This window comes from Acidovorax sp. FW305-C-20-28 (assembly GCF_058783375.1).
Genome location: NZ_JBYSYM010000016.1, coordinates 1 through 55233 on the forward strand (window position 1 = coordinate 1; position 55233 = coordinate 55233).

A 55233-nucleotide genomic window follows, 5' to 3' on the forward strand; every position below is an offset into this window, starting at 1 on the left:
TCGACGAGCTCGAGCAGCTCTTCGTCGTCCACCATGTCGCACTTGTTCAGGAACACGATGATGTAAGGCACGCCCACTTGGCGGGCCAGCAGGATGTGTTCGCGGGTCTGGGGCATCGGGCCGTCAGCAGCCGAGCACACCAGGATGGCGCCGTCCATCTGGGCAGCGCCGGTGATCATGTTCTTCACATAGTCGGCGTGGCCGGGGCAGTCCACGTGGGCGTAGTGGCGGTTGGCCGTTTCGTATTCCACGTGTGCGGTGTTGATCGTGATGCCGCGGGCCTTTTCTTCAGGCGCTGCGTCGATCTGGTCGTATGCCTTGGCTTCGCCGCCGAACTTGGCCGACAGCACCGTGGCGATGGCCGCCGTCAGCGTCGTCTTGCCGTGGTCCACGTGGCCGATCGTACCCACGTTGACGTGGGGCTTGGTCCGTTCGAATTTACCTTTTGCCATTTTCAGTTCTCCAAAGAGCAATGCCTGTGTTGTGGTTTAACGTCTGCATCCGGTTGCTGGATCGCCCTGCACAGGCAACGGGGCGGCACCGGATCGCAGACTGCAAAAACTTGCGAAAGAGGGAAAAAGCCGCCAAGGCCTGGAACCAGGCGCCGGCGGCGATCTCTGCGGGTTGCTTACTTCGCGCGGGCAGCCATGATGGCTTCCGACACGTTGCGAGGCGCTTCGCTGTAGTGCTTGAATTCCATCGAGTACGTGGCACGGCCTTGCGTGGCGGAACGCAGCGAGGTCGAGTAGCCGAACATTTCCGACAGCGGCACTTCAGCGCGGATGGCCTTGCCACCGCCTGGGATGTCGTCCATGCCCTGGACCATGCCACGGCGGGAGGACAGGTCACCCATCACGGTACCGGCGTAGTCTTCAGGCGTTTCCACTTCCACGGCCATCATGGGTTCCAGGATGACGGGGCCGGCCTTGCGGCAGCCTTCCTTGAAGCCGAAGATGGCAGCCATCTTGAACGCCAGTTCGTTCGAGTCCACATCGTGGTACGAACCGAAGTGCAGCGTGACCTTGACGTCGACCACAGGGTAGCCAGCCAGCACGCCTTGCGTGACGGCTTCGTTGATGCCCTTTTCCACGGCCGGGATGAATTCGCGAGGAACCACACCGCCCTTGATCGCGTCGACGAACTCGATGCCCTTGCCGGCTTCGTTGGGTTCGATCTTGAGCACGACGTGGCCGTACTGGCCCTTACCGCCGGACTGGCGAACGAACTTGCCTTCGGCTTCTTCCACCGTCTTGCGGATGGTTTCGCGGTAGGCCACCTGTGGCTTGCCGACGTTGGATTCCACGCCGAACTCGCGCTTCATGCGGTCGACGATGATTTCCAGGTGCAGCTCGCCCATGCCGGCGATCAGGGTCTGGCCCGATTCTTCGTCGGTCTTCACGCGGAAGGACGGATCTTCGGCGGCCAGGCGTTGCAGGGCGATGCCCATCTTTTCCTGGTCGGCCTTGGTCTTGGGTTCCACGGCCTGCGTGATCACGGGCTCAGGGAACACCATGCGCTCCAGAATGATCTGGGAGTCGAGGTCGCTCAGCGTTTCGCCGGTCGTCACGTCCTTCAGGCCCACGCAGGCAGCGATGTCGCCGGCGCGGATTTCTTCGACTTCCATGCGCTCGTTGGCGTGCATCTGCACGATACGGCCGATACGTTCCTTCTTGCCCTTGATGGGGTTGTAGACGGTGTCGCCCTTGCTCAGAACGCCCGAGTACACGCGCACGAAGGTCAGCTGGCCCACGAACGGGTCGGTCATCAGCTTGAATGCCAGTGCCGAGAACTTCTCGTTGTCGTCGGCCTTGCGGGTGACGGGGTTTTCTTCTTCATCGGTACCGGTCACGTCAGGAATGTCCGTCGGTGCTGGCAGGTAGTCGATCACGGCGTCCAGCATGCGCTGCACACCCTTGTTCTTGAAGGCCGTGCCGCACAGCATCGGGTGGATTTCCGTGGCGATGGTGCGCGTACGCAGGCCGAACTTGATTTCGGCTTCGGAGAGGTCGCCCTCTTCCAGGTACTTGTTCATCAGGTCTTCAGACGCTTCGGCAGCGGCTTCCACCATCTTTTCACGCCATTCCTTGGCGGATTCCACCAGGTCGGCCGGGATTTCTTCGTAGCTGAACTTCATGCCCTGCGAGGCTTCATCCCACAGGATGGCCTTCATCTTGAGCAGGTCCACCACGCCGGTGAACTTTTCTTCGGCACCGATCGGGATCACCACGGGCACGGGGTTGGCCTTCAGGCGCAGCTTCATCTGCTCGTAGACCTTGAAGAAGTTGGCACCGGTACGGTCCATCTTGTTCACGAAGGCCAGGCGAGGCACCTTGTACTTGTTGGCCTGACGCCACACGGTTTCCGACTGGGGCTGCACGCCACCCACGGCGCAGTACACCATGCAGGCGCCGTCGAGCACGCGCATCGAACGCTCCACTTCGATCGTGAAGTCCACGTGACCGGGGGTGTCGATGATGTTGAAGCGGTGCTCCTCGTAGGAGTTGTCCATGCCCTTCCAGAAGCAGGTCGTGGCAGCCGAGGTGATCGTGATGCCGCGCTCTTGCTCCTGCTCCATCCAGTCCATGGTGGCAGCGCCGTCGTGCACTTCACCAATCTTGTGGCTCACGCCCGTGTAGAACAGGATACGTTCGGTGGTCGTGGTCTTGCCAGCGTCAATGTGGGCCGAGATACCGATATTGCGGTAGCGCTCGATGGGGGTCTTGCGAGCCATGGTGGATCCTTGGATGGGTCGTGTTATTCAGGGGACGGGCCCGCATTGTGGCGCTGCAACCCGTCAATTTTGTGACCACCTCAATCGCCACAAGGCTGCAGGCAAAAATGCCGGCAGCCTTGCGATGGGCGACGAGAGCGGTCGTCGATTTAGAAGCGGAAGTGGCTGAACGCCTTGTTGGCTTCGGCCATGCGGTGCACTTCGTCACGCTTCTTCATGGCGCCGCCACGGCCTTCGGTGGCCTCCAGCAGCTCGTTGGCCAGACGCTGGGCCATCGACTTCTCACCGCGCTTGCGAGCGGCTTCCTTGATCCAGCGCATGGACAGGGCCAGGCGACGGACAGGGCGCACTTCCACGGGCACCTGGTAGTTGGCACCGCCCACGCGGCGGGACTTCACTTCGACCATGGGCTTCACGTTGTTGATGGCAACGGTGAAGGCTTCCAGGGGGTCCTTGTCAGGGTGCTTCTTCTCGATCAGTTCCAGGGCACCGTAGATGATGCGCTCTGCAACTGCCTTCTTGCCGCCTTCCATGATCACGTTCATGAATTTGGACAGCTCTACATTGCCGAACTTGGGATCCGGCAGGATTTCACGTTTGGGGACTTCGCGACGACGTGGCATTTTTCACCTCATATTGCTTCAGTTGGCATCTTTTCAGACACCGCGAGATTCATTCAGAACCCCACTTACTCGACCCACACGGAACAGCTCCGCGCTTGGGGTCACTTCGTTTGACTGCGCCTGCCAGGCGAATCAAACACCGTTGGAGACACAACCGCCAGGGCTTACTTGGCCTTAGGCTTCTTGGCACCGTACTTGGAACGGGCCTGCTTGCGATCCTTCACGCCCTGCAGGTCCAGCGAACCGCGAACGATGTGGTAACGCACACCGGGCAAGTCCTTGACACGACCGCCGCGAACCAGCACCACGCTGTGTTCCTGTAGGTTGTGGCCTTCACCGCCGATGTAGGAAATGACTTCGAAGCCGTTGGTCAGGCGAACCTTGGCGACCTTCCGCAGAGCGGAGTTAGGCTTCTTTGGCGTCGTGGTGTACACACGGGTGCACACACCGCGGCGCTGGGGAGAGTTCTCCATCGCAGGGCTCTTGGACTTGATCTTTTCGACCTCGCGCCCCTGACGGACTAGTTGATTGATGGTTGGCATGAAATACGTCCCTAAACGTAAAAAACGAAAACGTGAAACCCTTCGGAATTTCCGAAAAGCCTTCTAATGTAGCAGCAAGGCCCCGAACGGGCAAGCGCCAAGCGGCTTTTCCCTGGTCCCCAGGGCACAAACATGGCCAGGAGTCGTTGAACACGCGCTGCCAATGCCAGGGCAGCCGTGCAAGGGCCGCCCCGCCGCACCGGCTGCGTCCCCCTTCCCGAATTGCGCAGCAATTCGAGAGAAGGGGTGAAGGCGCGGCAGCGCCTCAGGGGGATGGTGCTGCTACTTTATCCACAGGCGGATCGCATCCCAGGCACGGCCCAGGATGCCGGCCTGCGCCACGCCGTCCAGCGCGACCAGGGGCACGTCGGCCAGCGTCTGCTCGCCCAGCACCACCTTCAGGGAACCCACGGCCTGGCCCTTGGTGAAGGGGGCCACCAGGGGATCGGGGCGCGCGATCTCGGTCTTCATCTTGCCGCCGCTGCCCGAAGGCACGGCCACCACGATGGCCTCGCTGCGGCCGATCTTGAGGGTGCTTTCCGTGCCCTTCCAGACGGCAGGGGTCGCCACGGGCTGGCCCGCATCGAACAGCTTGACCGCGTCAAAGGCGGTGTAGCCCCAGTTCAGCAGCTTCTGGCTTTCATTGGCGCGGGCATTCTCGCTCGCAGCACCCAGCACGATGGACAGCAGGCGGCGCTGACCCACATTGGGGAACTCGCGCTTGGAGGTAGCCACCAGGCAGTAGCCGGCGGCGGCCGTGTGGCCGGTCTTCAGGCCATCGACCGTGGGGTCGCGGAACAGCAGGGAGTTGCGGTTGTTGCCATTGGACGCCGGCGTGCCCGGGTAGCTGTACTGCTTGGTGGCGTAGTAGTGCATGTACTCCGGGAAATCCTTCATGAGTCGGCTGGCCAGCACGCCCAGGTCGCGTGCGGTGGTGGTGTGGCCCGGCTCGGTCAGGCCTTCGGGGTTCTTGTAGGCCGTGTTCTTCATGCCCAGGGCCTTGGCCTGGTCGTTCATGAGCTTGACGAAGTTCTCGGCCGTGCCACCCACCCCTTCGGCCAGCGCCATGGTGGCGTCGTTGCCCGACTGCACGATCATGCCCTTGATCAGGTCGTCCACCGGCACCTGCATCTTGGGGTCGATGAACATGCGCGAGCCAGGCATCTTCCAGGCCAGCACGCTCACCGGCAGCTTCTGGTCGAGGGCGATCTTCTTGGCGCGCAAGGCATCGAACACCAGGTAGCCCGTCATCAGCTTGGTCAGCGACGCCTGCTCCACCGGCGCATCGATGTCCTTGGCGGCCAGCACCTGCCCGGCCGTGATGTCCAGCAGCAGATAGTTGCGCGCAGCGATCTCGGGCGGCTGCGGGGCCTGCACCTGGGCCCACAGGGCGGCAGGCGCGAGCACCGCGGCAAGGACAACGGAGCGCAGCGCGGGCAAAAAGGACTTCATGGAAACGGGCATTCAGGTGAGAAAAGGAAAGAAAACAGCAAAAAGCAGGCAGAAGCAGCGCAATGCAGGCGCGGCGCGCTGGCGGGCCGCAGAGCCTCAGGCCCCGGCCAGCAGATGGCGGGTGACCAAGTTTTTCAAGAGCGGCAATTGTCCGTGAAAGAAATGCCCCCCACCGGGAACGACTGTCACAGGGAGTATCTGGGGGCGCGCCCAGTCCATGACCGCGGCCAGGGGCACGGTGTCGTCCTGCTCGCCATGCACGACCAGGGTGCGCTCGTGCGCCTCGGGCGGCACAGGCGCCACGGTGAAACGGCTGGCTGCCGTGCCCACCAGCACCACGCGCTCGATGGCGCGCACGCCCCACAGGCGGGCCAGCGCATGGCTGGTCACGAAGGCGCCAAAGGAGAAGCCGGCCAGGGCCAGCGGCCCTTCGGGCGCCACCTGGCGCACCACCTCCAGCAGGTCCTCGGCCTCGCCCCGCCCTTCGTCATGGGTGCCGGCGCTGGCGCCCACACCGCGAAAGTTGAAGCGCACCGCCGTCCAGCCGCTGTGCACAAAGGCGCGCGCCAGGGTCTGCACCACCTTGTTGTCCATGGTGCCGCCAAACAGCGGGTGCGGGTGGGCGATGACGGCCACGCCGCGCGGTGCGGCCAGGCCCTCGGGCAGCACGGCGGCGTCGCGCACCGCCTCGACGGTGCCGGCAGCGCCGGCCAGGGTCAGGCGTTCGGTCTGGGAATTCACGGGATTTGCTACCAGGTCAATAGCAGCCTGCGCAGAAGGGGCAAGGCAGGCCGCCTGGGATCAGAAGGGTCGACAGCGCTCTGAATGGAAATCAGCGGCCAAGTTCCGGCGGCGTCAGAAGCCGCTCCACGACCTGGCCATTCTTGAGGTGCGATTCGACGATCTCGTCGATGTCCGCGTTGTCCACAAAGGTGTACCAGACCGCCTCGGGATAGACCACGGCGATGGGCCCGCCCGCGCAGCGGTCCAGGCAGCCGGCCTTGTTCACGCGCACCTTGCCGGCGCCGGACAGGCCCGCGGCCTTGACCTGCGACTTGCAGCGATCGAAGGCTGCCTGGGCACCATGGTGGGCACAGCTGTCCTCGCCATTGGTGCGGTCGTTCAGGCAGAAGAAGATATGGCGCTGGTAATAGCCCGGCTGCGCCGCCGGGGTCGTCGTGGGGGTATCGCTCATACCGCCATTTTAGGAGCGGGCCTGCGCCCGGCCCGCCTCCAGAACCCCTACTCCTGGGTACGACCAAGTTCAGCGCACTAGGTGTCCCGCCGGGCCACACGCACCATCACATAGGCCAGCGCCATATAGGGCCAGAGCCAGCCCAGCCACTGGCCCAGGCCGTAGAAGCGGATAAAGCGCCCCTGCTCCCATGCCTGCAGGGTCTGGGCGAAGTAGGCGCTGGTGGGTGCCTGGTTGAGCAGGCCCAGGTGCCACACCAGCACCAGCAGCAGCAGGGCCGCGCAGGCCCGGCGGGGCACGGCCAGCAGCACCACGGCCAGCGCGAGCGCGCCCCACACGCCCACGCGCGCCGGCAGGCCCATCCATTCCCAGGCATGGGCCGGGCCCCAGCTGAGCGCGGCCGACAGCGCCGTAAGCACCACCCCGGCCACCACCACCGCCAGCGCAAACAGCGCCCGGCGCGCGGCCTGGCGGATCACGCAGTAGCCCAGCAGGCAGGGAATCAGCAGGCCCAGCGTCACGCACAGCAGTTCACCGCCGGGGGACAGCGGATCGAGCGCGGTATCGCGCATGGGCAGCCAGTCCAGGAAAGGCGTATCGGCCAGGATCTCGGCCAGCGCGGCCTCCAGCCGCTCCAGCACCTGTCCCAGGCCAAAGGGAACGGCGGCCGGAAACAGCAGGGCCAGCGGCCACAGCGCCAGCAGCACCAACGCGCCCTGCGCGTCCTGCACGAACCAGCGGTCGCGGAAATCGCTCCAGCGGTCGATGGCGCCCAGGCGCTCCAGCGCTGCCGCCGTGAGCGCCCCCACCAGGGTGCCGGCCGAGTTGAGCGCCAGGTCCATGTTGGAGGGCACGCGCCGGGGCAGGTAGATCTGCAGGAACTCCAGGCCCAGCGAGAGCAGCACACCCGCCACCGTGGCCAGCACCCAGGCGCCCCAGCGCCAACGCATGCGCATCAGGGCCAGTGCCAGCAGAAAGCCCAAAGGCGCATAGCCGACGAAATTGGACGTGACATCGAACCCGGTCCAATACGGCGGTGGCATGTGGGCCACCAGGAACACCCAGGGGTCAATGCCCTGTGCGCGCCAGCCATCGAAAGGGAACAGACTGGCAAAGACGATCAGCGCCGCGTAGATCAGCGCCAGGGGGCCTGCAGAACTTTTGTACACGGGGCTGCGGGCCGCGGGGCTCAAAAGGGCTTGACCACCACCAGCACCACGGCGGCCACGAGCAGCAGCACCGGCACCTCGTTGAACCAGCGGAACCAGCGGTGGCTGCGGCGGCTCGTGCCGTCGGCCAGCTTGCGCAGCAGCACGCTGCAGGCGTGGTGGTAGCCGATCACCAGCACCACCACGGCGAGCTTGGCATGCATCCAGCCATTGCCCGGCCCCCGGCCGATGCCATAGCCCAGCCACAGCCACAGGCCCAGCGCCAGCGCCGGCACCGCCAGCAAGGTCGTGAAGCGCAGCAGCTTGCGCGCCATGAGGACCAGGCGCTCGCGCTCGGCCACCGAACCCGGGGCCACCATGGCCAGGTTCACGAAGATGCGCGGCAGGTAGAACAGGCCGGCGAACCAGCTGGCGATGAAGACGATGTGGAAGGCTTTGACCCAGAGCATGGCGGCAGTTTAAGGGAACGCTGAACCCGTGCCGGCGGCGCGCCGCCAAAGCAGGCAAGGCGCCGGAGGCCGCAAAAAAAAGCCCGGCAAGGGTCTGCCGGGCTTCGAAAGCCCTGCCTGCATTGCGGCAACCCAGGGCCCCGCTCAGGGAGGAAAAGCGGGGGGCAGCAAGCTGCCCGGAATCAATTTAGCACCAGCCTGCGGGGCATACAAGCAGGGTTTGACATCCTCGCCAACAGCCCTGCCGGCGCCCAGGCGGGCGGGCTTGAGGCACAATTTTCCCCATGCACCTCCCAAGCTCCGCCCTCTTCCCGCAGAACCGCCCGCGCCGCCTGCGCCGCGACGCCTTCACCCGCAACCTGGTGCGCGAGCACCGCGTGACACCGCACGACCTGATCTACCCGGTGTTCGTGCACGAGGGCGAGAACCGGCGCGAGGCCGTCACCTCCATGCCCGGTGTGGACCGGCTGAGCCTGGACCTGCTGCTGCCCGTGGCCGAGGACTGCGTGCAGCTGGGCATTCCGGTGCTGGCCCTGTTCCCGGCCATCGACCCATCCCTGAAGACCCCTGACGGCAAGGAAGCGCTCAATCCCGACGGCCTGATCCCGCGCGTGGTGCACGCCCTGAAGAAGGAATTCCCCACCCTGGGCGTGATGACCGATGTGGCACTGGACCCCTACACCAGCCACGGCCAGGACGGCGTGCTCGACGAGACCGGCTACATCGTCAACGACGACACGGTGGAGATCCTCACCGGCCAGGCGCTCACGCACGCCGAGGCGGGCGTGGACATCGTCGCGCCCAGCGACATGATGGACGGGCGCATCGGCGCCATCCGCGAAGCGCTGGAGGTGCAGGGCCACATCCACACGCGCATCATGGCCTACAGCGCCAAGTACGCCAGTGCCTTCTACGGCCCCTTCCGCGATGCGGTGGGTACACGCGGCGCCCTGGGCAAGGCCGACAAGAACGTCTACCAGATGGACCCGGGCAACACCGACGAGGCGCTGCGCGAGGTGGCCCTGGATATCGCCGAAGGCGCCGACATGGTGATGGTCAAGCCCGGCATGCCCTACCTGGACGTGGTGCGCCGCGTCAAGGACGAATTCCGCGTGCCCACCTTCGCCTACCAGGTGAGTGGCGAGTACGCCATGCTCAAGGCGGCCGCCGCCAACGGCTGGCTGGACCACGACGCCGTGATGATGGAAAGCCTGCTGGCCTTCAAGCGCGCTGGCGCCGATGGCGTGCTGACCTATTTCGCGCGCGACGCAGCCCGCCTGCTCCTGGCGCGCTAGCCCGCAGCCCCGCACCGCGCCCATGCGCATCTTCCATATCCAGGGCAGCGGCGTACAGGAGCTGGACGCGCTGCCGGCGCAGCGGCCCGACCAGGGCTACCTGTGGATCGCCTGCGCACGCCCCGCCTTCCAGGCGCAACTGGCCGACGTGCAGGCCGCCCTGCTGCGGCTGACCGGGCTGCAGCTGGTGGACCTGCATGTGTCCGACCTGCTCAACGCCCAGTTGCCCTCGCACTACGACTACACCTCGCAGTACGACCTGCTGGTGTTCCGGCGCCTGGCCACCCTCCCGCCCGAGGACGACGCTGCCGCCACGCTGCAGCCCGCACCCCGGCGCGGCGGCCCGCCGGTGCTGCGGCGCATCGACACCAGCCCCGTGGGCTTTGCCGTGTTCGACCAGGTGCTGCTCACGGTGCACCCCGGCGACTGCAGCGTGCGCGACGCCTATGCCAGCCGCCTGCTCGCGGCCGCCCCGGCGGACCCGCGCGAGGGCCGGGCCAACCCGACGGCATCGGGCACGCGCAAGCCCACCTCGCCCGCCGACCTGATGCTGCGCCTGGTGAACCAGATGGTGGACGGCTACCTGGACCTGCGCCGGGAACTGTCGCGCCAGCTCGACCACTGGCAGACCGAGCTGCTGCGGCCCCGGGCGCGCTACGTCAACTGGAGCTCGCTGCTCGACGCTCGCCTGTCGCTGCATGCCCTGGACGAGATCTGCGAAGACCAGCGCACGGCCGTGCAGGACTGGATCGACGCACTGGAGACCTGGGCCGTGCCCGATTCGCCCACCGGCCTGCGCGACCTGGACCTGCTCAAGGTGCGCAGCCGCGACGTGCTCGAGCACATCGAGCGCGTGGTGCACCATGTGCGGCGCATGGAGCAGAACACCGAGACCGCCGTGCAGATGCATTTCTCGGTGCAGGGCAACCGCACCAACGACATCATGCGCACGCTCACGGCGCTCACGGCCGTGTTCCTGCCGCTGAACCTGATCGCAGGGATCTTTGGCATGAACTTCGAGTTCATCCCGCTGATCCACAAGCAGGACGGCTTCTGGTGGGCCATGGGCTCGATGATCACCATCGCCGTGGTGCTGGTGGCCGTCTTCTGGCGCAAGCGCTACCTGGCCCGCACGGGCACCTGACGGCGGCAGTTGCCCCGCTCAGTTCGTGCCGGCGGCCAGCAGGGCGTCCTTGAGCTGGTTGTCCACCGGCGAGGCGCCCAGCCAGATGCGCAGCACCATGCCGAAGTATTCGGCATCGCCCACGGGCGCGCCCTGGGCCTGGCCCTGGATGTAGAAGGTCGTCCCCTTGCCCGGCACGAACTCCATCGCGAAGGTGTCGCCCGAGGCCAGCTTGGTGCGGCCCGAGAAGATCTCGACCAGGCGGTTGCTCGATGGCGTGTGGCGCCGGATCTGGTCGGGCGTGGCATTGGCCGACAGGCCCTTGATGAAAGACAGGCCCAGGTCCGTGCCCGGGATGTCGCGCTGGGCCACGAACTGCAGGCGCACCGGCCCGCTGGTGGCGGCCAGCACCTCGTCGGCCGTGCGCACCTTTTTGGGCAGGTACAGCGCCATGTCGTAGACCTTGAACACGGCGCGGTAGCGCGTGCCCGCGCCCTGCAGCACCAGGGGCGTGCCCTGCACGTTCTGGGTCGGCTCAAAGGCCGTGGCGGCGATGGAAGGCGCGACGAAACCCAGGCTGGCGGCCGCCAGGGCCAGGGCGCAGGCGCTGCGGGCCACAGGACGGCGGCCGGGGTGAAAGGAAGGGATTGTTGTGTTTTTCAAGGGCTTGTCTCCGCAATGCAGGGCCGGGGGCTGAAGCGATGAATTCCTGGCAGCCCTCGCCCGCGCTGAAATGATAGGCGACGCCGGGCCCGCCCCCACCCGCTATTTGCCCGGTGCCGGCACACCGAACAGGGCGGCACCGTTGCCGAATGCCACCCCTTGCGCCAGCGCGGGCGGCAGGCCGCCGAGCCAGGCACGGTAGCCCTTCATGAGCCCCTCGTAGTGCTGCCAGCGCTGGTTGACCCAGGTGTCCGAGCCGATCACGAAGCGCGTGGGGTACTTGAGCAGCAGCGCGCGCCAGGCCGGGCACAGCTGCTCGTTGTCGCAGACCAGGCCCGGCCGGTAGGAGAGTTCGCCGACCAGGCCCGGGTAGCGCGCCATGAGCGCATCCACCCGCTCCACCGGCGCACCGCCAATGCCCGTGTGCGCCCAGACCAGGCGTAGCTTCTGCCCCTTGGAAGGCGTGTTGGCCATGAGCAGGTCGATGGCGGCATCGTCCACATGGGCCAGCACCACCAGGTCGCGCTGCTCGGCCAGCACCATGAGCTTCTTGGCCACCGGGCCATCGGCGTTGGCGCTGTCGTACAGGTGGAATTCGCCGATGCCCTTGTAGGGCCCCGAGGCCGTGCCCCGGGCGAGCTCGGCCTGCACCATCTCGTAGATGCTCTCGTCGCGGAACCAGTTGCTGTAGTCGTCGCGGTTGCGGTACAGGCGCACAAAGGGCACGACGGCGATGCCGGCGTCGCGCACCTCCTTCGAGGCGGCCAGCGCGAGCGAACCCGTGTTGGGGCGCGAATTGGCCACGATGGCGCGCACGCCCGATGCCTTCATGCGCGCGATCACGTCGGCCGGCGGGTGCGGGCCGTTCTGCCCGTTCCAGGCCTCTTCGTTGTAGTGCAGGTGGGCGTCGAACAGCGGGCCGGTGTAGTCGGCGGCCTGTGCTGCGCCGGCCAGGCAGGCGGCGGCCAGCAGACCGCCCAGCAGCGCAAAGCGTCGTGCCATGGCCTCAGCCCGCCAGGTGCTTGTCAAAGAAAGCCAGCGTGCGGTCGCGCGCGGCCAGGGCCGCGGCCTCGTCGTAGCTGCCGCGCTGGTCGCAGTTGAAGCCATGATCCGCCTCGTAGAGATGCACCTCGACTTCGGGGTGGGCGCGGGCAAAAGCCTGCACGCCATCCACAGGGATGTGCTTGTCGCGCTGGCCAAAGTGCGCCAGCACCGGCACGCGGGGCGTACGGCCGGCCTCGGCCTCGCTGGTCACGCCGCCACCGTAGTAGGGCACGGCAGCCGACAGGCCCTGGAGCAGGCAGGCCGAGCGCCAGGTCAGCAGGCCGCCCCAGCAAAATCCGACAACGCCGACCTTGCGACCGCTGCGCTCACCTGCGTAGTCGATGGCGGCCTGGATATCGGGCAGCACGCCGGGGGCGGGCAGGCCTTCCACGGCCGCCTTGAGCGCGGCGCCGGCAGAGACATCCTCGGCGGTGTAGCCCAGCTCCACACCTGGCTTCACGCGGTGGAAGGTGGCAGGCGCCACGGCCAGGTAGCCGCGCGCGGCCAGGCGGTCGGCGATGGCACGGATGTGCGAATTGACACCGAAGATCTCCTGCAGCACCACCACAGCGCCGCGCGGCGCGGTGTCCGGCTCGGCCACCCAGGCGGGAAAGACGAAGCCATCGGCGGACTTCAGATCGACAAATTGACCCATGCTGCAACTCCTTGAAGACAAAACCAGACAAAGGGGGAAAGAGGGGACGAACCCGGGTCCGCAGGACCCCGAGGAATGCTGTAATGCCCCATTCTTGCAGGAGACGCCGATTTGGACAAAGTTGCATTGATCACTGGGGGCAGCCGGGGCATCGGCGCGGCCACCGCCTTGCTGGCCGCCAGCCAAGGCTGGGCCGTGGCCGTGAACTACCAGGCCAACCAGGCCGCTGCCGAGGCGGTGGTGGCCCAGATCCGTGCCCAGGGCGGCACCGCCATCGCCGTGCAAGGCGATGTGGCCCATGAGGACCAGGTGCTGGCGATGTTTGCCGCCGTGGATGCGCAGCTCGGCCTCCTCACGGCCCTGGTGAACAATGCGGGCGTGGTGGACGTGACCCAGCGCGTGGACGAGATGAGCGTGGCGCGGCTGCGCCGCATGTTCGAGACCAATGTCATCGGCAGCATCGTGTGCGCCCGCGAGGCCGTGCGCCGCATGAGCACGCGCCATGGCGGCGCAGGCGGCTCCATCGTCAATGTCTCCAGCGCCGCGTCGCGCCTGGGCTCAGCCCACCAGTATGTGGACTATGCGGCCAGCAAGGGCGCCATCGACAGCTTCACCCTGGGCCTGGCCCGCGAGGTGGCGGCCGAGGGCATCCGCGTGAACGCTGTGCGCCCAGGCCTGATCGAGACCGACATCCACGCCAGCGGCGGCCTGCCCGACCGCGTGCGCGACCTGTCGCACCAGGTGCCCATGCAGCGCGGCGGCACGGCCGAAGAGGTGGCGCAGGCCATCGTGTGGCTGATGTCGGATGCGTCCCCTTACACCACCATGTCCCTCATCGACGTATCCGGAGGACGCTGATATGGATCTGAAACCACTCATCACGCTGCTGGCCATCGTGAACCCGCTGGCCATCGTGCCCTTCTTCATCCACTATACGCAGGGCTTCTCGGCGGCGCAGCGGCGCGCCACCATCCGCACGGCGGCGCTGGCCTCGTTCTGCGTGATCGCGGCCTGCGCGTTGCTGGGCCTGCAGATCCTGGAGTTCTTCAACATCTCGCTGCAGAGCTTCCAGGTGGGCGGCGGCATGCTGCTCTTGATCAGCGCGATGAACATGCTCAACGCCCAGCCGGCCGAGGCCAAGCCCCTGACCAACGAGCTGGAGGAAGGCGTGGAGAAGGCGGCCGCAGGCTCCAGCATCGCCGTGGTGCCGCTGACCATCCCGCTGCTGACCGGGCCGGCCAGCATGTCCACCGTGGTGATCTATGCCGACCGCGCCCAGACCATCTGGCAACAGGTGGCGCTGGTGGGCTACGGCGTGGTGATCGCGCTGGCCACTGCCCTGTGCTTCTCTCTGGCCGACCCGATCGCCCGCGTGCTGGGCAAGACCGGCATCAATGTGATGACGCGGCTCATGGGCCTGATCCTGGCCGCGCTGGCCGTGGAGGTGATGGCCGACGGCCTGGGCAAACTGTTCCCGGTGCTGGTGGCGCGTTGAGCTTCGCTGCACGCACCACCATGCCGGCCCGCCTGCTGCTGCTGGAAGACGACCCGGCGATTGCGCGCACCGTGGCCTATGCGCTGGAGCGCGAGGGGCTGGCGGTGGCGCACAGCGTGCTGGTGCAGGACGCGCGCGAGCAACTCGCCCGTGCGCCTTTCGACCTGCTGGTGCTGGACGTGGGTTTGCCCGACGGCAGCGGCCTGGACCTGCTGCGCGAGCTGCGCGGCACTCCGGTCACGGCCGCCCTGCCCGTGCTGGTGCTCAGCGCGCACGGCGAGGAGATCGACCGCGTGCTGGGCCTGGAACTGGGCGCCGACGACTACCTGGCCAAGCCCTTCAGCCCGCGCGAGCTGTCGGCCCGTGTGAAGGCCCTGCTGCGCCGCGCCGGTACGCAGGCCGTTGCGCCGCCGGCCACGCGCCCGGCACCACTGTTCCACGACGACGAAGCCGGCCAGCGCATCAGCCTGCGCGGCCAGCCGCTCGCACTGACGCGGCGCGAATACCGGCTGCTGGCCTGTCTGCTGCGCGGCGCAGGCCGCATCCATTCGCGCGACGCGCTGCTCAATGCCGCCTGGGGCGATGACAGCGAGAGCACCGACCGCACGGTGGACACGCACATCAAGACGCTGCGCGCCAAGCTGCGCGCGGTCGATGCAGCGAGGGAATACATCAGCACGCACCGCGGCATGGGCTACTCCATCGATTTTTGATCCTCGGACTCAGCGCCCTCTACGCAGCCCATGCAGCCGCCTCTTTGACATGAAATACCTCCGACATGGCTTCAAAGCCCTGGGTTGGCTGGCGTTGGGCCTGGGGACAGTGGCAGTCCTCGTCCTTGCAGCACTGACGGCAGCCAACTGGCGGGATGCACCCTTGAGCGAAGTTGCCCAGCAGGCCTTGATCTACGCCCCGCCCACCGAGCAGGCGCTGGATGGCAATGGCTATCTCATCCTCATGGGGCTGGATGCGCCTGCACCTGTCCAAGGCGACGCAACTGCCGCCGCCGTTGCTATGGGCCGCCAGCGCTTGGCACGAGAAATCGAGCGCAGGCAATGGGTCGATGCACACGGGAACACCACGGAAGGCATGCCGCTGTCCATTCCTTTCGGGCACAATGACGACAGGGTGTTTCCAGCGCGGCTGCGCTGTCCCGCAAGCGAAGCGGATTGCTTTCGCTGGTACCGTAGCCATGGGGCGGAAATCCAGGCATTGGGACACGCGAATCAAGTGCTGCTACAACGCTTGGCTGCTGCGGCCAACTCACCGCAGTTCAAGAATCCGGCGCCGTTCTACTTGCTCGCCGAATTCCCACCCTTTTCCCTCCTGGTGCGGGCCCATGAACTCTCACTCGCTCAGGCATCACTGCAATGGGAGCAAGGACAAGCACAGAAGGCCATGGACATCACCCGCCAGGCAGCCCAACTGCGCACCCGTTTGGCCAGCGGCTCTGACAGCCTGATTGCATCCATGATCGCACTCGCCATGCAGCATCGTGAACTGCGCTGGCTCAGCGACGCAAGCACAGACGCAAAACAGGCGGCCCTTGCAGAGGCGTCCAAAGACATCGCAGAGCAACTCTCTACACCACCAGAGCCGCTGCTGAAAGCACTGGAAGGTGAAAAGCAATTCACGGCCAGCACGCTCTCCACACTGAAGGACGCCAGTCTTTACGCCACGCTCGATGAAGGAACCGCATGGTGGCAACACCTGCTGGACCACGGCCGAGGCCTGGTGTATCTGCCCAACGAAACGCTTAACGAGTCCATCGAAAACCTGCAGCAGCTTCAGGTTATCAGCGGCTTGCCCGCGCACCGGATCGAGGCGGCATTTTCCGAAACCAGGCAGCAACGGGACGAAACCGGTGCCTGTGCGCCCTGGAAAAGGTTGCGCAATATCGCAGGCCATTGCCTAGCCTCCCTGGGAACATCCAGCTACCAAAGGTATGTGCAACGGGTTGCTGATATGGATGGCTATCGCCGTCTCGTTCTCCTGCAGCACCATGCGGCCATGCAGCGGATCGCCAAGCCAGACATGCCGGCCTGGCTGGCACAGTCGCCGCCAGAACTGCGCCACCCCTACACCTTGCAACCCATGCAATGGGATGCTGCCTCCAGCAGTCTGATCTTTGCAGGCCGCGAGCATCAGAACCAGAATCCCGACAAGTCCCCGATCTACCGTATCCGCCTGCGTGATTGATGGCCTGGTCCGACAGGTCCCACTGCCGGATGGCCTGCAAGCGCTGGCAACCACTGTTCTTCACTGAGGCCACCAATCCATGCGCCTGGGCATCCGCCTGCTGTTCGCCTTCTTCCTGATCAACGGCATCGCCGCGTTCTTCGTGCTGCGCGTGTTCACGGCCGAGATCAAGCCCAGCGTGCGCGAGGTGATGGAAGACATGATGGTGGACACGGCCAACATCCTGGCCGAGCTGGCCAGCGACGACCTGGTGGCCGGGCGGCTGGAGAGCGGTGCCGCGGAGAGTGCCTTTGCCCGGCATGTGCGCATCTACGCCACGCGGCCCATCGATGCGGCGATCTGGGGCTTTTCCAAGCAGTCGCTGGACTACCGCATCTACGTGACGGACGCCAGGGGCCGGGTGCTGTTCGACTCGGAGAACCGCGCCGTGGGCGCCGACTACTCGCAGTGGCGCGACGTGGCGCGCACCCTGCGCGGCGAGTACGGCGCACGCTCCACCCGCGACATCCCGGACGACGATGCCAGCGGCGTGATGCACGTGGCCGCGCCCATCTATGCGCCTGGTGGAAGCGCCACCGCCGAGCGCCAGATCGTCGGCGTGCTCACCGTGGCCAAGCCCACGCGCACGGTGCAGCGCTTCATCGACCGGGCCGAGAACAAGGTGCTGGCCAGCGGCGTGCTGCTGCTGGCCCTGTCGGCCGCCGTGGGCGTGGCCGTGACGCTGTGGATGGTGTGGAACGTGCGCCGCCTGCGCGACTACGCACTCAGCGTGCAAGGTCCGGCGGCCGGCGACCGTGACAGCCCGCCAGCAACGGCCCTGGCCGTGCCCGAAGTGCCCGGCGAACTCGGTGACCTGGCGCGCGCCATGGACCGCATGCGCGCGCGGCTGGAGGGGCGCGACTACATCGAGGGCTATGTGCGCGCCCTCACGCACGAGCTCAAGAGCCCCGTGGCCGCCATCCGCGGCGCGGGCGAGTTGCTGCAGGACGAGTTGCCCGCCGCCGACCGCGCCGAGTTCGCCACCCAGGTGGTGCAGCAAAGCGAGCGCCTGCAGCGCATCATCGACCGCCTGCTGGAACTGAGCAAGCTGGAGCAGCGCCACCATGCCGACGCCCGGGCGCCCGTGGCGCTGCAGGACTGCGCAGACGCGGCCGTGGCCCAGAGCCGGGCGCGCGCGGGTCAGCGCGGCATCACCCTGGCGGTCACCGGCAGTGGCGCCAGCGGGCCGTGGGAGCCTGAACTCGTGACCCTGGCGTTGACCAACCTGCTGGACAACGCCATCGACTTCGCCCCCGGTGGCAGCACTGTGCGCGTGGAGCTGGCAGGCACCCGCCTGGCCGTGCAGGACAGCGGCCCCGGCGTGCCCGACTACGCCCTGCCGCGGCTGGGCGAGCGTTTCTTCACCACGGCACGGCCCGGCGGCGAGCGCAGCGGCTCGGGCCTGGGCCTGGCCATCGTGCGGCGCGTGATGGCGCTGCACGGCGGGCAGATGGCGGTGCGCAACACAGCGCCGGGGCTGCGGGTAGAGCTGGAGTTTCGGGGCGCCTAATCCGCAGCCGACTGAATGCGAGGCTGGGCGTTCAGGAAGTGGACGAGGTCGCCCACCGTGGTGACCTTGCCGTAGAAGGGATTGACCTGAGTGCATGAGAGGTTGCGGCCGGCGCGCAGGGCCATCCCCACCAATACGTCTTCCAAGTCCTCGCAGTCCAAGTGCAGGTCGTCCTCCAGGTGATCTGTAGCTCGCAACGGCAGCTCCCACTTTGCGGAGTAGTAGTGCTGAAGCTCCTCATAAACTGATCGAACGATCCAGGTATCAACCTGGCGACAGTCGATGGCGCGGGCGAAATGGCAGATGGACTCTCCCGCACGCGCCTGCACCCATTGCTCCAGGCGCTTGTCCTGCTTACGCCCCTCGATGGCAACAAAGGCCCAAAGCGCAATGGCTATCGAACACACGGTGACGGGATGGGTCCACAAGGCGAACAGCAGTGAACACAGCAATGCCAATACAGTCACGGCCCAGAAGATGCGCCCACGCCAAGTCATGGCAGGACGCTGGGCCTTGGGCATGAATCGGGAAGCTCTTCGCATGATGGCCCACCTGCAATGGCTGAAGACGACCCATTCTGCCATCGCCCCACTTCACACTGCCCTCACAAACTTCATTCCGCCCTCACACCCGCCGCCAACACTGCCTCCACATTCATCACACCGTGGAGGACTCTTTGAAACACCCCTTGTTCATCAAACTCGTGGGGCTGGCGGCCATCGTGCTGTTGCTCATGGTCGGGCTCGGCCTGATCGAGGACGTGGTGCGCGACCGGCAGCGCTACCGCAGCATGACGGCGCAGAGCGTGGCCGACAGCCTGGCCGGGCCGCAGACGCTGATGGGGCCCATGATCCACAGCGCCTGCGTGGAGAGCTGGGACGTGGAGACCGGCAAGGGCGAAGAGCGCCGCACCGTGGAGCAACGCCGCGAGTTCCTGCTCACGGCCATGCCCGAGCAGCTCAAGCTGCGTACCGGCGCTGCGATGGAAGAGCGTGCCCGCGGCCTGCACAAGGTCAACACCTACAACCTCAAGTCGCATGTCACCGCGCAATGGGGCGCCCTCAACAGCCTGCAGCCGCAAAGCACCGTGAAGGGCTCGCGCATGCACTGCGGCGCGCCCATCCTGATGGTGGCCGTGGGCGATGCGCGCGGCATCCGCATGGCGCAGGTCACGCTGGGCGAGCAGGCGCTGCCGCTCAAGCCCGGCACCTTCCACCCGACCTACACGCGCGGCCTGCACGCCGGCCTGCCCGAGTCGGTGCGTGGCCGTGCCGAGGGCCTGACGGCCACGCTGGACCTGGAGCTCGTGGGCACGGAACGCCTGTCCATCGTGCCGCTGGGCGGCAACACCGAAGTGCAGATGACCAGCGGCTGGCCGCACCCTTCGTTTTCGGGGCGGTTTCTTCCCTCCGAGCGCGAAGTGACCAAGGACGGGTTCAGCGCGCAATGGCGCCTGTCCTCGCTGGCCACCACGGCACAGCAGGACGTTGCCAACAGCAAGCGCATCTGCGTGGGCGGCCAGGACGCCCCGAACGAGTATGCCGTGCCGAGCGGGGGCACGGCCAGCGACTGCGCCGACAGCTTCAGCGTGGCCTTCATCGACCCGGTGAACCCCTATACGCTGGCTGACCGCGCCACCAAGTACGGTGTGCTGTTCATCGCGCTCACCTTCGTGGCCGTGGGCCTGTTCGAGCTGATGAAGAAGCTGCGCGTGCACCCGGTGCAGTACCTGCTGGTGGGCAGCGCGCTGTGCAGCTTCTTCCTGCTGCTGGTGAGCCTGTCGGAGCATGTGGCCTTCGGCTTGGCCTACGGCATCGCGGCCACGGCCTGCGTGCTGCTGCTGGCCTACTATGCCAGCCACATGCTGGGCAGCCTGGCGCGCGGCATTCCGCTGGGGGCCGGCATTGCGCTGCTCTACGGCCTGCTCTACGTGCTGCTGCAGCTGGAGCAGACCGCGCTGGTGGTGGGCTCGATCGCGCTGTTCCTCGTGCTGGCGGCCGTGATGGTGGCGACCCGCAAGGTGAACTGGTACGGGCTCAATGCCTCGGCGGGCGGGCCCCGCCCGCCGGCTCCGCGCCGCGAACCGCCCTCGGTTCCGCCGGCCGCCTCCGGCCTGGTCAGCCCCCAGCAGCCCGGAAGCCCGGCATGACGCACGCAGCCTCCCCCACCGTGGCCTGGGCCCGGCACCTCGCTGCCCCCGCCAGCCACCCCGTGCCGGCCTTGTCGGAGGCCGAGACCCAGCGCGTGCAGCGCTACCGCGACCAGTTGCTGGCCGCCCTCACGGCCCATGACCGGGCCGCGCTGCACACGGCCAAGCAGGCGGTGCTGCGCGCAGCCTACGGCCCGCCCGCCGATGCAGGCCCTCCGGCATCGACCGCGCTGCGCGCGGCCCTGCGCGACCTGTCGTGGCACATGGCCATCCTGCTGCTGCCGCGCCGCCCCACCGCAGCCCTGCACCACTGAGCAGAGTGGACTCTCAGGCGGGCACGGCCTGGGGCGTGGAGCAGCCTGCGCCACCACAGCCCTGCACCAGCCCATCGGGCAGCGCTTCGGGCAGGTGCACGGCACCCGTGGCCGCGTCGAAACCCACGCGCCGCAGGTGCAGGGCCAACGCGGCATCCATGGTCTGGGCATGCTGGGGGAACCACAGCGCCAGTTCGCCCGCCATCATGCGCAGCACCTGCAGGTCTCCGTGGGCAGCGCGCGCCGCGCCTTCGCGCATGACCTGCAGCACCACCTTGTGCTGCATGCTGTGGCAGTTGCCCGAGGCGAAGCGCGTGGCCACCATCCACCGGTCTTCCATGCCGAAATGCTGTTCGGTGTGGGCGATCAGCTCCTGCCACCGGGCGAGCAGCTGCGCATCTTCTGCGCGCTCCACCCCGGCCAGCAGCGCCACGAACTCCTCATGGGTTTCGTCCAGTTGCGGCAGATCCAGTACCAGTGCCTCGGACCATTCCAGTGCTGCCATTGCGTGCTCCCTGCGTAACGTTGGACGGCCAGCTTAGGGGCGCCGGCACCAATCCGTCTTGACGCAGGTCAGACCCTGTTCTCCCCAATGACGAAGCCCCGCACGGGGCGGGGCTTGGCAGCGGTGGGCGCAAGCCCGGGATCAGCTCTGGCCGTACATGCGCTTGGCGTCGTCCACGCACTTGGACTTGGCGTCACCGCTCATGGCGTCGCAGCGCTCCTTGGCGGCCTTGTAGTTGGCCTCGTTCTTCTCGGCAGAAGCGTCCTTGCGGGCTTCGGCCACCTGGGCGCCCTTTTCGGCAGCGCTGTCGGCAGGCTTGGCCGCAGCCTTGGCCACCTTGGCGTTTTCCTTGGCCGTGGTGTGGGCGGCCTTGGCGTCCTTCACGCAGACGTCCTTGGCATTGCCGGTCAGGTCATCGCACTTTTCCTTGGCGATGGCGTAGTCGGCGTCGGCACGGGCCATGCGGGCCTTGTTCGTGGCCTTGTCGGAGGGCTTGTACTGGGCTTCGAGTTCGGCCTTGGCGACGTCTTCAGCGCCCTTGGCTTCCTTCATGCAGATGTCCTTGGCGTTGGCCTTCAGGGCATCGCAGGTGGTCTTGGCGGCCTTGTAGTCGGCCGAGATCTTTTCCTTGGCGGCCTTGTGTTCGGCGTCGGTCATGGCCATGGCCGAAGTGGCCATCAGGCCGGCGACGACGGAGGCGATCAGGGTACGGGCGATTTGCATGGTTTTCTCCTCAGGGTCTCAGGGGGATGTTGGTGTGATGGGGTGAGGCGCTGGCTCCGGGTGCCCGCCCTCTGCAGGGCAGGCCCCTGGAGGGTTGGCAGCAGGTACCCGCAGCCTCTGTCAGTCGTTGAAGCGGAAGTCGGGGTTGCGGCTTTGCCAGTCCGTGAGCTGCTTTTCGGCCGCGTCGCGGGCCAGGCCCTGGCGCTCCTGCAGCTTGCCCAGGAACTGTTCGCGCTTGCCGTCGATGACGTCCAGGTCGTCGTTGGTGAGCTTGCCCCACTGTTCGGTGATCTTGCCTTTGAACTGCTTCCAGTTGCCCTTGATGGTGTCTTCGTTCATGGTGTGCATCCTCGAAAAATGTCGCTTCAGCCATCCACTCGGAGTGCGTGGAACACTTGCGTGATGCGATGGAAAGACTGTAAGAACGGGGCCGTTCGCAGCGCGTAGTCCGCACCGTGGAACCCGCGTCGGCGCATGCCTACGGGTCTGCCGGACAAGCCCCCGCTACGGCGTTCGGAGCGGTTCCAGTCGCCGAAAAAGCGGGTGTTGCGGCAATGCATCGCCCAAAACGCCGCCCGCCCTCTGTGGCGGCGGATGCGCGTTTCTTTTGGTAACGCTTACTAGCATGTAGGGAATGCTGGTTTTGTAGGAGCTTGCCTACACTTCTCAACAAATCTTCACAAAAGTCGCTATGACACACGCCCACGAAGCTTCCGATGCGGCGCTGGCAACTGCCTTGCCCGCACGCGCGCCCTCCTCTGTGCCGCCGACCGATGCAGCGCCCGCCGCGTCGGGTTCCGTGGGTTCTCCCTGGCTCAAGCTCTCGGCCGCCGCGGCCGCCAGTGCGGCCCTCGCGGCCTGCGGTGGCGGCGATGCCGAGGCCGAAGCGCCCCCGGCTTTGCGCCAGGCCGACAACGCCCCCCACGTGCCACTGCTGGGCGACATGGGCGGCTCGGGCTCCTTCCGCTCGGACCAGGCGGCCAGCCGCACCCCCACGCCCGATGAGCTGATGGACTGGGCGGAGATGGTGTTTCCGCAGTACTTCGACTCGCACCAGAACACCATCACCAGCGGCGCACTCGTGTACCGCTACTACGGCGGCACGCGCAACTACCTGGGGGTGTACCAAGGCAATGTCGTGGTGCTGGGCCCGCCCACCAACAACGCCGTGGTCAACGTCGGCGCGCTGGCCAGCTTTGGCGACGCGGTCTTCTCCAGTGGCCGGCCGCTCAACGACCCGGAGGCCGCGCGCTTCCTGTTGCAGGCAGGCTTTGCCGCCACCACGCAGGACATCGCCACGGTGCGTTCCATCGGCTTCGAAGCCTGGCTGAACTCGCAGTTCAACGCCCCCATCGGCATCGCCGGCTGGGAATGGCTCAACCAGCGCGGCTACGCCACGGTGGACAACTCCACGGCCTACTACGACAACACCTACCCCGGCGACTGCATGATCTGGTCGCAGCTCATGACCTCGCCCGACAGCCTGCGCAAGCGGGTGGCACTGGCGCTGTCGGAGATCTTCGTGGTCTCGCTCTCGGGCCTGGATTTCAACTGGCGCAGCCATGGCATCGCGCACTACTGGGACACGCTGGTCACCCACGCCTTCGGCAACTTCCGCAACCTGCTCCAGGACGTGTCGCTGAACCCGGCCATGGGCTACTACCTCAACACGCGTGGCAACCAGAAGGAAAACGCCGCCACGGGCCGCCAGCCCGACGAGAACTATGCGCGCGAGGTCATGCAGCTGATGTCCATTGGGCTGGTCATGCTCAACATCGATGGCACGGTGCGCCGCGATGGCGCGGGCCAACCCATCGAAAGCTACAGCCAGTCCGACGTGACCAACCTGGCGCGGGTGTTCACAGGCTACGACTACAACCAGTCACTGAACCAGCAGGGCACCGTGCCCGGCACCACACGCACGGTGCCCAACACGGCGTTCACGCGGCTGCCCATGTCGCTCAACGCCTCGCTGCACTCCACCCTGGCGGTGAGCTTCCTGGGGACCAACATCGCGGCCAACACGCCCGGTGCCGCGGCCCTGGCGACGGCCATGGACACGCTGTTCTACCATGGCAACGTGGCGCCCTTCATCTGCAAGCAGCTGATCCAGCGCCTGGTCACCAGCAACCCCTCGCCGGACTATGTGGCACGCGTGGCCACGGTGTTCAACAACAACGGAGCCAGCGTGCGCGGCGACATGAAGGCAGTGGTGCGCGCCATCCTGCTCGACGACGAGGCACGCTCCTCGGCCGGGCTGGCGGCCCCCGGCTTCGGCAAGTTGCGCGAGCCCATGCTGCGCCTGGTGCAGTGGGCGCGCACCTTCAATGTCAACTCCGCCTTCGGCAGCTGGAAGATCGGCGATACCAGTTCGGCGGCCTCGCGCCTGGGCCAGAGCCCCTTGCGCTCGCCCTCGGTGTTCAACTTCTTCCGGCCAGGCTACGTGCCGCCCTCCACCGCCCTGGCCCAGAGCGGCGCCGTGGCGCCCGAATTCCAGCTGGTCAACGAAAGCAGCGTGGGCGGCTACCTGAACTACATCCAGGGCGTGATCCGCAACGGCATCTATGTGAATGCGCCCGACGTCCCCTTCAACAGCAGCAACGGCACCAACGGCTACGACATCAAGTCGACCTACGCCAGCGAGATGGCCATCGTCACCGACGCCGATGCCCTGGTCGCGCGCATCAACCTGCTGATGTGTGCGGGCCAGATGTCGGCGGCCACCGTGAAGCTGATCTCCGATGCCCTCAAGGCCACGCCCGTCACCGCAGCCAGTACCGAGGCCGTCAAGCTCAACCGCATTGCATCGGCCATCTTCCTCACCATGGCATCTGCCGAGTACCTGATCCAGAAATAAGACAAGGACGCGCAGCCATGCACCTGCTCCAACCCGAACTCCACACCCGCCGCGCCTTCCTGCGCCGCAGCGGACAACTGGGCCTGGCCGGCACCGCCCTGCCCTTCGCGCTGAACCTGGCCGCCATGGGCGAGGCCGCGGCCTTCACGGCCACCGACTACAAGGCCCTGGTCTGCGTGTTCCTCTACGGTGGCAACGACTATGCCAACACCGTGGTCACCTACGACGACCCGAGCTACCTCAAGTACAGCGCCATCCGCGGCGGCAGCGGCCTGGCCGGCGGCGGCATCGCCATTCCCAAGGCCAGCCTGGCCGGTACGGTGCTCACGCCTACGGCCGCATTGCCCGGTGGCCGGCAGTACGCGCTGCATCCGTCCATGCCGGGCCTTACCGGCCTGTTCAACAACGGCAAGGCCGCCGTGCAGCTCAATGTCGGCCCCCTCGTGGTGCCGCTGACCAAGGCCCAGTACAACGGCTCCAACCGCAGCCTGTACCCGCTGCCGCCCAAGCTGTTCTCGCACAACGACCAGCAGTCGGTATGGCAGTCGTCTTCGCCCGAAGGCTCGACCATCGGCTGGGGCGGCAACATCGGCGACCTGGCCCTGTCGTCCAACGCCAATTCGCTGTTCACCTGCATTTCGGTGACAGGCAATGCGGTCTTCCTCTCGGGCGACTCGGCGCTGCAGTACCAGGTCAGCACGGGCGGCGCGATCCCGATCAATGGCGTCAAAAGCAGCGTCTACGGCTCCACCGCCGTTCGCACGGCCTTGACCAGCCTGATTCAGCAGACCAGCGGCCAGACCCTGGAGAACGAGTACAACAAGGTCACCACGCGCGCTGTGACCTCCGAATCGCTGATCACCACCGGCATCGCTGGCGTGAACCTGGCCACGGCCTTCCCAACCAACAACTCGCTGGCCGACCAGCTCAAGATGGTGGCGCGCCTGATCGGCGCGCGGGGCACCCTGGGTACCAAGCGCCAGGTGTTCATGGTCTCGCTGGGCGGCTTCGATCTGCACGACAACCTGATCGCACAGCAACCCGTGCTGATGCAGCGCCTGAGCGAGGCCATGACCGCGTTCTACAACGCCACCGTGGAGCTGGGCATCGCCGACAAGGTGACGGCCTTCACCGCCTCCGACTTCGGCCGCACGCTCAACTCCAACGGCGATGGCTCGGACCACGGCTGGGGCAGCCACCACCTGATGGTGGGCGGCGCCGTCAAGGGCAAGGCCTTCTACGGCTCGGCCCCACCGGTCAGCAACACCAACACCGCTGCCGCCGAAGACCAGTGGCACGTGGGCCAGGGCCGCCTGCTGCCCAGCACCTCGGTGGACCAGTACGCAGCCACCTTGGCCAAATGGTTCGGCGTGAGCAGCACCGAGCTGGCCGGTGTGCTGCCCAACCTGAGCCACTTCGGCGGTGCCGAGTACCCCGTGGACCTGGGCTTCATGGCCCCCTGACCTGCCACGCGGTTGCACCGCCGCGCACGCCGCAAGGCCTGCGCGGCGTGTCTTTCTGTGCGCCCCAGCAGACTGCCCATAATGCGGCCATGAGCAGCATTCCCAACACACCCATCCGCCCCCGTGTCGTCATCATCGGTTGCGGATTCGGCGGGCTGGAGGCGGCCCGCGCACTGCGCGGCAGCGCCATCGATGTCACGGTGGTCGACAAGACCAACCACCACCTGTTCCAGCCCCTGCTCTACCAGGTGGCCACGGCCGGCCTCTCCGCCCCGGCGATTGCCGCCCCGGTGCGCCATCTGTTCCGCAAGCAACCCAATGTGACCACCTTGCTCGGCGAGGTAGAGCGCATCGACGTGGCCACGCGCCAGGTGCTGCTGCAAGGCGGCGATGCCCTGCCCTACGACCACCTGATCGTCGCGGCGGGCGCCACCCACAGCTACTTCGGCCGCGACGACTGGGCGCCATTCGCCCCCGGCCTGAAGACGCTGGACGACGCGTTCGAGATCCGCCGCCGCATCCTGCTGGCCTTCGAGGCCGCCGAGCGCGAGAACGACCCCGCCCGGCGCGCCGCCTGGCTCAATTTCGTGGTGGTAGGCGGCGGGCCGACGGGGGTCGAGATGGCAGGCACCCTGGCCGAGATCGCGCGCCACACGCTGCCCGGCGAGTTCCGCCACATCGACCCGGCCAGCGCAAAGATCATCCTGCTCGAAGGCGGCATGCGCGTGCTGCAGGCCATGCCCGAGGCTTTGAGCCAGCGCGCCAAGGAGCAATTGGAAAAGTTGGGGGTGGAGGTGCGCGTGAATGCGCGGGTCACCGCCATCGACGCCACCGGCCTCACGGTGGCCGGCCCCGCACCGGGCGGAGACCCTGCCGCCACCAGCTACACCATTCCCAGCCAGTGCATCGTGTGGGGCGCGGGCGTGGCGGCATCGCCGCTGGGGCGGCTGCTGGCCGACGCCACGGGCAGCACCACGGACCGTGCCGGCCGGGTGGTGGTGGAGCCGGACCTCAGCATTCCCGGCCACCCCGAGATCAGCGTGGTGGGCGACCTGGCCGCAGCCAAAAGCCATGTGCCTGGCCAGGAGCCCACGCCCGTGCCCGGTGTTTCCCCCGGCGCCAAGCAGATGGGCCGCGCCGCAGCCGCCAACGTGCTGCGCCGCCTGGCCGGCCAACCCGCCCAGCCCTTCCGCTACCGCGACTACGGCAACCTCGCCACCATAGGCCGCAACGCCGCCGTGGTGGACCTCGCCTCGCCCATGGGCCCCGTGCGCTTCTCAGGCTACTTCGCCTGGCTGTTCTGGCTCTTCGCCCACGTCTACTTCCTCATCGGCTTCCGCAACCGCCTGGTCGTGCTCATGGACTGGGGCTGGGCCTACTGGAGCTTTGCGCGCTACGCACGTGTGGTGACCGGCATCGAGGGCGTGAAGAAGCAGCTTCGGGAATAGAAAAGGTCGCAGCGCTCGCAAGCGCGCGGCCCAGACCAGCGCCCCCGTGCAAGGGCCGCCCCGCCGCACTGGGGGCGTCCCCCCTCAGGGGGGAAGGCGCGAAGCGACTCAGGGGGGAGTCAATACCCAGCCCCAATCGCCAACGGCAGGAAGCTATCCACCGGCCCCAGCACGCCCGGTGCCGAACCCACCTGGGAGTAGCTCAACTGGCCATTGCTGATGGACAGGATAGTGCCCGTGTCGCGGTAGAAGCGGTAGTACTGGTTGCCTGCGGTCAGCGAAGGCGCGAACGACGGCTTGAACAGGGTGGGGAAAGAGTCTTCGGCGTAGTTGAACAGCCGGTCTTCGGCGCGCGTGACCACCGCCTTGAAGGGTGCCAGCCCACCGGCCTGGCCCAGGCCGGTGAAGTCCATCACGTAGCTGATGGAGCCGGTGGAGGGATCGACCTTGAACAGCTTGGTGAATGCGGCACCGTACAGGGTGTTGCTGTCGCCCTCGGCCAGGCCGTAGACCGAGGTCGCCAGGCCGAAGTTGCCGACGTTGGCCGACTGCTGGTTGTTGCGCAGGTTGACGATGCCCAGCGAGTCGTTCTCGCCGGCAAAGAACAGGCGGCCGTTGAGGTAGGCCAGGTCGCCTGCCGATTGCGATGGCAGGGTGCCGACGATGGTGGACTGCGCGTTGTCGGGGTTGATCTGGTAGAGGTTCTTGTTGGTGCTGGAGGCACCGAACAGCCGGCCGCTGCCATCGAAGGTCAGCGCGTTGGCACCGTTGATGCCGTGCCTGCCGATCAGCGTGGCCGCGCCCGCCGCATCCAGGCGGTACAGCGAGGTGAAGGTCATGACATACAGCGTGCCTGCCGCATTGGTGGCAATGTCGGTGATGGAGCCATCCACCGAGGGGCGCGATACCAGGGTCAGGGACTTGGCGTCCACGTCGACGAGCATGATCTTGCCGCTGTCCTGCACATAGAGCTTGTCACCGGCCCAGGCGGCGGTGGTGGCAGCGGCGGTGGCGACAAGGGCGATGGTGGCAGCGCAGGCAGAGCGCAGCAGCGATGGCTTGAAGAACATACGGGAAATTACCTCGGCAAGGAACGTGGATCGGAGCCCGTCGAAGGGCCGCAAGCCGGTGCGCCATCCCGCCTCGCACCAACGGGGTCGAGGGACGGGAGAACCGGCGAAGGGCGGCAGCCAGCGCGGGGCTGATTGCAGCGCCAGGAACGTACTGACGATCCATGCGAAGCCGTGCCGGGCAGTGCCTGCGGGGGTTGCCTGGCAAGGGTCTTGTGCGGCCCCGAACAGATCGTCAACACGGCCCGGGCCATTATGGAAGAGCGCCCCTGGCTCCGGCACCCTACCAAGGTAGGGTTTGGGCGCTATACACAAAGTGTTTCATCCCGCAGTGGTGCCGCAAGCACCACGGGCTTCAGCGCACCACGACCTGCTCCAGCCATTCGTCGAGCTCGCGCGCGACCTGGTTCGCGGCTTCGGCCAGTGCGCGCGTGCCGCCAGCTGCATCGGCCGTGGCGGCCGGGCGCTGCACGATGAAGACGCGCTGGCCCACCAGGTTCTCGCCCAGGCTCGTGGGCTCGGCCACGGTGGCGCGCAGGCGCAGCAGCGCGGCGCTGTCGGAGGCACTCGTGAACACCTGGCTGAACTCTTCGAGCTCCATGCGCAGCACGGTGGGCCGCTTGTTCGCCACGCGCGCCTGCACCGCCGCATCGCTCGTATTCAGAATGGCCCGGCGCAGGCCCAGGTGCTCGCGGATGCGCTGCTGCACCAGCGTGGCCGGGGGCTGGCTCCAACGTGCCTGCGCGTAGGGGCGCGGCTGCTGGGCGTCGGCATAGGCCAGGCGGTAGAGCACCGAGGTGCTGCTCTCTGGCATGCCGGTGGCCTCCACATCGGCCAGGGCCAGCGGCGGCAATGGCGCGCGGCGGTCACTGGGCGCCGTGGCCATGGCACCGGGGCCGAAGTCGTACTGCACGGCACGCACCGGCGGTGCAGGCAGGGCCGAGCAGCCGGCCAGCACGGCGGCGGCGCACACCAGGGCAAGGCCCCGAAGGCCCGGACGGTTCGGTGCGGCACGTTGGATATCCAGCATGGCGATGTACTCCTTGAATTCCTCGAACGGCGTCGCCATCAGCGCGCGGCCCCGGGTGCAGCAAAACCCTCTTCGCCCGGACCGGGGGGAACACGGCCCGAGCCATAGATGAAGGACTGCGGGTTGTCGCTCACGCTGTTGGCGGCCCGGCCGATCTGGCGCGCCGTGCGCGACAGTTCATCGGCCGCGCGGGTGACGCGCGGCAGCGTGTTGCTGCCCAGTGCGTCAGCCGCGCGCGTGAGCGCCTGCGTGCCCTGGGTGATCTGGTCGATGGCCCCGCCCTCGGCCGCGAGCCGCTGGTTCGTGGCGTTGATGCCTGCCGCCATGTCCGACACGCTGGTGCCGGCCTTCTGCAGCGACTGCAGGGTCTGGCGCGCGTCCCCGGTCAGCGCGGGCAGCGACGCCAGGGCCGGGTCGATCCGGGTCTGCACCGTGGTGTCCAGCCGCTTGGTGAGCGCGCTGACATTGCCGGCCGCCTGGCCGATGTTGCCGATGGCCTCGGTCAGCAGCTTCTGGTTGTTGTCGCCCAGCAGCTGGTTGATGCGGCGCGTGGCTTCCTCGACCTGGCCCAGGATGGCCGGCGCCTGCTCGGCCAGGCGGCCGAAAGGCGAGGGCTTGAGCGGCAGGCGCGGCAGGCCGCTCGGGCCGGGCGGCAGCTCCGGATAGGGCGAAGCCGCATCGTCAAGCTGCACGTGGGCCAGGCCGGTCACGCCCTGGTAGCCCAGCACGGCGAAGGTGTTGGGGCTGATGGGGGCCTGCTCGTTCACCGCGATGCGGATCAGCACATTGCCATTGACCTGGGGGTCGAAGCCGATGCGCGTGACCTTGCCCACGGCCACGCCCTTGTAGCGCACAGTGGCCTGGGGCTGCAGTCCGCTCACGCCGTCCTTGGTGGACAGCTCGTACTGCTCGTAGTTGGCATTGTCGCGCGTGAGCCAGATCGCCAGGCCCGCCAGCATGGCGGCGACCACGATGACGAAGATGCCGGCTGCGAGTGCGTGGGATTTGTTTTCCATCAGGCGTCCTTGGAAGTCTGCGTTGTCGGGGCCGCGGCCGGCTGCCCGGGCACGCCTGCCAAGGGGGCCATGGCACGCTGGCCGCGTTCCCCCATGAAGAAATGCTCGATGAAGGGGTGCTTGAAGCGCGCCACCTCGGTGGGCGGCCCGGTGACGATGACCTTCTTGTCGGCCAGCACGGCCACCCGGGTGGACAGGGCGAACAGGGTATCGAGGTCGTGCGTGACCATGACCACCGTGAGGCCCAGTGCCGCATGCAGCTCGCGCAGCAGCGCACAGAACTCGTCGGCGCTGTTCGGGTCGAGCCCGGCGGTGGGTTCGTCGAGCAGCAGCAGCGGCGGGTCCATGATGAGTGCGCGCGCCAAGGCCACGCGCTTGACCATGCCGCCCGACAGGTCGGCCGGCATGCGGCTGGCATGCTCGGGCTTGAGGCCCACCATCTGCAGCTTGACCAGCGCCGCGTCGCGCACCAGTTCGTCGGGCAACGTGCCCTGCTCGCGCAGCGCGAAGGCCACGTTGTCGAGCACATTGAAGGCCGAGAACAGCGCGCCATGCTGGAACAGCATGCCCACACGGCTGGCCGCACCCGCGCGCCCCATCTCGGAAGCCGGCCGGCCGAGCACGGTGACCGTGCCGCGCGCGGGCCGGGCCAGGCCCAGGATCTGGCGCAGCAGCACCGTCTTGCCCGTGCCCGAGCCCCCCACCAGCGACAGCATCTCGCCACGCTGCACGGTGAACTCCAGGTCCTGGTGCACGGCGAAGGCCTCGCTTCCCTTGCCGAACACACTCCACAGGCCCTTGACCTCGACCACGGGCGGCGTGCCCGGGGGCACGGCCAGCGCCTGGGGCCGGTTGGCTGGGGACACGGCGGGGGCGGAGACTGTCGAGGCCATGGCGTCAGATCCCGATGCTCTTGAAGGCGATGGCGAACAGCGCGTCCACGATGATGACCATGGTGATGGAGGTGACCACCGAGGCCGTCGTGCCCTCGCCCAGGCTCTGGGTGTTGGGCTTGACGCGCAGGCCCCAGTGGCAGCCGATGAGCGCGATGCAGGCGCCGAAGACCACCGACTTGGTCATGGCCAGGGTGAGGTTGCCCACCTTCACGGCGGCCGGCAGGGCCTGCACGAAGTAGGCGGGCGAGATGTCCATGGCGATGTCGGCCGCGAGCATGCCGCCGGCCAGCGCCGCCAGCGTGGTCCAGACGCTGATCAGCGGCATGGCCAGCGCCAGCGCCAGCGTGCGCGGCATCACCAGCCGAAAGCCGTGCGGGATGCCCATGACGCGCATGGCATCGAGCTCCTCGGTCACGCGCATCACGCCGATCTGCGCGGTGATGGACGAACCCGAGCGCCCCGCCACCAAAATGGCCGCGAGCATGGGCCCGAGTTCGCGGATCAGCGAGATCCCGAGGATGTTGACGATGAAGGACTCGGCACCGAACTGGCGCAACTGCAGCGACATCAGGTAGGCCAGCACCACCCCGATCAGAAAGCCCACCAGCGCCGTGATGGGCAACGCCGTGGCCCCCATGCGGTACAGGTGGCCCGACACATCGCGCCAGGGACCGCGCTGGGGCGCGCGCGCCAGGCGCAGCAGGTCCAGCACCAGCTGGCCCACCATCTGCAGCATGTGGCGTGCATGGTCCACGCCATGCAGCACCAAAAGCCCCAGGTGGTCGACCTCCTGGGCCAGGCTCCAGGGCTCGGGCGGCAGCGGCTCGGCCACGGTGAACTCGGCCACACGCTCCAGGATGTCGCGCTGGATCTCGGTCACCGCCAGGCGCGTTGGCCAGGCACGGCCCCAATGGTTCCACAGCAATTGCGCGCCCACGTGGTCCAGCCATTGCAGCTCGCGCAGGTCCCAGCCCAGCCCGGCAGTGCCAGGCTGCGCCTGCAGCTGGGCGGACAAAGCCCTCCATTGCCTGCGCGTGCCCAGCTCGGCAGCCCCCCAGCGGCCATGCAGCAGCAACCCCGGTCCTTCGGGGGTGTCAGTGCGGGCAATGCGCGGGGCTGGGTCGGTCATGGAACGGGCGGCGCAAGCCACCAGCAAGGGGGTAGGGGAAGCATGGTAGCGGAGCCGATGGCCCGCAGGTAGGACAAGCCCCCGCATGCAAGCACGACACGGGCCCGAATGCTTGCAATTATTATCAAATTGCTTGCAATCGCAACCGCTGCAAGCCATGCGAGCTACAAACTTGCTAGCAAGCCGCGTTTACCCCCTCGACACCGCGGGCACGGTCCGCACAATGGCGCCGACCCCTCCGATCAACCTGCGCCAAGCCCTTGCCACACCGTATTTCCCATGAGCGACACCACGTTTGACCACATCATCATCGGCGGCGGCACAGCGGGTGCCCTGCTGTGCAACCGCCTGAGCGCCGACGGCCGCAAGCGCGTGCTGCTCATCGAGGCGGGCCGCAAAGATGATTACCACTGGATACACATTCCCGTGGGCTACCTGTATTGCATTGGCAACCCGCGCACCGACTGGCTCTACAACACCGAGCCCGATGCAGGCCTGAACGGCCGCACCCTGCGCTACCCGCGCGGCAAGACGCTGGGCGGCTGCAGCAGCATCAACGGCATGATCTACATGCGCGGCCAGGCGCGCGACTACGACCAGTGGGCCGAACTCACCGGCGATACCAGCTGGCGCTGGGACAACGCCCTGCCCTACTTTCGCCGCCATGAGGACCACTGGCGCCTGGACCAGCCCGGTGGCGTGAACGAGAACTTCAAGCGCCTGCATGGCAACAAGTCCACTGGCAGCACCGGTGAGTGGCGCGTGGAAAGGCAGCGCCTGCGCTGGGATGTACTCGATGCCTTTGCCAAAGCTGCGCAGCAGGCCGGCATCCCGGCCACCGACGACTTCAATGGCGGCAGCAACGAGGGCGTGGGCTATTTCGAGGTCAACCAGAAGAGCGGCTGGCGCTGGAACACGGCCAAGGCCTTCCTGCGCCCCACCTGCTATGGCCGGCCCAACTTCGAGATGTGGACCAACGCCCATGCCACCAAGCTGATCGTCGAAACCCAGCCCGACGGCACGCGCCGCTGCACCGGCGTGCAGGTGTGGGATGGGCACGAGATGGTGACCGCCCACGCCACCGGCGAGGTCATCCTGAGCGCGGGCGCGATCAACTCGCCCCAGTTGCTGCAGCTGTCGGGCATCGGCCCTGCCGCATTGCTCCAGCAGCACGGCATCGGCGTGGTGCAGGACCTGCCCGGCGTGGGCGCCAACCTGCAGGACCATCTGCAGATCCGCGCGGTGTTCAAGGTCAACGGGGTGCCCACGCTCAACACCATGGCCAGCTCGCTCTGGGGCAAGGCGAAGATCGGCATGGAATACGCGATGAAGCGCAGCGGCCCGATGAGCATGGCGCCATCCCAGCTCGGCGCCTTCACGCGCAGCGATCCGAACCAGCCCTGGCCCAACATCGAATACCACGTGCAGCCGCTGTCGCTCGACGCCTTCGGCGAGCCCCTGCACAGCTTTCCGGCCTTCACCGCCAGCGTCTGCAACCTCAACCCCACGAGCCGCGGCACGGTGCAGATCAAGAATACGGACTTCAAAGCCGCACCGGCCATCGCGCCCAACTACCTGAGCACCCCCGAAGACCGCCAGGTGGCGGCCGACAGCCTGCGCGTCACGCGCCGCATCGTCGCCCAGCCGGCGCTGGCCGCCTACCAGCCCGAGGAATGGAAGCCCGGCGTGCAATTCGAGAGCGACGAAGACCTGGCGCGCCTGGCCGGGGACATCGCCACCACCATCTTCCACCCCGTGGGCACGACGCGCATGGGCCGTGCCGACGACCCGATGGCCGTGCTCGACCCGCAACTGCGCGTGCGCGGCATCGCCGGGCTGCGCGTGGTGGATGCGGGCGCCATGCCCACCATCACCAGCGGCAACACCAACTCACCCACGCTGATGCTGGCCGAGAAGGCGGCCGAATGGATCCTGGCGGCGCAGAGAGCGTGAGCCGTCAGCGTATGCCGCCCACGTAGCGGGGTACCTCGACGACCGGAGCAGGCACCAGGCGCTGGCGCATCGCCTGGCTGGCGGCATCCAGCAAGGGGCGGCGCTGCGGGGCGGGCGCTGGCTCGTGCACGGCGCGGTCGAGCCGGTCGGCCCATTCCGCCAGCTCGGGCACTCCGTCCTCCAGCGCATGCTGGCGTGCGAAGCGCACGACCTCCATCGCGTATTCGGCGTTGACCGCCATCCACTCGGTGTCGGTCACACGGCCGGTCTTGCGGCGCAGCAGCACGTGCAGGTGCGCTGCGATGGCGAGTTTGTCGCTGTCCTGCATGGTGGCTTGCTCCTCATTGGCCAAGTCGTTCCCGGTGCTGTGCAATATCCAGGCCCGTCTGCTCGCTCTGCTCGTCCACGCGCAGGCCGAGCACCAGGTTGGTGATCCACAGCAGCAGCGCCGTGCCCACCAGGCTGAACAGCATCACGGCGCCCACGCCGATGGCCTGGGTCCACAGACTGCCCGCCACGCCGCCCACACTGCGGCTGGCCAGCACGCCCGTGAGCAGCGAGCCCACGATGCCGCCGATGCCGTGCACACCGAAGACATCGAGCGAGTCATCGGCGCGCAGCAGGCGCTTGAGCCCCGTCGCCCCCCAGTAGCAGGCCAGGCCCGCCACCAGGCCGATGACCACGGCCGAGCGCAGGGTGACGAAGCCGGCGGCCGGCGTGATGGCCACCAGCCCGGCCACCAGGCCCGAGCACAGACCCAGCAGGGACGGGCGTCCGCGCATGACGGCCTCGCCCAGCATCCAGGACAGCGCCCCCGCCGCAGCCGCCACATGGGTGACCGCCATGGCCAGGCCCGCCCGGCCATCGGCCGCTACGGCCGAGCCCGCGTTGAAGCCGAACCAGCCCACCCAGAGCATGCCCGCACCCACCATGGTCAGCGCCAGGCTGTAGGGCTCGAAGGGCTCGCGCCCATAGCCGCTGCGCCGCCCGAGGAACCAGGCGCACACCAGGCCGGCCACGCCCGCGTTCACGTGCACCACCGAGCCCCCGGCAAAGTCGAGCGCGCCCATCTGCGCCAGCCAGCCGCCCGGCTCCCAGACCCAGTGCGCAATGGGGGCATAGATGAACACGGTCCACAGGCTGACGAACAGCAGCATCGCGGAAAAGCGCATGCGCTCGACAAATGCGCCCACCAGCAGCGCCGCCGTGATGATGGCGAAGGTCAGCTGGAACATGGCATAGACCGATTCGGGGATGGCCGGCGCCACATGGCTCACCGCGAGCTTGCCGGCCGCCAGCTGGAAGTCCAGCCCCGTGAAGCCCATGCGCTCGGTGCCGCCCAGCCAGGCACTGCCCGGCGTGAAGGCCCAGGAGTAGCCGACCGCAAACCACAGCAGGCTGACCAGGGCCGCAATGGCCACCACGCTGGCCATGGTGTTGAGCACGTTCTTTCGGCGCACCATGCCGGCATAGAACAGGGCGATGCCCGGCAGCGTCATGAGCAGCACCAGCGCCGTCGAGGTCATCATCCAGGCGGTATCGGCGGCACTGATGCTTTCCTTGGCCACCAGGCCGGGGCGCACCAGGGGAGCGGGGGCAGCGGCAGCGGCCGATGCGGCGGTTTCGGGAGCGGGGGCCTGCGCCCAGGCTGTTGCGCTACACAGCCCGAGGCACAAGGCCACGACCGCGACGAACCCATGGATGACTGCCCGCATCTGGAAGCTCCCTTTTCGCAATTTGTTACAGCGCACAACGCACAAGGCATGCCAAGCAAAAAACCGCATTTGGGGCAGGCAGGGCCGGTCTCTGGCCGGTTTGCTCCCCCAAATGGGGGCGGGAAACCCCCAATGCACCAAGCGGGTGCCGCCGTTACAGTACCGTCACTCGAAAGCGCGCCCCGGTGTGCTGGACGAGGGGCCGAGGAGACATCCCTACAAGCACAACCGAACAAAGCACCCAGCGAGGTGCACCCCCTTTCCAGGCGCTGGCGATCCCAGCGCCTTTTTTATGCCCGCAGCGCAAGCCGTGCCGCTAGCAAAAGAGTAGCTGGCGAGGTGCGACAATCAAGGGATGGAATGGATTTTCATCACCCTCGCGTCGCTGCTCGCCGGTTTTGTCGATGCCATCGTGGGCGGGGGCGGTCTGGTCATGGTGCCGGCCCTGTTCGCAGCATTTCCCAGCGCCGCGCCCGCCACGCTGCTGGGCACCAACAAGGCGGCTGGCGTCTGGGGCACGGCCATGGCCACCTGGCAATACAGCCGCCGCGTGCAGATGCGCTGGAGCGCCCTGCTGCCCGCTGCGGCGGCCGGCTTTGCCGGCTCGTTCGTCGGGGCCTGGGCCGTCACCGTGGTATCGCCCGACTTCCTGCGCCGGTTGCTGCCACTGGTACTGCTGGCCGTGCTGGCCTATACGTTGGCCAAGAAAGACATGGGCCGGCACCATGCCCCCCGCTTCCACGGCAGCGCCGAAACCGTGGCCGCCTGCCTGGTCGGCCTGGCCATCGGCTTCTATGACGGCTTCTTCGGCCCGGGCACGGGCAGTTTCTTCGTCTTCCTGTTCGTGCGCTGGCTGGGCTACGACTTTCTCAACGCCTCGGCCTCGGCCAAGCTGCTCAACACGGCCACCAACGTGGCGGCCATCGCCCTGTTCGCGGCCAAGGGCCATGTCTGGTGGCACTTTGCGGTCACGCTGGCGGTGGCCAATGTGGTGGGCAGCCTGATCGGCACGCACATGGCGCTCAAGCATGGTGCGGGCTTCGTGCGGGGCATCTTCATCGTGGTGGTCGGGGCCCTGATCCTCAAGACCGGTTACGACGCTTTCCTGCGCTGAAGCGACTGAAAAGAAGCACGCACGCGCGTGTACCAGCGCGGCAGCGGGTTGGGGAGCCGCCTCTAAAACCTGTTGTGAATTGGCACACAACCGGCTTCGCGCGCCATTTCGCGGTGGCGCCGGGAAAATTGCCTTCCCTATAATCGTGAACATTTCGTGACGCCAGACCTCGCAATCCGCGATGGCAGGCGCCGCATTCCCCCTCGTCTCCGGCCTGCTTACCCGCATGCCGGATTTTTTGTACCTGAAATACCCCGTACAGGATCCATCCCATGCAATTGTTCAAGGCTGTAGCCACCGCCCTCGCGCTCTGCGCCGCCTTCTCCGCCCAGGCCCGGACCCTGGACGAGGTGAAGAAGGACGGCAAGATCCTCATCGCGACCGAAGGACAGTTCGCACCCTTCAACTTCTTCAACGGCACCACGCTGACCGGCTTCGAAGTCGAGACGGCCGAACTCGTGGCCAAGAAGATGGGCCTCACGATCCAGTGGAAGACCCTGGGCTTCGACGCCCTGCTGACCGGCCTGCGCCAGGACCGCTGGGATCTGGTGATCGCCTCGCACGGCATCACCGAAGAGCGCGCCAAGGCCGTGACCTTCACCGAGCCCCACTACTGCTCGGGCGGCATGATCATCGCGATGGACCCGGCCATCAAGAGCGCCAAGGACCTGGCCGGCAAGGTGGTGGCCGTGCAGACCGGCACCAGCTACCTGGAGAACGTGCAGAAGGTCTCGTCGATCAAGGAGATGAAGAACTTCCCCACCGACGTGGATGCCCGCAGCGCCCTGAACTCGCGCCGCGTGGACGTCTGGGTGACCGACCGCTTCGTGGCCAAGGCCGTGGCCGAGAAGAACCCCGGCGCCGGCTTCAAGCTCGGCGACATGCTGTTCATCGAGCGCATCGCCGCCGCCGTGGCCAAGGGCAACAGCTCGCTGGCCGCCGGCTGGAACAAGGCACTGGCCGAAGTGATGGCCGACGGCAGCTACGCCGCCCTGTCCAAGAAGTACTTCAACGAAGACGTCCGCTGCACGAACTGACCCCAGGTCCTGAACGGGGTTTCCCATGCTCACTGCCCTTTGGCCCGAGCGCTGGTCTCGCCAGCAGCGCAGCAACGCCACGCTCGTCTCGGCCGTCGTCCTGATGGTCCTGGCGCTGGCGCTGCTGGGCAAATTGCTCTCCTTCCTGCCCGATCCCATCGGGCCCAACGCCCAGGCCTTCTCTGACGGCGCACGCACCACGCTGTGGCTCACCCTGGTGAGCGGCAGCCTGGGCCTGGTGCTCGGCACCGGTGCCGCACTGGCGCGCACCTCGCGCTTCGTGGCCGTGCGCTGGGTGGCCAGCTTCTACATCTGGGTCATCCGCGGCACGCCGCTGCTGGTGCAGATCCTGTTCGTCTACTTTGCACTGCCGGTGCTGGTGCCGGGCCTGAACCTGCCCGACTTCGCGGCCGCCGTGCTGGCCCTGGGTCTGAACGTGGGCGCCTACAACGCCGAGGCCATCCGCGCCGGTCTGCTGGCCGTGCCGCGCGGCCAGACCGAGGCCGCCCGAGCGCTGGGCCTGGGCCGCCTGCATGTCTTCGTGGACGTGGTGTTCCCGCAGGCCTTCAAGATCTCGCTGCCGCCGCTCGTGAGCAACTTCGTCGCCCTGCTCAAGGATTCGTCGCTGGCCTATGCCATCGGCGTGGTGGAGCTGACCAACGTGGGCAACCGCATTCAGTCGGCCACCTTCCAACCCATTGCCACCCTGTCCACCGTGGCCATCACCTACCTGCTGCTGACCACCCTGGTGACCCAGATCTCGAATGCCGTGGAGTACCGCTTCGACGTGGAAGGGCGCAACCAATGAGCCGGCCCGCACCGTTCATCGTCGTCAAGCAGGTCTGCAAGTCCTTTGGCAGCCACCAGGTGCTGCGCGATGTCTCCACCGTGTTCAACACGGGTGAAGTCACCGTCATCATCGGCGCCTCGGGCTCGGGCAAGAGCACGCTGCTGCGCGCCATCAACCGCCTGGAGCCGCACGACAGCGGCACCATCACCATCGGCGGTGAGCCGGTGGGCGACGACCAGCACACGCTGCAAAAGCAGCGCAGCGAGGTCGGCATGGTGTTCCAGCAGTTCAACCTGTTCGGCCACATGAGTGTGCTGGACAACGTGACGCTGGCGCCGCGCCGCATCCGCCGCACGCCGCGCGCGCAGGCCAACGAGCAGGCCATGGCCCTGCTGCGCCGCGTGGGCATGCAGGACCACGCGCACAAGTACCCCTGGCAGCTCTCGGGCGGCCAGCAGCAGCGCGTGGCCATCGCGCGCGCCCTGGCCATGCAGCCCAAGGTGATGCTGTTCGACGAGCCCACGTCGGCCCTGGACCCGGAAATGGTGCAGGAAGTGCTGGACGTGATGCGCGAGCTGGCCCGCGGCGGCATGACCATGATCGTCGTGACGCACGAGATGGGCTTCGCGCGCGAGGTGTCCGACCGCGTGATGTTCTTTGACCAGGGGCGCATTGCGCACGATGCGCCACCTGCCGAGTTCTTCAGCAACCCCGCCAACGACCGCATCCGCGCCTTCATCGGCCGCATGGGTGCCTGAGATCCAGGCCCCAGTGAAACAACCACAAGCCCCTACCGGAGTGACCATGAAACTGAACCACACGTTCCTCGCCCTGATGGCCGCCGGCCTGTGCAGCCTGCCACCCGCAGCCTTCGCCCAGACCGCCAAGGATTTCGAAGAGATGCGCAACGAGCTCAAGGCCCTGCGCGCCGAACTCAACGCGCTCAAGGCCCAGCAGGCCCAGGCCCCCGCCGCTGCGCCGGCCGCCTCGGCATCGGCCTGGAATGACCGCATCGAGGCGGTCGAGCTCAAGCAGAAGGATGCCGTGGTACTGGGTGACATCCCCGGCAGCTTCCGCTTGCCCGGCAGCGAGACCTCGATCCGCGTGTACGGCTACGCCGAAGCCAACATGGTCAAGGACTTCAAGGGCACGGCCCCTGGCGACCACTTCACCAACCTGATGGAGCAGCCCCTGGGCGATGCGCGCGGCGGCAAGACCAGCCTGACGGCACAGACCTCGCGCTTTGGCTTCGAGACCTCCACGCCCACGGCCGTCGGCACCTTCAACACCAAGATCGAGGCCGACTTCTACGCCTATTGCGGCAACGAGTGCAACCGCAACCGCCTGCGCCTGCGCCATGCCTATGGCGAGTACGCCGGCTGGCTGATCGGCCAGACCTGGTCGACCTTCATGGACACGGACAACCTGCCCGAGACCGTGGACTTCAACGGCCCGCCCGGCGCCACCTTCCGCCGCCCCGCCCAGGTCCGCTACACCTACAACAACCCGAACCTGGCCAAGTTCCAGTTCGCGCTCGAAGAGCCCACCGATGGCGCCAAGGGCCTGAACTTCGTGGCCCGCGTGGACAAGGCCTTCGACTGGGGCAATGTGAACGCCCGCCTGCTGTCGCACGAACAGCGCATCGAAGGCTTCAGCAAGCGCGGCCTGGGCTTCGGTCTGGGCGCCGGCTACAAGATCACCGGCACCGCCACGCTGATGGCCCAGTACACGCGCCTGGACGGCGACGGCGACGGCGCCTACCTGATCGGCGCGAACTACCCCGTGCTCGACGGCAGCACCGTGCGCCTGGACCGCTCGCACGGCCTCGTGATCGGCCTGAGCAATGTGTTCAGCGAGAAGATGCGCGCCACCGTGTCGCTGGGCGCCGTGCGCTCGCGCCAGCGTCTGGGCGACGACTATGTGAACGCCTACGGCGGCGAAGGCAACCACAAGCTCTACCAATGGCACGCCGGCATGTACTACCTGCCGATCAAGAACGTGGAGCTGGGCAGCGAGCTGATCGGCGGCCGCCGCACCACCTTCGACGGCCAGAAGGGCGACATGCTGCGCCTGAACCTGCAGGCCCGCTACCTGTTCAACTGATCGCAGGCGTTCCGCCCCGATCGATCGGGCTGGCCGGGTTGACCGGCCAGCCTTTTTTCTTTTGCATCGCAGCCTATGCGCACAGAACGTTTCGGCCTGCTGGCCCTGCTGGTGGTGACCCTGGTGTGGGGAACCACCTTTCCTTCCATGAAGCTGCTGTCCGCCCATCTCGACGCACTGCAGATCATCTGGCTGCGCTTTGCCATCGCCCTGGCCGTGCTGGCCCCGCTGTGGTGGGGCATGCAGCGGCACGAGCGCCGCTGGGGCTGCGCCCTGGGCGTGCTGCTGTTCCTCGCGTTCTGGCTTCAGATCGAGGGGCTGGCGCGCACCAGCAGCAACCGCAATGCCTTTGTCACCGGCCTGAACGTGCTGGTGGTGCCGCTGATCGCCATGGCGCTCATGGGCCGGCGCTACGGTTGGCGCCTGTGGGCCGCCTGTGCCATGGCCTGCGCCGGCATGGCGCTGATGTTCCACGAGAACGATCCCTGGAACCTGGGCGATACGCTGACGCTGGCGAGCACAGTGTTCTACGCCCTGTACATCCTGGCGCTGGAGGAATGTGCACGCCGCACGGCGGACCAGCCACTGCGCGCCACGCGCATGGCGGCGGCGCAGGCCCTGGTGATGGCCCTGGCGTCCACGCTCTTGCTGCTGGCGCGCGGCAACGGGATGGACTGGCTGCCTCAGGCTGCCGACCGCCTGCCGACCGATGCCTGGCTGGCCCTGGTCTACCTGGGCCTGCTGGCCAGCGTGGTGGTGGTCACGCTGCAGGCCTGGGGCCAGCAGCGCGTGGATGCCATGCGCAGCGCCATCGTTTTCGGGCTGGAGCCGGTGTTCGCCGCCCTCACGGCCTGGGCCCTGCTGGGCGAGCGGCTCGGCTGGGCAGGCTTGAGCGGTGCCGCCATGATCGTGGCCGCCCTGGTGTTCAGCCAGCTGGCGCCGCCGGCCCAGGTCGCCAAAGCCTGAAGTGAAGCACCCCCTGAGTCGCTTCGCGCCTTCCCCCTCTCTCGACCCGCTGCGCGGGTCGGGAGGGAGACGCCCCCAGCGCGGCGGGGCGGCCCTTGCGCGGGGGCACTGGCCTTGGCCGCGCCAGTTTCACCCGTCGCGGGTGGCGCACAGCGCAGTGAATAGCTGATACGACTCACGGCGCTGGCGGGCTGACGGGCACATCGGCCGCCAGGCGCGGCTTGCCGATGGGCGCCGCCGCCTGGCCCTTGCGCACGGCGGCCAGGTCTTCCTCGTTCGGGTACTCGCCCTGCAGCCAGTAGTCGAACACGCGGCGCGCGATGGGGCCGGCCGCAGCCGCGCCGAATCCGGCGTTCTCCACGATGACGGCCAGTGCGATCTTGGGGTCTTCGGCCGGTGCAAAGGCCGCGAACAGCGAGTGGTCGCGCTGGTGTTCCTCCAGCGCCTTGGCGTTGTAGCGCACGTTCTGCCCCAGGCTGATGGCCTGGGCCGTGCCGGTCTTGCCGGCCGACGAGTAGGCCGCGCCAGCGAAGATGCGCGTGCCCGTACCGCCCTTGTTCACCGCCACCAGCGCGTTGCGCACGATCTCCACGTTCTTGGGCGAGAAGCCGAGGTTCTCGCCCGGCGGCTGAACCACGGGTGTCACCGTGCCCGTGACCGTGTCGCGCACCGCCTTGATGAGGTGCGGTGCGTAGCGCGTGCCGCCGTTGGCCAAGGTGGCCTCGGCCTGCGCCAGTTGCAGCATGGTGAAGTTGTTGTAGCCCTGGCCGATGCCCAGGGACACCGTTTCGCCCGGGTGCCAGCGCTTCATCTCGGGGCGCTTGTAGGCATTGCGCTTCCAGGTCGTGCTGGGCAGCACGCCGCGCACCTCGCCATTGAGGTCGATGCCCGTGACCTGGCCCAGGCCCAGCGGCTTCATGAAGTCGTGGATGGCGTCCACCCCCATTTCGACGGCCAGCGAATAGAAATAGGTGTTGCTCGAGAACTGGATGGCGCGGTGCATGTCCACCCCGCCCAGACCGCCTTCGTGGCTGCGGAAGGTGTGGCCGCCGAAGGTGTAGAAGCCCGGGTCGCTGACCACCAGGCTGGGGGAGCGCTTGTTCAGCTGCAGCGCCGCCAGCGCCATGAAGGGCTTGTAGGTCGAGCCCGGCGGGTAGGTGCCGCGCAGCGCGCGGTTGAGCAGCGGCTTGTCGATGGATTCGTTGAGCGTCTGCCAGCTTTCGCTGTCGACGCCTTCGACGAACAGGTTGGGGTCGAAGGTGGGCTTGCTCACCAGCGCCAGCACCTCGCCGTTGCGCGGGTCGATGGCCACCAGGGCACCGCGCCGGTCACCGAACATGTCCTCGATGAGCTTTTGCAGCTTGATGTCCAGCGACAGCATCACCGTATTGCCCGGCGTGGCCGGGTGGCTGGCCAGGCGCCGCACGGCATGGCCGCCGGCCGAGGTTTCCATGCGCTCCACGCCGGTCAGGCCATGCAGCATGTTCTCGAAGCTCTGCTCCACGCCCAGCTTGCCGATGTATTCGGTACCGCGGTAGTTGGCCTCGTCCTCCGAGTCCTGGATGCGCGCCTTCTCGGTCTGGTTGATGCGCCCGATGTAGCCGATGGCGTGTGCCCCCACGTCGCCCAGCGGGTAGTTGCGAAACAGCCGGGCCTTGATGTCCACGCCGGGGAAGCGGTAGCGCTGCGCAGAAAAGCGCGCCACTTCCTGGTCCGTGAGGCGTGTGCGGATGGGCAGGGACTCGAAGTTGCGCGACTCCTCCAGCAGGCGCTTGAAACGCCGCCGGTCCCGTTGCTGGATATCGACCACCTTGGCGAGTTCCTCGATGGTGTCTTCCAGCCCCCCGGTGCGCGAGGGCGTGATCTCCAGCGTGTAGGCCGCGTAGTTGGTGGCCAGCACCACACCGTTGCGGTCCATGATCTGGCCGCGGTTGGGCACGATGGGCACCACGGCCGTGCGGTTGCTTTCGGCCTGCGCGGCCAGGTCGTCGTGGCGCACCACCTGCAGGTACACCAGGCGCGAAACCAGCAGGCCAAAGGCGAGGAACACCACCAATGCGATGGTGTAGACGCGGGCGCGGAACCGGAAGGAGTCCGCTTCGGCGTTGCGCAGCTCGGTCATAGCGGGCGATTCTGGTCGCGATCGGGCGGGCGCCGCTGGGGCGCCAGCAGCACCCAGCTGGCCAGGGGCCAGAGCAGCGCTTCCAGCACCGGCGCGGCGAAGACCCACAGGCCCGGGAAGATACCGCCCGAGGCCACGCGCACCAGCAGCTCGATGGAATGCGCAATGAGGAACAACGGCAGCACCTGCAGCGCCTGCGAGGGCACGCTGAACCACAGCAGGCGCCTGTGGATGGCGATGGAGCCGAAGGCCAGCACCGCATAGGACAGCGCATGCTGGCCGAGCAGCGCGGACTGCTGCACATCCATGCACAGGCCGAGCGCAAAGGCCGTGCCCATGCCGATGCGCAGCGGCTGGTGCACGCTCCAGAACACGATCAGCAGCATCAGCAGGTCGGGCGTCCAGACCACGCGCCCCAGGGGCAGCATGTTGAGGGCCAGGCCCACCGCCAGGCTGGCGGCGATGAAGACGGGGTTGACGGGCAGCAGCAGCGGCTGGCCGCGCGGCATGATCATTTGTGGCGCCCCTTCCTGCTGGAACTGGGCACAGGGGCCGGCTCGGGCCGCTCCGGGATATGCCCCGACAGCGGCTTGAGCACCACCACGTGCCGGGCGCCCTGCACCTGGGCCAGCGGGGCGCAGTAGATGCGCGCAAAAGCCGAGTCGGCACGGCGCTCCACGCGCACCACCTTGGCCACGGGCAGGCCCGAGGGGTACAGGCCATCCACACCGCTGGTGGTCAGCAGGTCACCCTCGCGCACGTCGGCATTGGCAGGCATGAAGCGCAGCTCCATGCCGCCCTCGTTGCCGGCAACCGGGTCGCCATAGGCGACACCGCGTGCGCCGGTGCGGATGTTGAGCACCGGAATGGCCTGGTCGCGGTCCACGAGCAGCGTGACCTCGCTGAGCATGGGGAACACGCGCGTCACCTGGCCCAGGATGCCCGCCTCGTCCAGAACGGGGGCTCCCAGCTCCACGCCGCCCATCTGGCCCTTGTCGAGCACCACCCGGCGGGTGTAGGGGTCGGCCGTGTCATAGATGACCTCGGCCGCCTGCGACGGAGTGCTGACCCGCTCGCGCAGGGCCAGCAGCTTGCGCAGCCGGTCGTTCTCCAGCAGCAGCTGCTCGGCCTGGCTGGCACGCTCGGACATCTGCGCCATCTTGCTGCGCGCGGCATCGGCATCGCCCTGCGCGGTTTTCAGGTCCTGGAAGTAGCCGGCGCCCCGCCCGGCGAACTCCACGGGCTGCAGCATGAGCCATTGCACGGGGTAGAGCACGGTGGCCACGGCCTGGCGGAACGGGCCGGTCAGCTTGAAGCGCACGTCCGCCACCATGAGGAACAGGGCCAGCGCACTGTAGAGCGCCAGCCGCGACAGGGCCGAAGGCCCTTGCTTGAAAAAGGGGGGCGCACTGCGCTCCAGGGTTCCCAGGGGCATGGCGCTCAGCGTCGGATCCGCTGCGCGTGCGAACGCGGCGGCCAGGGGCACGGCTCAAAAAGCATCGGTGCGGTTGCGGTCATGCCATTTCAGCGCGATGGGGTGCCTGCGCGGCGGCGCGCAGGCACGGGGAACTTACTCGCTTGTAAAAATGCTGCCCTGGCGGTCCATGCGCTCCAGTGCGATGCCACAGCCACGCACCACGCAGGTCAGCGGGTCTTCGGCCACCAGCACCGGCAGGCCGGTTTCCTCGGCCAGCAGGCGATCGAGGTCGCGCAGCAGGGCCCCACCACCGGTCAGCATCATGCCGCGGTCGGCGATGTCGGCACCCAGCTCGGGCGGGGTCTGTTCCAGGGCGTTCTTGACGGCCGAGACGATCTGGTTGAGCGGGTCGGTCAGCGCCTCCAGCACTTCGTTGCTGGAGATGGTGAAGCTGCGCGGCACGCCTTCGCTGAGGTTGCGGCCCTTGACCTCCATCTCGCGCACCTCGGAGCCCGGGAAGGCCGAGCCGATGTTCTTCTTGATGGATTCGGCCGTGGGTTCGCCGATCAGCATGCCGTAGTTGCGGCGGATGTAGCTGATGATCGCCTCATCGAACTTGTCACCGCCCACGCGCACACTGCCCTTGTAGACCATGCCGCCCAGCGAGATCACGCCGACCTCGGTGGTGCCGCCGCCGATGTCCACGACCATGGAGCCGCTGGCTTCCGAGACCGGCAGGCCTGCACCGATGCCGGCGGCCATGGGTTCCTCGATCAGGTAGACGGCGGTGGCGCCGGCGGCTTCGGCCGCGTCCTTGATGGCGCGGCGCTCGACCTGGGTGGAACCACAGGGCACGCAGATGATGATGCGCGGGCTGGGGGTGAACAGCGTGCGCGGATGCACCATCTTGATGAACTGCTTGATCATCTGCTCGGTGATCACGAAGTCGGCGATCACGCCGTCCTTCATGGGGCGGATGGCTTCGATGTTGCCGGGCACCTTGCCCAGCATGGCCTTGGCTTCGTGGCCTACGGCCTGGATGACTTTCTTGCCGTGGGGGCCGCCTTCGTGGCGGATGGCAACGACGGAGGGCTCATCGAGCACAATGCCTTTGTCGCGGGCGAATATCAGGGTGTTGGCTGTGCCAAGGTCGATGGCAAGGTCGGTGGAGAAGTACCGACGGAAAGCTCCGAACATTCAAGAATCCTCTCAGGCATGGCGTGCGCATCGGCCTGCCATCGCCGGGTTTACGGGGTCAAATTTCGCTTTTTTCGCACAATGACCGGCATGAGGGAGGGTATTGCGGCAAAGCCGGGATAATACCCTATCCCCTGTGAATAACTCCCCTGGCTCCACCCCCCCATTCAGCTTTACATCTGGTTTCCCCCGAATTTTTTCCCTATGGCACTGACATCCCTGGACATCGGTCGAATCGCCAATCTGGCGCGGCTGGAATTGAGCGCAAACGAAAGTGAGCGCATGCTCACTCAACTCAATGGATTTTTCGACATCGTCGAGAAGATGCGCGCTGTGGATACCGGGGACCTCACGCCCCTGGCCCACCCCGTGGCAGCCATCCAGGAAGTCGCCTTGCGCCTGCGCGACGACGTCGCCAGTGAGCCAAACCAGCGCGAGGCCAATCAGCGCAGCGCCCCTGCAGTAGAGCAAGGTTTGTTCCTTGTGCCCAAAGTGATCGAATGAGGCCGGCATGAGCGACAACAAGAACACTGCATTGCACGACCTGACCGTCACCGCCCTGGCCGCGCGACTGCGCGAACGCCAGGTTTCCGCCGTGGAAGCGGCCCAGCACTTCCTGGCCCGCGCCAGGGACCACCAGTCGCTGGGCGCCTACGTGGCCGTCAACGAAGATGCCACCCTGGCCCAGGCCCGTGCGGCCGATGCGCGCATCGCCGCGGGCACCGCCGGCGTGCTCGAAGGCCTGCCGCTGGCGCACAAGGACATCTTCGTCACGCGCGACTTCCCCAGCACCGCGGGCTCGAAGATGCTCGCGGGCTACCAGTCGCCCTTCGACGCCACCGTGGTGCGCAAGCTGGCCGAGGCCGGCGCCGTGACCCTGGGCAAGCTCAACTGCGACGAGTTCGCCATGGGCTCGGCCAACGAGAATTCGGCCGTGGCCCCCGTGGGCACCGACGCGCCCTCCCCCGTGCGCAACCCCTGGGACACCAGCCGCATCCCCGGCGGTTCCTCGGGCGGCAGCGCCGTGGCTGTGGCCGCGCGCCTGGCCCCGGCCGTGACCGGCACCGATACCGGCGGGTCCATCCGCCAGCCAGCCTCGTTCTGCGGCATCACCGGCATCAAGCCCACCTACGGCCGGGCTTCGCGCTACGGCATGATCGCCTTTGCCTCCAGCCTGGACCAGGCCGGCCCCATGGCCCGCACGGCCGAAGACTGCGCACTGCTGCTGTCCACCATGTGCGGCCCCGACCTGGACCGCGACTCCACTTCGCTGGACGTGCCCGCCGAGGACTACAGCCGCTCGCTGAACGACTCCATCGAGGGCCTGCGCATCGGCATCCCGGCCGAGTTCTTCGGTGACGGGCTGGCACCCGACGTGCGCGCCGCGGTGGATGGCGCGCTCAAGGAGTACGAGAAGCTGGGCGCCAGGCTGGTGCCCATCAGCCTGCCGCGCACCGAACTGTCGATCCCGGTGTACTACATCATCGCGCCGGCCGAGGCCTCGTCCAACCTGAGCCGCTTCGACGGCGTGAAGTTCGGCCACCGGGCCAAGGACTACACCGACCTGGTGGACATGTACAAGAAGACCCGCGCCGAAGGCTTTGGCGACGAGGTCAAGCGCCGCATCATGATCGGCACCTACGTGCTCTCGCACGGCTACTACGACGCCTACTACCTCAAGGCGCAGAAGATCCGCCGCATGATCGCGGACGACTTCCAGCAGGCCTTTGCGCAGTGCGACGTGATCGCCGGCCCCGTGGCCCCCACCGTGGCCTGGAAACTGGGCGAGCACGGCGCCGACCCGCTGGCCGACTACCTGGCCGACATCTTCACCCTGCCCGGCTCGCTGGCCGGCCTGCCCGGCATGAGCGTGCCCGCAGGCTTCGGCGAAGGCGGCATGCCCGTGGGCCTGCAGCTGATCGGCAACTACTTCCAGGAAGCGCGCCTGCTCAATGCAGCGCACCGGCTGCAGCAGGCCACCGACTTTCACCTCCGCCAGCCCGGAGGTCTGTGACATGACGACGACCACCACCAGCAAACTGATCCGCGGCTACGAGGTCGTGATCGGCTTCGAGACCCATGCCCAGCTCGCCACCGAGAGCAAGATCTTCAGCCGAGCCGCCACGGCCTTCGGCGCCGAGCCCAACACCCAGGCCTGCGCCGTGGACCTGGCCCTGCCCGGCACGCTGCCGGTGATGAACCGCGCCGCCGTGGAATGCGCCATCAAGCTTGGCCTGGCCCTGGGCTCGCACATCGCGCCCGAGAGCATCTTCGCGCGCAAGAACTACTTCTATCCTGACCTGCCCAAGGGCTACCAGATCAGCCAGTTCGAGATCCCCGTGGTGCAGGGCGGCGAGGTGCAGTTCTTCCTCGGTGACGAGAAGAAGACCGTGCGCCTGGTGCGCGCCCACCTCGAAGAAGACGCGGGCAAGTCGCTGCACGAGGACTTCATCGGCCAGAGCGGCATCGACCTGAACCGCGCCGGCACACCGCTGCTGGAGATCGTGACCGAGCCCGACATCCGCTCCACCGAAGAGGCCGTGGCCTACGCGCGCGAGCTGCACAAGATCGTGACCTGGATCGGCATCTGCGACGGCAACATGCAGGAGGGCTCGTTCCGCTGCGACGCCAACGTCTCGGTGCGCAAGCCCGGCGCCCCGCTGGGCACGCGCCGCGAGATCAAGAACCTGAACAGCTTCAAGTTCATGCAGCAGGCCATCGACTACGAGATCCAGTGGCAGATCGACGAGATCGAGGACGGCCGCACGATCCAGCAGGCCACCGTGCTGTTCAACGACGCCACCGGCGAGACCCGAGCCATGCGCACCAAGGAAGATGCGGCCGACTACCGCTACTTCCCCGACCCGGACCTGCCGCCGCTGCAGATCCCCAGCGCCTGGGTGGACGCGCAGCGCGCCCAGATGACTGAGCTGCCGCGCACCATGGCCACGCGCTTCGTGGCCGACTACGGCCTGCCCGAGTACGACGCCACCACGCTCACCCAGAGCAAGGCCATGGCCGCCTACTTCGAGGCCGCCGCCCAGGCCAGCAAGCAGCCCAAGCTGGCCAGCAACTGGATCATGGGCGAGGTCTCGCGCCGCCTCAACGCGGGCGACCTGGCGATCGAGGCATCGCCCGTGACGGCCGCCCAGCTGGGTGCGCTGATCGGCCGCATTGCCGATGGCACGGTCTCCAACAACGCGGCCAAGCAGGTGTTCGAGGCCTTGTGGACCGGGGAGTCGACCGATGTGGATGCTGTCATCGAGGCCAAGGGTCTCAAGCAGATGAACGACACGGGCGCCCTGGAAGGCATCATCGACGAGGTGATTGCCGCCAACCCCGACAACGTGGCCCAGTTCCGCGCGGGCAAGGACAAGGCCTTCAACGCACTTGTGGGTCAGATCATGAAGGCCAGCAAGGGCAAGGCCAATCCACAACAGGTCAACGATCTGCTGCGCGCCAAGCTGGCGGGCTGACCCCGGTGCAATGGAACGGCTGGCCTTTGGGGCCGGCCGGCTTCCTGTACCAAAGTGGGATGAGGCGGCTGCAGCGCCCCGGGCCAGATCAGCGCGTGCCCGACGCGGCCGGTGTGACCGCCGCAGCAGCGCTGGCAGCCGCGCCACCCGGCACGGCCACGCCACGCTGCTCATCCCAGAGCCGGCGCAGCAGGGTCAGTTCGGTGTCGAAGCGCTGGTGCACGCGGCGCTTCTCCTCGCCCTGGCCGGCAATAAAGCGCTGCTGCTCGGCAATGCTGTCTTCGTTTTCGGCGATCTTGCGGCGCAAGGTCATCGGGGCCTTGTTCGGGTCCTTCTTGTAGAACTCCATCTCCGAATCCATGGCCTTGCGCTGCTGGCGCAGCTCGACGATGCGCTTTTCCGCCGTGGCGGCGACGTCCTCCACCATCTGGATCGCCGCCTTGCGCTCCACATCGTGGGCCGCCTTGTCGGGGTAGCGCGCCGTCAACGCGCGCTCGCGGCGGCGCTCCTCCTGGGCGCGAGCCCGTTCCTCGGCCTCCTTGCGCTGGCGCGCCTCGACCACGGCGCGCTCCTGCTCCGACAGCACCGGCCCCACCTGGCGCCGCACCATGCCCGAAGGGGCCAGCTCACGCTGCTCGCGGTCTGCGCATTCGGGAATCGGCCGGTCTGCCGTGAGCTTGCGGCCGTTGCGGTCGGTGCAGGTGTAGATGCTGCCCACCGGGCCTGTCTGCTGCGCCCATGCGGACGCCGTGACCAGGCCTGCCAGTGCCAACTCGCCAATGAGCCACGCCGTCTTGTGCAACTAGTTACCCTTCATTGACCCCGTACCGCTCGCGGTAGGCGGAAACCCGCTCGTGATGGGCGCGCATCTCCGCCCCCCCTGTTTGCGATAGGTACAGCAATAAGTCTGCCAGCTTGGCGATAGTACAAACCTTCATGCCCAGCTGCTGGCGCACATACTGCACTGCACTGTGCTCCACGTCCAGTCCATTTTCAGTCGCTTTTTCCTGGCGGTCCAGCGCAATGGCCATGGCGTGGGGGATGGCGCCTGCCGCCTGGATGAGGGCGATCGACTCGCGCGCGGCCGTGCCGGCCGACATCACGTCGTCCACGATCAGCACCCGGCCCTTGAGCGGCGCCCCCACCAGGGTGCCGCCTTCGCCATGGTCCTTGGCCTCCTTGCGGTTGTAGGCAAAGGGCACGTTGCGGCCATGGCGCGCCAGTTCCACCGCCACCGTGGCGGCCAGCGGAATGCCCTTGTAGGCGGGTCCGAACACCATGTCGAATTCGATGCCGCTGGCGATCAGGGCTTTTGCATAGAATTCGGCCAGGCGCCCCATCTTGCTGCCGTCGTCGAACAGCCCGGCATTGAAGAAATACGGGCTCATGCGGCCCGCCTTGGTCTTGAACTCCCCGAAGCGCAGCACGCCCGACTCCACGGCAAACCGTACAAAATCCTGCGCCAGCGGGTCCTGACCCGGGCCCTGCGCAACAACATCTACCATGGGAAATTCCTTGTTCAATTTGACCAGCCTCAACCTCAATGGCATCCGTTCGGCCACCACCAAGGGCGTGGAAAGCTGGATGGCTGCCACACGGCCGGATTGTATTTGCGTACAGGAAGTCAAGGCCCAGGCCGCCGATATCGCCACACGCTTCGAGCGGCTGGCCGAGATGGACGGGCATTTCCACTTCGCCCAGAAAAAGGGCTATTCGGGCGTGGGCATCTACACGCGCCACCTGCCCAGCGATGTCATCGTGGGCTACGGCTCGACCGAATTCGATGCCGAAGGCCGCTACCTCGAGCTGCGCTTTGACACCCCCAGACGCAAGCTCTCCATCATCAGCGCCTACTTCCCGAGCGGCTCCTCGGGCGAGGAGCGCCAGCTCGCCAAGTACCGTTTCCTGGCCGAATTCCACCCCCACCTCATGCAGCTCAAGGAGGAGCGCGAGTTCATTTTGTGCGGCGACGTCAACATCGCGCACCAGCAGATCGACCTCAAGAACTGGCGCAGCAACCAGAAGAACAGCGGTTTCCTGCCCGAAGAACGGGCCTGGATGACAAAGTTGTTGCACACAACTGATGAAGGCGGTGGATTGATAGACGTTTACCGTCAGTTACAACCAACCACCACCGACACGGCGTACACATGGTGGAGCAACCGCGGCCAGGCCTATGCCAACAATGTGGGCTGGCGCCTGGACTACCATCTGGCCACGCCGGCCATGGCAGCCCTCGCGCGCACCGAGACCATCTACAAGGACGTGAAGTTCTCGGACCACGCGCCGATCACCATCGGCTACGAATTCAAGATGTAGCCCTGCTCAGCCGGGAAACCGCAGCTCGAAGCGTATGGAGCCGGCAGCCGAGCAGGAGGCCCGCACCTGCCCCCCGTGCAGGTCCATGATCGCCTTCACAATCGCCAGACCCAGGCCGCTGGACTCGGCCGGGCGGGCCCGCACCGCGTCGGCCCGGTAGAAGCGGTCGAACAGGCGCTCCAGTTGCTCTTCCGGGATCGGCACCCCCTGGTTCTCCACGGCCAGGACCGACACCCCATCCTCCTGGAAGCCCGTCAGTTGGATGGCGGTGCCCGGGGTGCTGTAACGCACCGCATTGACCACCAGGTTGTGCAGGGCGCGCAGGCACAGGCCCTGGTTGACCCAGGCCGTGCCGCTGGCCTGCACCAGAAGACGCAGGCCAGCCTCGTCCGCTGGGCCTTCGAAGTAGTCGGCAATGCGCTGCAGCTCCACCGCCATGTCCAGCGGTGTGCGCTCGATCTTGAGCGTGGCATGGTCGGCCTGGGCCAGGAACAGGATGTCGTCGACGCTACGGCGCAGCCGGTTGAGCTCCTCCAGGTTGGATTCGAGCACCTGCTGGTATTCCCCGGCCGTGCGGGTGCGCGCCAGCGCCACCTGCGTCTGCCCGATCAGGGCTCCAACAGGCGTGCGGATCTCGTGCGCCAGGTCGGCCGAGAACTGCGAGAGCCGCCCATAGCCGGTGGCGATGCGGTCCAGCATGGCATTGAACACCGCCACCATCTGCTGCAGCTCCAGCGGCGCATCGTGCTCGGGCAACCGGATCGACAGATTGATCGGTTCGATCAGCGAGGCTTGCGCCGCCACGCGGTGCAGGGGCTGGAGGCCTCGGCGCAGCACCCCGTACACCAGCAGCGAGCAGGCCAGCACGGCCAGGAAGGTGCTGAACAGCACCTGGTCGCGGCTGCGCCGGATCATCTGCATCTCGCTGGCCAGGGCATGGCCCGCGAGCACCTCCACCATCCGTCCATCGTGGCCCGCGCGGGCGACCCCTGCGGCCCAGTGCATGCGGGGCGTGCCCGGGGCATCGCTGTGGCACACGTCGCCCCGTGCCAGCGGTCTGTCCAAGGCCGCCGGCACGGCACAGGCAGGCGGCGCCGCCTGGCCCGGGTTGACCTCCACCAGCGGCGCCTCGCCCGCACGGCGCAGCACGAACACATCGCCCGAACTGCCCGACAGCGCTTCCAGCAGCATGGCCTGGTCGCGCAGCTCCTGCACGCTGCGCACATCGGCCAGCAGGCGGCGCAAGCGCTCCACGCGCGTGATCAACTGCTCGTCGGCATGGGCCAGGATGGCACTGCGCGCGGCAAAGAAGTAGTTGCCACCCAGCATGCCGGTGATCGACACCGCGATCAGGCCACACAAGAGCGTCACACGCACGGCCAGCGAGCGCGGCAGCCAGGACGCGGGCATCAGTCGCCGCCCTCGGCAGGTGGCTCGCCGAAGGCGTAGCCCACATTGCGCACTGTGTGGATCAGCGGCGTGGCGAAGGGTTTGTCGACCTTGGCGCGCAAGCGCTTGATGGCCACATCGACCACATTGGTGTCGCTGTCGAAATTCATGTTCCAGACCTCGGAGGCGATCAGCGTGCGCGACAGGGCCTCGCCCTGGCGCTTCACGAGCAGGTGCAGCAGCAAAAACTCCTTGTTCGTGAGCGCGATCTCGGCGCCCTCGCGCGTCACCCGGCGGCGCAGCACATCCAGGTGCAGGCCCGCCACCTCGTACACGTCGGCCTCGCGCGCCGGCCCGCGCCGCAGCAGTGTGCGGATGCGCAGCACCAACTCGGTGAAGGAGAAGGGTTTCACCAGGTAGTCGTCGGCGCCCAGTTCGAGCCCGCGGATGCGGTCGCTCAGCTGGTCGCGTGCCGTGAGGAACAGCACGCGTACATCGCCCTTCTCGCGCAGCGCCGGCATGATCTGCCAGCCATCGATGCCGGGCAGGCTGACGTCCAGCACCACCAGGTCATAGGCCTCGCCCAGGGCCATGCGCAGGCCGTCGGTGCCGGTGCGGGCCAGGTCCACGCCGTAACCGCCTTCGCGCAGGCCCTTCTTCAGGTAGTCCCCCGTCTTGGGATCGTCCTCGATGACCAGGATCTTCATGCTGCCGATTCTCGGGCAAAGGCGTGCTGCTGGCGGTGCATGACAGCTTTGTCATGCACTTGTCACCCCCGTCCGGCGCACGCGATCCTAGACTTTTGCCATCGCCCGCAACCACCCACGACGAGGTCTTCTTCCCATGCCCAA

At 67.2% G+C, this 55233-nt stretch carries 55 protein-coding genes (1 of these 55 only partly in view); 24 read left to right on the forward strand and 31 right to left on the reverse strand.

The genetic code is table 11. The features are described from left to right. From AC3WOH_RS18505 to AC3WOH_RS18545, 9 genes are all read right to left on the reverse strand, one after another. On the reverse strand, positions 1 to 452 hold a 452-nt coding region (locus AC3WOH_RS18505), incomplete at its 3' end, for a GTP-binding protein (protein ID WP_492230783.1). A 176-nt stretch (positions 453 to 628) separates the two neighbouring features. Next, the gene (fusA, locus tag AC3WOH_RS18510) at positions 629 to 2731 is read right to left on the reverse strand and encodes an elongation factor G (RefSeq protein WP_492230784.1); all 2103 of its coding nucleotides are present in this window, start codon (positions 2729 to 2731) and stop codon (positions 629 to 631) included. A gap of 149 nt (positions 2732 to 2880) precedes the next feature. Next, on the reverse strand, positions 2881 to 3354 hold the full coding sequence (rpsG, locus tag AC3WOH_RS18515) for a 30S ribosomal protein S7 (RefSeq protein WP_005798541.1): 474 nt from the start codon (positions 3352 to 3354) through the stop codon (positions 2881 to 2883). Between the two features lie 164 nt (positions 3355 to 3518). After that, a complete protein-coding gene (gene rpsL, locus AC3WOH_RS18520) occupies positions 3519 to 3896 on the reverse strand; it encodes a 30S ribosomal protein S12 (RefSeq protein WP_010104110.1) in 378 nt (125 codons plus the stop codon). Between the two features lie 282 nt (positions 3897 to 4178). After that, complete coding sequence (locus AC3WOH_RS18525) at positions 4179 to 5348, reverse strand: D-alanyl-D-alanine carboxypeptidase family protein (protein ID WP_492230785.1); 1170 nt, start codon at positions 5346 to 5348, stop codon at positions 4179 to 4181. A gap of 96 nt (positions 5349 to 5444) precedes the next feature. Then, positions 5445 to 6089, reverse strand: a complete 645-nt coding sequence (locus tag AC3WOH_RS18530) for an alpha/beta hydrolase (RefSeq protein WP_492230786.1) — start codon at positions 6087 to 6089, stop codon at positions 5445 to 5447. Between the two features lie 91 nt (positions 6090 to 6180). Further along, positions 6181 to 6543, reverse strand: coding sequence for a (2Fe-2S) ferredoxin domain-containing protein (locus tag AC3WOH_RS18535; RefSeq protein WP_409960836.1), 363 nt, complete (start codon positions 6541 to 6543; stop codon positions 6181 to 6183). A 77-nt stretch (positions 6544 to 6620) separates the two neighbouring features. Continuing rightward, entirely contained in the window at positions 6621 to 7712 is a 1092-nt protein-coding gene (locus AC3WOH_RS18540; RefSeq protein WP_492230787.1) for a VanZ family protein, read from the reverse strand. Positions 7713 to 7732: 20 nt separating this feature from the next. Further along, on the reverse strand, positions 7733 to 8161 hold the full coding sequence (locus tag AC3WOH_RS18545) for a CopD family protein (RefSeq protein ID WP_492230788.1): 429 nt from the start codon (positions 8159 to 8161) through the stop codon (positions 7733 to 7735). 284 nt (positions 8162 to 8445) lie between these two features. Between AC3WOH_RS18545 and hemB the strand changes: the two genes are divergently transcribed. Both hemB and AC3WOH_RS18555 read left to right on the forward strand, forming a co-directional pair. Continuing rightward, positions 8446 to 9456, forward strand: coding sequence for a porphobilinogen synthase (gene hemB, locus AC3WOH_RS18550; RefSeq protein WP_492230789.1), 1011 nt, complete (start codon positions 8446 to 8448; stop codon positions 9454 to 9456). 22 nt (positions 9457 to 9478) lie between these two features. Beyond that, positions 9479 to 10600, forward strand: coding sequence for a magnesium transporter CorA family protein (locus AC3WOH_RS18555; protein ID WP_492230790.1), 1122 nt, complete (start codon positions 9479 to 9481; stop codon positions 10598 to 10600). A gap of 18 nt (positions 10601 to 10618) precedes the next feature. Here the strand turns inward: AC3WOH_RS18555 and AC3WOH_RS18560 are convergent, their stop codons facing one another. The 3 genes from AC3WOH_RS18560 to AC3WOH_RS18570 form a co-directional block, all read right to left on the reverse strand. Then, positions 10619 to 11242 carry a chalcone isomerase family protein gene (locus AC3WOH_RS18560; RefSeq protein WP_492230791.1) on the reverse strand — a complete coding sequence of 208 codons (624 nt, stop codon included), beginning with the start codon at positions 11240 to 11242 and terminating at the stop codon, positions 10619 to 10621. A 102-nt stretch (positions 11243 to 11344) separates the two neighbouring features. Continuing rightward, positions 11345 to 12244 (reverse strand): amidohydrolase family protein, encoded by a 900-nt coding sequence (locus AC3WOH_RS18565; RefSeq protein WP_492230792.1) that lies wholly within the window; start codon positions 12242 to 12244, stop codon positions 11345 to 11347. A gap of 4 nt (positions 12245 to 12248) precedes the next feature. Next, the gene (locus AC3WOH_RS18570; protein WP_492230793.1) at positions 12249 to 12941 is read right to left on the reverse strand and encodes a dienelactone hydrolase family protein; all 693 of its coding nucleotides are present in this window, start codon (positions 12939 to 12941) and stop codon (positions 12249 to 12251) included. Between the two features lie 111 nt (positions 12942 to 13052). On the opposite strand from AC3WOH_RS18570, the gene AC3WOH_RS18575 reads away from it, so the two are divergent. The 5 genes from AC3WOH_RS18575 (at position 13053) to creC (ending at position 18184) form a co-directional block, all read left to right on the forward strand. Then, positions 13053 to 13799: an SDR family oxidoreductase gene (locus AC3WOH_RS18575; protein WP_492230794.1), complete on the forward strand. Its 747-nt coding sequence runs from the start codon at positions 13053 to 13055 to the stop codon at positions 13797 to 13799. A 1-nt stretch (position 13800) separates the two neighbouring features. Then, the gene (locus AC3WOH_RS18580) at positions 13801 to 14436 is read left to right on the forward strand and encodes a MarC family protein (protein ID WP_184854825.1); all 636 of its coding nucleotides are present in this window, start codon (positions 13801 to 13803) and stop codon (positions 14434 to 14436) included. A gap of 20 nt (positions 14437 to 14456) precedes the next feature. Continuing rightward, a complete protein-coding gene (gene creB / locus AC3WOH_RS18585; protein ID WP_492230795.1) occupies positions 14457 to 15149 on the forward strand; it encodes a two-component system response regulator CreB in 693 nt (230 codons plus the stop codon). 49 nt (positions 15150 to 15198) lie between these two features. After that, on the forward strand, positions 15199 to 16635 hold the full coding sequence (locus AC3WOH_RS18590) for a hypothetical protein (protein ID WP_492230796.1): 1437 nt from the start codon (positions 15199 to 15201) through the stop codon (positions 16633 to 16635). 79 nt (positions 16636 to 16714) lie between these two features. After that, positions 16715 to 18184, forward strand: a complete 1470-nt coding sequence (creC, locus tag AC3WOH_RS18595; protein WP_492230797.1) for a two-component system sensor histidine kinase CreC — start codon at positions 16715 to 16717, stop codon at positions 18182 to 18184. Here the strand turns inward: creC and AC3WOH_RS18600 are convergent. Next, a complete protein-coding gene (locus AC3WOH_RS18600) occupies positions 18181 to 18705 on the reverse strand; it encodes a hypothetical protein (RefSeq protein ID WP_492230798.1) in 525 nt (174 codons plus the stop codon). The genes creC and AC3WOH_RS18600 overlap by 4 nt on opposite strands. Positions 18706 to 18860: 155 nt before the next feature. On the opposite strand from AC3WOH_RS18600, the gene creD reads away from it, so the two are divergent. After that, complete coding sequence (creD, locus tag AC3WOH_RS18605; protein WP_492230799.1) at positions 18861 to 20333, forward strand: cell envelope integrity protein CreD; 1473 nt, start codon at positions 18861 to 18863, stop codon at positions 20331 to 20333. Beyond that, positions 20330 to 20647 (forward strand): hypothetical protein, encoded by a 318-nt coding sequence (locus tag AC3WOH_RS18610; RefSeq protein ID WP_492230800.1) that lies wholly within the window; start codon positions 20330 to 20332, stop codon positions 20645 to 20647. Before creD ends, AC3WOH_RS18610 begins: the two co-directional genes overlap by 4 nt. A gap of 13 nt (positions 20648 to 20660) precedes the next feature. Here AC3WOH_RS18610 and AC3WOH_RS18615 read toward each other — a convergent pair whose 3' ends face one another. The 3 genes from AC3WOH_RS18615 to AC3WOH_RS18625 form a co-directional block, all read right to left on the reverse strand. Further along, positions 20661 to 21152, reverse strand: a complete 492-nt coding sequence (locus tag AC3WOH_RS18615; protein ID WP_492230801.1) for a hemerythrin domain-containing protein — start codon at positions 21150 to 21152, stop codon at positions 20661 to 20663. A 141-nt stretch (positions 21153 to 21293) separates the two neighbouring features. After that, complete coding sequence (locus tag AC3WOH_RS18620; protein WP_492230802.1) at positions 21294 to 21875, reverse strand: hypothetical protein; 582 nt, start codon at positions 21873 to 21875, stop codon at positions 21294 to 21296. A gap of 120 nt (positions 21876 to 21995) precedes the next feature. Continuing rightward, on the reverse strand, positions 21996 to 22214 hold the full coding sequence (locus AC3WOH_RS18625) for a CsbD family protein (protein WP_492230803.1): 219 nt from the start codon (positions 22212 to 22214) through the stop codon (positions 21996 to 21998). Positions 22215 to 22566: 352 nt separating this feature from the next. On the opposite strand from AC3WOH_RS18625, the gene AC3WOH_RS18630 reads away from it, so the two are divergent. The 3 genes from AC3WOH_RS18630 to AC3WOH_RS18640 all read left to right on the forward strand — a co-directional run bounded on the left by AC3WOH_RS18630 (position 22567) and on the right by AC3WOH_RS18640 (position 27643). Further along, positions 22567 to 24732 (forward strand): DUF1800 domain-containing protein, encoded by a 2166-nt coding sequence (locus AC3WOH_RS18630; RefSeq protein ID WP_492230804.1) that lies wholly within the window; start codon positions 22567 to 22569, stop codon positions 24730 to 24732. Positions 24733 to 24749: 17 nt separating this feature from the next. Further along, complete coding sequence (locus tag AC3WOH_RS18635) at positions 24750 to 26195, forward strand: DUF1501 domain-containing protein (protein ID WP_492230805.1); 1446 nt, start codon at positions 24750 to 24752, stop codon at positions 26193 to 26195. Between the two features lie 89 nt (positions 26196 to 26284). After that, positions 26285 to 27643 carry an NAD(P)/FAD-dependent oxidoreductase gene (locus AC3WOH_RS18640; protein WP_492230806.1) on the forward strand — a complete coding sequence of 453 codons (1359 nt, stop codon included), beginning with the start codon at positions 26285 to 26287 and terminating at the stop codon, positions 27641 to 27643. Between the two features lie 119 nt (positions 27644 to 27762). Here the strand turns inward: AC3WOH_RS18640 and AC3WOH_RS18645 are convergent, their stop codons facing one another. From AC3WOH_RS18645 to AC3WOH_RS18665, 5 genes are all read right to left on the reverse strand, one after another. Then, positions 27763 to 28713, reverse strand: coding sequence for an NHL repeat-containing protein (locus AC3WOH_RS18645; protein WP_492230807.1), 951 nt, complete (start codon positions 28711 to 28713; stop codon positions 27763 to 27765). A gap of 355 nt (positions 28714 to 29068) precedes the next feature. Continuing rightward, positions 29069 to 29743 (reverse strand): ABC-type transport auxiliary lipoprotein family protein, encoded by a 675-nt coding sequence (locus tag AC3WOH_RS18650; protein WP_492230808.1) that lies wholly within the window; start codon positions 29741 to 29743, stop codon positions 29069 to 29071. Between the two features lie 38 nt (positions 29744 to 29781). Then, on the reverse strand, positions 29782 to 30759 hold the full coding sequence (locus AC3WOH_RS18655; RefSeq protein WP_492230809.1) for an MlaD family protein: 978 nt from the start codon (positions 30757 to 30759) through the stop codon (positions 29782 to 29784). Further along, positions 30759 to 31652 carry an ABC transporter ATP-binding protein gene (locus tag AC3WOH_RS18660; protein WP_492230810.1) on the reverse strand — a complete coding sequence of 298 codons (894 nt, stop codon included), beginning with the start codon at positions 31650 to 31652 and terminating at the stop codon, positions 30759 to 30761. Before AC3WOH_RS18660 ends, AC3WOH_RS18655 begins: the two co-directional genes overlap by 1 nt. 4 nt (positions 31653 to 31656) lie before the next feature. Then, positions 31657 to 32784 carry an MlaE family ABC transporter permease gene (locus AC3WOH_RS18665; RefSeq protein ID WP_492230811.1) on the reverse strand — a complete coding sequence of 376 codons (1128 nt, stop codon included), beginning with the start codon at positions 32782 to 32784 and terminating at the stop codon, positions 31657 to 31659. 279 nt (positions 32785 to 33063) lie between these two features. Here AC3WOH_RS18665 and AC3WOH_RS18670 point away from each other — a divergent pair, with 279 nt between their 5' ends. Continuing rightward, a complete protein-coding gene (locus tag AC3WOH_RS18670) occupies positions 33064 to 34737 on the forward strand; it encodes a GMC family oxidoreductase (protein WP_492230812.1) in 1674 nt (557 codons plus the stop codon). 4 nt (positions 34738 to 34741) lie between these two features. Here the strand turns inward: AC3WOH_RS18670 and AC3WOH_RS18675 are convergent, their stop codons facing one another. After that, positions 34742 to 35065, reverse strand: coding sequence for a hypothetical protein (locus tag AC3WOH_RS18675; RefSeq protein ID WP_492230813.1), 324 nt, complete (start codon positions 35063 to 35065; stop codon positions 34742 to 34744). Positions 35066 to 35078: 13 nt separating this feature from the next. Then, on the reverse strand, positions 35079 to 36452 hold the full coding sequence (locus AC3WOH_RS18680) for an ammonium transporter (RefSeq protein WP_492230814.1): 1374 nt from the start codon (positions 36450 to 36452) through the stop codon (positions 35079 to 35081). Positions 36453 to 36807: 355 nt separating this feature from the next. Between AC3WOH_RS18680 and AC3WOH_RS18685 the strand changes: the two genes are divergently transcribed. The 6 genes from AC3WOH_RS18685 (at position 36808) to AC3WOH_RS18710 (ending at position 42462) form a co-directional block, all read left to right on the forward strand. Further along, positions 36808 to 37566 (forward strand): sulfite exporter TauE/SafE family protein, encoded by a 759-nt coding sequence (locus AC3WOH_RS18685; RefSeq protein WP_492230815.1) that lies wholly within the window; start codon positions 36808 to 36810, stop codon positions 37564 to 37566. Between the two features lie 272 nt (positions 37567 to 37838). Beyond that, positions 37839 to 38603: an ABC transporter substrate-binding protein gene (locus AC3WOH_RS18690; protein ID WP_184854842.1), complete on the forward strand. Its 765-nt coding sequence runs from the start codon at positions 37839 to 37841 to the stop codon at positions 38601 to 38603. Between the two features lie 25 nt (positions 38604 to 38628). Beyond that, entirely contained in the window at positions 38629 to 39411 is a 783-nt protein-coding gene (locus tag AC3WOH_RS18695; RefSeq protein WP_492230816.1) for an amino acid ABC transporter permease, read from the forward strand. Then, a complete protein-coding gene (locus AC3WOH_RS18700; RefSeq protein ID WP_492230817.1) occupies positions 39408 to 40151 on the forward strand; it encodes an amino acid ABC transporter ATP-binding protein in 744 nt (247 codons plus the stop codon). The genes AC3WOH_RS18695 and AC3WOH_RS18700 overlap by 4 nt, the downstream gene beginning before the upstream one ends. Before the next feature lie 46 nt (positions 40152 to 40197). Continuing rightward, complete coding sequence (locus AC3WOH_RS18705) at positions 40198 to 41496, forward strand: DcaP family trimeric outer membrane transporter (protein WP_492230818.1); 1299 nt, start codon at positions 40198 to 40200, stop codon at positions 41494 to 41496. A 75-nt stretch (positions 41497 to 41571) separates the two neighbouring features. Further along, a complete protein-coding gene (locus AC3WOH_RS18710; protein WP_492230819.1) occupies positions 41572 to 42462 on the forward strand; it encodes a DMT family transporter in 891 nt (296 codons plus the stop codon). A 175-nt stretch (positions 42463 to 42637) separates the two neighbouring features. On the opposite strand, the gene mrdA is transcribed toward AC3WOH_RS18710, so the two are convergent. The 4 genes from mrdA to AC3WOH_RS18730 form a co-directional block, all read right to left on the reverse strand. Continuing rightward, entirely contained in the window at positions 42638 to 44584 is a 1947-nt protein-coding gene (gene mrdA / locus AC3WOH_RS18715) for a penicillin-binding protein 2 (protein ID WP_492230820.1), read from the reverse strand. Then, positions 44581 to 45099 (reverse strand): rod shape-determining protein MreD, encoded by a 519-nt coding sequence (mreD, locus tag AC3WOH_RS18720; protein ID WP_492230821.1) that lies wholly within the window; start codon positions 45097 to 45099, stop codon positions 44581 to 44583. Before mreD ends, mrdA begins: the two co-directional genes overlap by 4 nt. Continuing rightward, complete coding sequence (mreC, locus tag AC3WOH_RS18725; protein WP_492230822.1) at positions 45096 to 46019, reverse strand: rod shape-determining protein MreC; 924 nt, start codon at positions 46017 to 46019, stop codon at positions 45096 to 45098. The genes mreD and mreC overlap by 4 nt, the downstream gene beginning before the upstream one ends. Before the next feature lie 135 nt (positions 46020 to 46154). After that, positions 46155 to 47198 (reverse strand): rod shape-determining protein, encoded by a 1044-nt coding sequence (locus AC3WOH_RS18730; RefSeq protein ID WP_007858125.1) that lies wholly within the window; start codon positions 47196 to 47198, stop codon positions 46155 to 46157. A 204-nt stretch (positions 47199 to 47402) separates the two neighbouring features. Here AC3WOH_RS18730 and gatC point away from each other — a divergent pair, with 204 nt between their 5' ends. Genes gatC through gatB form a run of 3 tightly spaced genes read left to right on the forward strand, consistent with a single transcriptional unit; the run spans position 47403 to position 50674 of the window. Continuing rightward, the gene (gene gatC / locus AC3WOH_RS18735) at positions 47403 to 47702 is read left to right on the forward strand and encodes an Asp-tRNA(Asn)/Glu-tRNA(Gln) amidotransferase subunit GatC (protein WP_184854850.1); all 300 of its coding nucleotides are present in this window, start codon (positions 47403 to 47405) and stop codon (positions 47700 to 47702) included. A gap of 7 nt (positions 47703 to 47709) precedes the next feature. After that, positions 47710 to 49212 carry an Asp-tRNA(Asn)/Glu-tRNA(Gln) amidotransferase subunit GatA gene (gene gatA / locus AC3WOH_RS18740; protein ID WP_492230823.1) on the forward strand — a complete coding sequence of 501 codons (1503 nt, stop codon included), beginning with the start codon at positions 47710 to 47712 and terminating at the stop codon, positions 49210 to 49212. A 1-nt stretch (position 49213) separates the two neighbouring features. After that, the gene (gene gatB, locus AC3WOH_RS18745; protein ID WP_492230824.1) at positions 49214 to 50674 is read left to right on the forward strand and encodes an Asp-tRNA(Asn)/Glu-tRNA(Gln) amidotransferase subunit GatB; all 1461 of its coding nucleotides are present in this window, start codon (positions 49214 to 49216) and stop codon (positions 50672 to 50674) included. Positions 50675 to 50762: 88 nt separating this feature from the next. On the opposite strand, the gene AC3WOH_RS18750 is transcribed toward gatB, so the two are convergent. Beyond that, positions 50763 to 51476 carry a DUF4124 domain-containing protein gene (locus AC3WOH_RS18750; protein WP_492230825.1) on the reverse strand — a complete coding sequence of 238 codons (714 nt, stop codon included), beginning with the start codon at positions 51474 to 51476 and terminating at the stop codon, positions 50763 to 50765. A gap of 4 nt (positions 51477 to 51480) precedes the next feature. Next, complete coding sequence (gene pyrE / locus AC3WOH_RS18755; protein ID WP_184854854.1) at positions 51481 to 52179, reverse strand: orotate phosphoribosyltransferase; 699 nt, start codon at positions 52177 to 52179, stop codon at positions 51481 to 51483. 10 nt (positions 52180 to 52189) lie between these two features. Here pyrE and AC3WOH_RS18760 point away from each other — a divergent pair, with 10 nt between their 5' ends. Beyond that, positions 52190 to 52993: an exodeoxyribonuclease III gene (locus AC3WOH_RS18760; RefSeq protein ID WP_492230826.1), complete on the forward strand. Its 804-nt coding sequence runs from the start codon at positions 52190 to 52192 to the stop codon at positions 52991 to 52993. A 6-nt stretch (positions 52994 to 52999) separates the two neighbouring features. On the opposite strand, the gene AC3WOH_RS18765 is transcribed toward AC3WOH_RS18760, so the two are convergent. Then, positions 53000 to 54403 (reverse strand): heavy metal sensor histidine kinase, encoded by a 1404-nt coding sequence (locus AC3WOH_RS18765; protein ID WP_492230827.1) that lies wholly within the window; start codon positions 54401 to 54403, stop codon positions 53000 to 53002. Continuing rightward, entirely contained in the window at positions 54403 to 55089 is a 687-nt protein-coding gene (locus AC3WOH_RS18770; protein ID WP_492230828.1) for a heavy metal response regulator transcription factor, read from the reverse strand. Before AC3WOH_RS18770 ends, AC3WOH_RS18765 begins: the two co-directional genes overlap by 1 nt. 136 nt (positions 55090 to 55225) lie before the next feature. Between AC3WOH_RS18770 and AC3WOH_RS18775 the strand changes: the two genes are divergently transcribed. Then, positions 55226 to 55233, forward strand: partial view of a hypothetical protein gene (locus AC3WOH_RS18775; protein WP_492230829.1) — the start only. Its footprint extends 502 nt past the window's final position; 8 of the gene's 510 nt are visible here — the first part of the coding sequence; it begins with the start codon at positions 55226 to 55228; its stop codon lies beyond the right edge, outside the window.

What these genes read in the sequence shown, in the direction of transcription:
- fusA (WP_492230784.1), bottom strand. Translation starts at nt 2,731, where the DNA reads ATGGCTCGCAAGACCCCCATCGAGCGCTACCGCAATATCGGTATCTCG.
- rpsG (WP_005798541.1), bottom strand. Translation starts at nt 3,354, where the DNA reads ATGCCACGTCGTCGCGAAGTCCCCAAACGTGAAATCCTGCCGGATCCC.
- rpsL (WP_010104110.1), bottom strand. Translation starts at nt 3,896, where the DNA reads ATGCCAACCATCAATCAACTAGTCCGTCAGGGGCGCGAGGTCGAAAAG.
- AC3WOH_RS18525 (WP_492230785.1), bottom strand. Translation starts at nt 5,348, where the DNA reads ATGAAGTCCTTTTTGCCCGCGCTGCGCTCCGTTGTCCTTGCCGCGGTG.
- AC3WOH_RS18535 (WP_409960836.1), bottom strand. Translation starts at nt 6,543, where the DNA reads ATGAGCGATACCCCCACGACGACCCCGGCGGCGCAGCCGGGCTATTAC.
- AC3WOH_RS18545 (WP_492230788.1), bottom strand. Translation starts at nt 8,161, where the DNA reads ATGCTCTGGGTCAAAGCCTTCCACATCGTCTTCATCGCCAGCTGGTTC.
- hemB (WP_492230789.1), top strand. Translation starts at nt 8,446, where the DNA reads ATGCACCTCCCAAGCTCCGCCCTCTTCCCGCAGAACCGCCCGCGCCGC.
- AC3WOH_RS18555 (WP_492230790.1), top strand. Translation starts at nt 9,479, where the DNA reads ATGCGCATCTTCCATATCCAGGGCAGCGGCGTACAGGAGCTGGACGCG.
- AC3WOH_RS18565 (WP_492230792.1), bottom strand. Translation starts at nt 12,244, where the DNA reads ATGGCACGACGCTTTGCGCTGCTGGGCGGTCTGCTGGCCGCCGCCTGC.
- AC3WOH_RS18570 (WP_492230793.1), bottom strand. Translation starts at nt 12,941, where the DNA reads ATGGGTCAATTTGTCGATCTGAAGTCCGCCGATGGCTTCGTCTTTCCC.
- AC3WOH_RS18580 (WP_184854825.1), top strand. Translation starts at nt 13,801, where the DNA reads ATGGATCTGAAACCACTCATCACGCTGCTGGCCATCGTGAACCCGCTG.
- creB (WP_492230795.1), top strand. Translation starts at nt 14,457, where the DNA reads ATGCCGGCCCGCCTGCTGCTGCTGGAAGACGACCCGGCGATTGCGCGC.
- AC3WOH_RS18590 (WP_492230796.1), top strand. Translation starts at nt 15,199, where the DNA reads ATGAAATACCTCCGACATGGCTTCAAAGCCCTGGGTTGGCTGGCGTTG.
- creC (WP_492230797.1), top strand. Translation starts at nt 16,715, where the DNA reads ATGCGCCTGGGCATCCGCCTGCTGTTCGCCTTCTTCCTGATCAACGGC.
- AC3WOH_RS18600 (WP_492230798.1), bottom strand. Translation starts at nt 18,705, where the DNA reads ATGCCCAAGGCCCAGCGTCCTGCCATGACTTGGCGTGGGCGCATCTTC.
- AC3WOH_RS18610 (WP_492230800.1), top strand. Translation starts at nt 20,330, where the DNA reads ATGACGCACGCAGCCTCCCCCACCGTGGCCTGGGCCCGGCACCTCGCT.
- AC3WOH_RS18615 (WP_492230801.1), bottom strand. Translation starts at nt 21,152, where the DNA reads ATGGCAGCACTGGAATGGTCCGAGGCACTGGTACTGGATCTGCCGCAA.
- AC3WOH_RS18620 (WP_492230802.1), bottom strand. Translation starts at nt 21,875, where the DNA reads ATGCAAATCGCCCGTACCCTGATCGCCTCCGTCGTCGCCGGCCTGATG.
- AC3WOH_RS18625 (WP_492230803.1), bottom strand. Translation starts at nt 22,214, where the DNA reads ATGAACGAAGACACCATCAAGGGCAACTGGAAGCAGTTCAAAGGCAAG.
- AC3WOH_RS18630 (WP_492230804.1), top strand. Translation starts at nt 22,567, where the DNA reads ATGACACACGCCCACGAAGCTTCCGATGCGGCGCTGGCAACTGCCTTG.
- AC3WOH_RS18635 (WP_492230805.1), top strand. Translation starts at nt 24,750, where the DNA reads ATGCACCTGCTCCAACCCGAACTCCACACCCGCCGCGCCTTCCTGCGC.
- AC3WOH_RS18640 (WP_492230806.1), top strand. Translation starts at nt 26,285, where the DNA reads ATGAGCAGCATTCCCAACACACCCATCCGCCCCCGTGTCGTCATCATC.
- AC3WOH_RS18645 (WP_492230807.1), bottom strand. Translation starts at nt 28,713, where the DNA reads ATGTTCTTCAAGCCATCGCTGCTGCGCTCTGCCTGCGCTGCCACCATC.
- AC3WOH_RS18650 (WP_492230808.1), bottom strand. Translation starts at nt 29,743, where the DNA reads ATGCTGGATATCCAACGTGCCGCACCGAACCGTCCGGGCCTTCGGGGC.
- AC3WOH_RS18655 (WP_492230809.1), bottom strand. Translation starts at nt 30,759, where the DNA reads ATGGAAAACAAATCCCACGCACTCGCAGCCGGCATCTTCGTCATCGTG.
- AC3WOH_RS18660 (WP_492230810.1), bottom strand. Translation starts at nt 31,652, where the DNA reads ATGGCCTCGACAGTCTCCGCCCCCGCCGTGTCCCCAGCCAACCGGCCC.
- AC3WOH_RS18665 (WP_492230811.1), bottom strand. Translation starts at nt 32,784, where the DNA reads ATGACCGACCCAGCCCCGCGCATTGCCCGCACTGACACCCCCGAAGGA.
- AC3WOH_RS18670 (WP_492230812.1), top strand. Translation starts at nt 33,064, where the DNA reads ATGAGCGACACCACGTTTGACCACATCATCATCGGCGGCGGCACAGCG.
- AC3WOH_RS18675 (WP_492230813.1), bottom strand. Translation starts at nt 35,065, where the DNA reads ATGCAGGACAGCGACAAACTCGCCATCGCAGCGCACCTGCACGTGCTG.
- AC3WOH_RS18680 (WP_492230814.1), bottom strand. Translation starts at nt 36,452, where the DNA reads ATGCGGGCAGTCATCCATGGGTTCGTCGCGGTCGTGGCCTTGTGCCTC.
- AC3WOH_RS18685 (WP_492230815.1), top strand. Translation starts at nt 36,808, where the DNA reads ATGGAATGGATTTTCATCACCCTCGCGTCGCTGCTCGCCGGTTTTGTC.
- AC3WOH_RS18690 (WP_184854842.1), top strand. Translation starts at nt 37,839, where the DNA reads ATGCAATTGTTCAAGGCTGTAGCCACCGCCCTCGCGCTCTGCGCCGCC.
- AC3WOH_RS18695 (WP_492230816.1), top strand. Translation starts at nt 38,629, where the DNA reads ATGCTCACTGCCCTTTGGCCCGAGCGCTGGTCTCGCCAGCAGCGCAGC.
- AC3WOH_RS18700 (WP_492230817.1), top strand. Translation starts at nt 39,408, where the DNA reads ATGAGCCGGCCCGCACCGTTCATCGTCGTCAAGCAGGTCTGCAAGTCC.
- AC3WOH_RS18705 (WP_492230818.1), top strand. Translation starts at nt 40,198, where the DNA reads ATGAAACTGAACCACACGTTCCTCGCCCTGATGGCCGCCGGCCTGTGC.
- AC3WOH_RS18710 (WP_492230819.1), top strand. Translation starts at nt 41,572, where the DNA reads ATGCGCACAGAACGTTTCGGCCTGCTGGCCCTGCTGGTGGTGACCCTG.
- mrdA (WP_492230820.1), bottom strand. Translation starts at nt 44,584, where the DNA reads ATGACCGAGCTGCGCAACGCCGAAGCGGACTCCTTCCGGTTCCGCGCC.
- mreD (WP_492230821.1), bottom strand. Translation starts at nt 45,099, where the DNA reads ATGATCATGCCGCGCGGCCAGCCGCTGCTGCTGCCCGTCAACCCCGTC.
- mreC (WP_492230822.1), bottom strand. Translation starts at nt 46,019, where the DNA reads ATGCCCCTGGGAACCCTGGAGCGCAGTGCGCCCCCCTTTTTCAAGCAA.
- AC3WOH_RS18730 (WP_007858125.1), bottom strand. Translation starts at nt 47,198, where the DNA reads ATGTTCGGAGCTTTCCGTCGGTACTTCTCCACCGACCTTGCCATCGAC.
- gatC (WP_184854850.1), top strand. Translation starts at nt 47,403, where the DNA reads ATGGCACTGACATCCCTGGACATCGGTCGAATCGCCAATCTGGCGCGG.
- gatA (WP_492230823.1), top strand. Translation starts at nt 47,710, where the DNA reads ATGAGCGACAACAAGAACACTGCATTGCACGACCTGACCGTCACCGCC.
- gatB (WP_492230824.1), top strand. Translation starts at nt 49,214, where the DNA reads ATGACGACGACCACCACCAGCAAACTGATCCGCGGCTACGAGGTCGTG.
- pyrE (WP_184854854.1), bottom strand. Translation starts at nt 52,179, where the DNA reads ATGGTAGATGTTGTTGCGCAGGGCCCGGGTCAGGACCCGCTGGCGCAG.
- AC3WOH_RS18765 (WP_492230827.1), bottom strand. Translation starts at nt 54,403, where the DNA reads ATGCCCGCGTCCTGGCTGCCGCGCTCGCTGGCCGTGCGTGTGACGCTC.
- AC3WOH_RS18770 (WP_492230828.1), bottom strand. Translation starts at nt 55,089, where the DNA reads ATGAAGATCCTGGTCATCGAGGACGATCCCAAGACGGGGGACTACCTG.